Below are 57671 nucleotides of genomic sequence, written 5' to 3'. Positions count from 1 at the left end.
ACCGCCTGCGGCAGATCGCAGCCGAGGCCTTCCCGGACAAGCCGCTGCGCACCAAGGCCGCACCCGAGACCTCGGGTGCGGCCTTCGCCGAGCACTCCGGCATGGTGCCGGTCATGACGCACCGCCATGTCGTCATCGCGCCCGGCGCCCTGCCGCCGCAGCCGATCGGCGAGGGCGACTCGGCCACCGAGGCGATCGAGGACCTGGCCACCGGCTCCGTCGAGCTCACCAAGGCGGTGGGGGAGTTCTACCGCGCCGTCAACGCCTGGGACGCCCCGGCCGAGCTGTCGCTGGGGAAGGTGAACCAGCAGTTCCTCTCCGAGACCTCCCAGGCCTACGGGGCGATCGTGCTGCGCCGCGGGATCGACCGCGGGGCGGGGCGCAGCGGGAGCATCGGCGCCTTCGCGATCAGCTACCGCTCGCTCGAGCTGGATCAGGAGCGCTCGCAGGCCGACGCCGAGCGGCTCGAGGAGCTCGACGACCTGCCCACCGACGTCCTGGTCGGCTGGGACCCACAGCTGCCGGACGAGGAGGCCGCGATCGCGGTCGCCAAGCTCCTCGGGCTGCTCGTGGCCCGCTACCCGGTGCGCGTGGAGGTCACCGACGCCATGCGCCCGCTGGCGATCGTGTGCGCCCAGCTCGTCGCGGACGGGGTGGCCAAGGTCGTGGACGAGTCCGTGACCTATGCCGATCCGGCCGAGTGAGCCTCACCGTCTGAGCCCGCACCTTCTGGGCTGATGACAGCGGCCGGTGCCTCCCCATCACTGGGGAGGCACCGGCCGCTGTCGTGGCATGGGAAGCGCGCGCCGGCCGCGCCGCTCAGAACGCCCAGGGATCGACGCCGTGGTCGCGGGAGAGCTCCTGGCGCAGCTGCCCGTCGAGGCGCTCGAGCCGTCGGCTCATGCCCACGCCGTCGACGATCCACCAGATGACGGTCACCAGCCCAGTCAGAGCCATGATGATCAGCGCGGCCCAGAAGACGAGGCCCGGCCCGGTGATGGCCGCGTCCCCGACGCTTCCGGGCTCGCCGGTGTCGAAGCCCTCTTCATAGGTGACCATGAGCATGGCGTAGGCCGTGATGGCCCCCGTCCAGGCGATGCCCGCCAGGATCAGCTTGACCAGCCCGCGGCCGACGGCGCCGAGGTAGAAGTCGTGCACGGGGACGTGGAGCATGAACGGGCCGAGGATCCACAGGATCCAAGCCGCGATGGGCGTCTTGGCGCGGGCCTCATAGCGCACCGCGGCCTGGCGGTGCGCGGGATCCATGGGCGCAGGGGTCCAGGGGCCGGGGCGTGCGGGCCAGGGGCCGGCGGGGTGCGGGTAGGTCATGGCCGGCTCAGAACGACCAGGGATCGACGCCCTGCTGGGCGGCGATCTCGCGGCGGATGCGGTCGTTGGTGCGCTCCAGGCGCGAGGTCATGGTCACGCCGTCCACGATCCACCAGATCAGGATGGCGACGAACGAGCCGATGCACAGCACGACCCCGAGAATGATCAGCACGCCAGCGGTGCTCTCGCTGCTGCCGGAAGCGGCGGCCCCGCCGATCATCCCGCCGAACAGGGCGATGAACGCGAAGACGATCAGCCCCAGCTTCAGCAGACCGCGTCCCACGGCGCCGAAGTAGAAGTCGTGGATGGGCAGGCCGATCAGGAACGGCCCGCCCAGCCACAGCAGCCATGCCACGGTGTTGTTCTTGGAGCGCGCCGAGTAGCGCCAGGCGGCCTGCGTGGCCGCCGGATCCATGGGGGCGCCCCAGCCCTGATGCGGTCCCGGCTGAGGAGCCGCTGCCTGTCCGGGCGTCCCGGGCGCAGGCTGGTGACCCCAGGGGCCCTGCCCCGCATCGGGGGTCGGCTGCGAGCCGGTCGGAATGTGCGTCACGGCGATCTCCTGTCGGTGGGGGAGGAGCGGCATCGAGGTGCACCGCCGGGTCTGCTCCCATCCTAGGTGACTAATTTGCGCATGTGAACTCCATCGCCGGATTCCGGACGAGGCACCGGCGACCCTGGAATGTGCCGGAGATCGCCCGAACAGGGCGACGGTCCTGTGGGAAGATGCCCGGATGACCACCACCGCCGAGCCCCGCCAGGAGACCGCCCTCGCGCAGCAAGCGCAGGGGCCGTCGTCGTACCGTCAGCCGTTCGGCCCGGGGACGATCGAGACCACGCTTGCCGACGAGGCCGTGACCCTGGACCTGCCGCCGCTGCGTCTGGGCGGGCTGACGATCGACGTCCCCGTGGTGCTCGCGCCCATGGCCGGGGTGACGAACAAGGCGTTCCGCGCGCTGTGCCGCGCCCACGGCGGCGGGCTGTACGTAACCGAGATGGTCACCGCCCGCGCCCTGGTGGAGCGGTGGGAGAAGTCCCTGCAGATCGTCCACCACGACCCGCACGAGACCCCGCGCTCGGTGCAGATCTACGGCGTGGACGCGGTCAACGTGGGCAAGGCCGTGCGGATGGTGGTCGAGGAGGACATCGCCGATCACATCGACCTGAACTTCGGCTGCCCCGTGCCCAAGGTCACCAAGCGCGGAGGGGGATCGGCGCTGCCGTGGAAGACGGATCTCTTCGAGGCGATCCTCTCCGCCGCCGTCCGCGAGGCCCAGGGGCTGCCCGTCACGATCAAGACCCGCAAGGGCATCGACGACGACCACCTCACCTACCTCGAGGCGGGTCGGATGGCCCGCGACCTCGGCATCGCCGGGATGACCCTGCACGGGCGCACCCTGGAGCAGCACTACTCCGGCCAGGCCGACTGGTCCTCGATCGCGCGGCTGCGCGAGGCGATCCCGGACATGCCGATCCTGGGCAACGGCGACATCTGGTCCGCCGAGGACGCCGTGCGCATGGTGAACGAGACGGGTGTGGACGGCGTGGTCATCGGCCGCGGCTGCCAGGGCCGCCCCTGGCTGTTCGGCGATCTGCAGGCCGCGTTCGACGGCAGCCGGGAGCGCGCCCGCCCCGGTCTGCGCGCCGTGGCCGCCACCATCTACCGCCACGCCCAGCTGCTGGCCGAGCAGGACGGCGACGAGCTGCAGGGCCTGCGGGAGATCCGCAAGCACGTGGCCTGGTACTTCAAGGGCTACCCGGTCGGTGGCGACCTGCGCGCGAAGCTGTCCCTGGTCGAGACGCTGGATCAGCTCGAGGAGCTGCTCTCCTCCATGGACCTGGATCAGCCGTACCCCGGTGCGGATGTTGAGGGGCCGCGCGGTCGCGCCGGCAACCCCAAGAAGGCCGCTCTGCCGGACCGGTGGCTCGAGGACCGGCAGATCCACGACGACCAGCGCCTGGGTCTGGTCGACGCAGAGCTCGACGTCTCCGGCGGCTGAGGCGCCCCCGAGCGGGCACAATGGCCTGGTGATGGATGAGCTGAGCCACGAGAACCAGCAGGAGCTTCCCCTCGAGGGCGTGGCGGAGATGCTCGCTGCCGTCGACCGCACTCGCGAGGCCGAGCCCGGCTACAGCGCCCGCGACATCGAGCGGTGGGTGCGCGAGGACCACCACAACAAGTACCGCTCGCACTTCGAGCGCGACCGCGCCCGCGTGCTGCACTCCTCGGCTCTGCGCCGACTGGCCGCCAAGACCCAGGTGGTCGACCCCGGGGCCGACGACTTCGCGCGCAACCGCCTCACGCATTCGCTCGAGGTCGCCCAGATCGGCCGGGAGATCGGCCGGCTCATGGGCTGCAACCCGGACGTCGTCGACGCCGCCTGTTTATCTCACGACCTCGGCCACCCGCCGTTCGGGCACAACGGGGAGACGGAGCTCAACGCGCTCGCCGGGGATATCGGGGGCTTCGAGGGCAATGCGCAGACCCTGCGGCTGCTCGTGCGCCTGGAGCCCAAGGTGATCGCCCCGGACGGCAGCCCCGCCGGGCTGAACCTCACCCGCGCCGCGCTGGATGCCACGTGCAAGTACCCGTGGCGGGCCTCGGAGGCGCCCCAGCAGGCGGACGGGACGCGCTCGCGGAAGTTCGGCGTCTACGAGGACGACCTGCCGGTCTTCGAATGGATGCGCGAGGGCGCCCCGGCGCGCACCAAGTGCCTCGAGGCCCAGGTCATGGACCTGGCCGATGACATCTCCTACTCGGTGCACGACGTCGAGGACGCCGTTGCCGCAGGAGCCGTGCGGCTGTCCCGGCTGAAGGACCCCGCCCAGCGCGAGCGCGTGTTCGACAAGACCCGCGAGTGGTACCTCCCGGGTGCGGAGGACGCCGAGATGGACGAGGCGCTGACCCGCCTGGAGAACGCCCCGGAATGGGCCTCCGAGATGCGGGGATCGCGCCAGGACCTGGCTCGGCTCAAGGACATGACTTCCCAGCTGATCGGCCGCTTCGCCACGTCGGCCGTGGCCGCCACGCGTCGAGTCACGGGCTCGGATCCGCTGACCCGCTACGACGCCTCCCTGGTGGTCCCGCACGAGACCGACGTGCAGATCGCCGTGCTCAAGGGCATCGCCGTGACCTACGTGATGACCGAGCGCGACTCGCAGGTGGTCTACGACCGCCAGCGCGAGACCCTGCGTCTGCTGGTGGAGGCCATGATGGACTCGGATGGCCGCTACCTGGCCCCGGAGTTCCGCGGCGACTGGCACGACGTCGGCGGAGGCCCCGGTGCCGAGGCCCTGCGCCTGCGCATCGTGATCGACCAGGTGGCCTCGCTGACCGACACCTCGGCGGTGCGGCTGCATCACCGCATCCTGGGCACGGACCGGCGGCTGGGGGACACCCCTCTGTGGTGAGCGCGCCGTCGTGACCGCTGCTCCGGCGACGGGCCGAACTGCCAGGTTCTCCTCAGCCCGCGCTCAGCTCCCTTAGACTTCCCCCGCGTCCGCATCACGGCGGAGGCACAGCGGGACTCTGCAGGTGAGCTCCCGCACCACCGATTCGCCGACAGGCACCGACGACACGCGCAGGACGCGGGAACAGGCGGCACACCGTGATCGGAATCCTCTGGGGCATCGGCGGCATGGCAGGGATCCTGCTCATCGCCTTCCTCCTCTCCTCGAACCGACGGGCGATCAAGGTCCGCACCGTCGTGGCCGCGCTCGGCCTGCAGGTCGTGTTCGGCATCGCCGTGCTCTACTGGCCCTTCGGGCAGCGGGTGCTCGGCGTCGTCTCCGACGGCGTCCAGGAGGTCATCGGCTCCGCGAACGCCGGCATCAGCTTCGTCTTCGGCGGACTCGTGCCGGAGGACGGCGTGGTCTTCGCGCTGCAGGTCCTGCCGGTCATCATCTTCTTCGCCTCGTTGACCGCGGTGCTCTACCACTGGGGCATCCTGCAGTTCGTCGTGAACTGGCTGGGCCGCGGCATCGGCTGGCTGCTGGGCACCCGCCGCGCCGAGTCCGTGAACACCGCAGCCAACATCTTCGTGGGCCAGACCGAGGCGCCACTGGTCATCCGTCCCTACATCCCCGGGCTCACCCGCTCCGGGCTGTTCGCCGTCATGGTGGGCGGGCTGACGACCGTCGCCGGCTCCGTGCTGGTCGGCTACTCCCTGCTGGGCGCCCCGCTCGAGTACCTGATCGCCGCCTCCTTCATGGCCGCGCCGGGCGCGCTGCTGATGGCCAAGATCCTGGAGCCGGAGACGGTCTCGGACGAGGAGGCCGACCGCCTGGAGAAGGCCGGTGCCGCCAAGCTGGCCGCTGAGAACAGCGACGTCCCCGTCGTCGCCGCGACCGACGACGCCGCTGCCGATGCTCCGTGGGCCGATGGCGAGCAGGCGGAGGAGGCCGTCGTCGTCGAGGATCCGGGAGACGCTCTCAAGCACCGCAACGTGATCGACGCCGCCGCGGCCGGCGCCAGCGACGGCCTGCGCCTGGCGCTGACCGTGGGCGCCATGCTGCTGGCGTTCATCGCGCTGATCGCCCTGGTCAACCTGATCATCGGCACGGTCGGCGGCTGGTTCGGCGCCCCTGATCTGACGTTCGAGCAGATCCTGGGGTGGGTCTTCGCCCCGATCATGACCATGATCGGCGTGCCGTGGAACGAGGCCGTGGCCTCCGGCAGCTTCGTGGGGCAGAAGGTCGTGGTCAACGAGTTCGTGGCCTTCGCGGACTTCGGTCCGCAGATCGAGAGCTTCAGCCCCAAGACGGCGGCCATCACCACGTTCGCCCTCACCGGCTTCGCCAACCTCAGCTCGCTGGGCATCCTGCTCGGCGGCCTGGGAGGCCTCGCCCCGGAGCGCCGCCCGGAGATCGCCGAGCTCGGCATCCGCGCCATCCTGGCGGCCACCCTGGCCAACCTGATGTCCGCGGCCATCGCCGGCATCATGCTCGCCTGAGCGGTTCAGGCGCACGCGACGCGGCCCGTCGAGCACCTCAGTAAGATGGGGCGCCGACGGGCCGCGTCATTCTCTGCCGCCGGCCCGAGACCGGACCAGCCCCCAGCACCGGGCCCCGCCCGCACCCACCCTCCAAGGAGCGCCAGATCATGGCATCGGCACAGCAGTCCCCGAACGGCCGCGTCCCCGCCGGGGTCGACTCGTCAGAGCTCCAGGAGGCATCGCGCGCCCCCGGGATGATCGTCTCCGCCATCGTCCTGCTCATCGCCGCGCTGTCGATCGTGGTGCCGCACCTGATCGAGGTGGCTGCGTGGGTGCGCATGCTCGGGCTGGTCGTCGGGCTGATCCTCGTCGGCGTGGGCACCGTGGTCTTCGTCCAGGAGCTGCGCCGCCAGTCGATCGTGCGGCGCTGAAGACGGCCCTCCGGCGGCAGCGGCTGTCGGCATGCCGTCATCCCGTTGAACGGAACCGGCCTTCGAGCGGCGAGTGACGCGGATTACAGTGAACCGGCCCGCGTCCCGTGGGTCCGAACCCCGAATCGCCCTGCGCGAAGGAGACACGACCGTGCCCGCTGAGACCCCCGTGAACCAGGTCCTGCGCGGCCGCGCCTGGGTGGCGCCGCTGTGCTGGATCGCCGTGCTGCTCGACGGGTTCGACGCCGTCGTGCTGGGTGCGGTCATGCCGTCCATGATCGAGGACCCGGGCTTCGGCCTCACGCCCGCCTCCGGCACGGCCGTGGCGACCGCCGGGTTGTTCGGCATGATGGTCGGCGCTCTGGGGATGGGCTGGGCCACGGACCGCTTCGGCCGCCGTCGGATGCTGATCGGCGCGGTGACGATCTTCTCCCTGCTGACCCTGGCCATGGCGTTCACCGACTCGATCGCCGTGTTCGGGATCCTGCGCTTCCTGGCCGGCGTGGGCCTGGGCGGCTGCCTGCCCACCGCGATCTCCATGGTCACCGAGTTCTCCTCCGCCCGTCGCACAGGCAACGCGACCACCACGGTCATGACCGGCTACCACGTGGGGGCGGTGCTCACCGCGGCCCTGGCGATCTGGATCGTGACGCAGCTGTCCTGGCACGCCATGTTCATCGCCGGCGCCCTTCCGGCCGTGATCCTGGTGCCGCTGATGCTGCGCTACCTGCCGGAGTCCCCGGAGTTCCTGCTCTCCCAGGGCCGCCGCGACGAGGCCCGGGCGGTCGCCGAGCACTACGGGATCGACTTCGCCGCGCGGCTGGAGCGCCAGGAAGCCCTCACCCGGGCCGGATCGGATGCCCAGCAGGAGAAGGTCGGGGCCGGCCTGCTGCTGTCCGGTCCGTACCGTCGCAACACCGTGATCCTGTGGATCGCCTCCTTCATGGGCCTGCTGCTGGTCTACGGCCTGAACACCTGGCTGCCGCAGATCATGCGCGCCGCCGACTACGACCTCGGCAACGCCCTGGGCTTCCTGCTGATCCTCAACGTGGGCGCGATCGTCGGGCTGTTCATTGCCGGACGGGCCGCCGACCGGTTCACCCCGCGGGTCGCGGGCATCGTCTGGTTCCTGGGGGCCGCCGTCATGCTCTCGGCGCTGGTGATCCGCCTGCCGCTGGGCGGGATCTACGTCATGGTCTTCATCACCGGCTGCTTCGTGTTCTCCGCGCAGGTGCTGGTCTACGCCTTCACCGCCTCCAACTACCCTGCGCAGGTCCGGGCCACCGCGCTGGGCATGTCGGCCGGCACGGGGCGCCTTGGCGCGATCTCCGGACCGCTGGTGGGCGGCACCCTGCTCTCCGCCGGGCTGGCCTACCCGTGGGGCTTCTTCGCCTTCGCACTGGCCGCGCTGCTGGGCGGCGGGGCGCTGTCGGCCACCCGGACCCTGGACCCCGAGGCCCAGGACAGCCCCGTCCACAGGCAGCCGATCGACTGATCGGGGCTTGGCGGCGGGTCGTAGACTGGTGCGGTGGCAGGACTGATCAAGCGCGAGGACATCGACGAAGTGCGCTCGCGGACGGACATCCGCGAGATCGTCGAGGGCTACGTCACGCTCAAGTCCGCCGGCATCGGCTCCTACAAGGGGCTGTGCCCCTTCCATGACGAGCGCACGCCGTCGTTCCACGTCCGCCCGCAATACGGCACGTATCACTGCTTCGGCTGCGACGAGTCCGGCGATGTCATCGCCTTCGTCCAGGCCATGGAGCACACCACATTCGCCGAGACCGTCGAGCGGCTGGCCGCCAGGATCGGCTACGAGCTGCACTACGAACAGGGCAGCGGCCCGGACAAGGCCATGGTGGGCCGCCGTCAGCGGCTGCTGGACGCCCACAAGGTCGCCGCCGAGTACTTCCAGGCCCAGCTGCGCACCGCCGGGGCCCGCGCCGCGCACACCTACCTGGGCGATCGCGGCTTCTCCCCGCAGGACGCCGCCGACTATGGCGTGGGCTATGCGCCCAAGGGCTGGACCAGGCTCCTGGATCACCTGCGCAAGCGCGGCTACACGGACGATGAGCTCGAGGGCACCGGCATGTTCTCCTCCGGGCGCAGCGGGCTGATCGACCGCTTCCGCGGCCGGCTGATCTTCCCCATCCGGGGGATCGGCGGGGAGATCATCGGCTTCGGCGCCCGCAAGCTCTACGACGACGACCAGGGCCCCAAGTACCTCAACACCCCCGAGACCCAGCTCTACAAGAAGTCGACGGTGCTCTACGGGATCGACAAGGCCAAGCGCCAGATCGCCAAGCAGCGTCAGGTGGTCGTGGTCGAGGGCTACACGGACGTGATGGCCATGCACCTGGCCGGGGTGCCCACCGCCGTGGCCACCTGCGGCACCGCATTCGGCGCCGAGCACATCAAGGTCGTGCGCCGCTTCCTCTCGGACGACGGCTCCGGCGGCGAGGTCGTGTTCACCTTCGACGGCGACGAGGCCGGGCAGAAGGCCGCCCTGCGTGCCTTCCAGGAGGACCAGCGCTTCATGGCCCAGACCTTCGTGGCTGTGGAGCCCAACGGCATGGATCCGTGCGAGCTGCGCCTGGCCCGCGGGGACGCCGCTGTGCGCTCGCTGCTGAGCGCCAAGCGCCCGCTGTTCGAGTTCGCCATCCGCGCAGCCATGAAGCGCTACGACTTGGAATCGCTAGAGGGCCGGGTCCAGGCCATGCGCGCGACCGCTCCGATCGTCGGGCGCATCCGCGACACCACGCTGCGCCCGGCCTACGCCCGCCAGCTGGCCGGGTGGCTGGGGCTCGAGGTCCCGGACGTCGTCCAGGCTGTGGAGACCTCCGCACGGGCGGAGGCCCGCGGTGACGGCGGCGGGGCCGGCCCCGGGCAGCAGCGCACGTTCGACCGCCCGGTCGATGGCTCGGACCAGCGTCCGCGCGGCCCTCAGGACTCCGACGGCCCGCCCGACGACGGCGCCGCACAGCCTCCGCGCATCGAGTGGCCGGATCCCCGCGATCCGCTGCTGCGCACGGAGAAGGAGGCGCTGGAGGTCGTCGTGCAGGTCCCGCACCTGCTGGGTCCTGCCGAGTGGCAGCAGTTCACCGAGGCCGAGTGCGCGCATCCGGTGCACACCGCCGTGCACCGCGGGGTGGTCCAGGTGCTCGCCGGTATCGGCGCCGATCAGCAGATCACCCCTGGGCGAGGCTGGATCGAGGCCCTTCGCGCGGCCCTTCCGCAGGAGCTGCACGGCTATCTGGCGGGACTGTCCATGCGGGCCCTGCCCGCCTCGGACGAACAGCAGCTCGAGCGCTACGCCACCGGGGTGATCAACCACCTCTTCGACCGCCAGATCAACCGGCGCCAGGCTGATCTGCGAGCCGAGCTGCAGCGGACGTCGTCGGTCGAGCAGCCGGAGCGCTTCCGCGAGATCAGCCGTCAGCTGCTGGACCTGGAGGCCCGCCGTCGCGAGCTGCGCCCGGCCTGAGCTGAGCCCCGGACGGGTTTTGCGCGGGGGCAGTGCACGGGGTAGGGTGTCTGTCTGTTGCACGGCGACGTGCACCTTCCCCCGTAGCTCAATTGGCAGAGCATTCGACTGTTAATCGAAGGGTTGCTGGTTCGAGTCCAGCCGGGGGAGCTTTTCAGCCCCCGTGGTGACCAAGTCACCACGGGGGCTTTTGCGTGCCTGCGCAAGATCTGGTCCGAGCAATTCCGAAAGGGAGATGTCGAGCCAGTCAGCGATCTCCATCAATTCAGTGATCGAGAACGGGCGCTCTCCACGCATGCGCCGGGATGCTGCGCTTCTTGCTAGCCCTAGGCGGGCCGCCATCTGCGACTGACTCACATCGCGTCGGCCGAGCCAGGCGCGGACCTCGTTTCCAACAAGGACGGCACGGGGATCCAGGGGTTCAGTGGTCTCACTTGTCATGGGCTCATTGTACCTAGAGCGGGACAGAACGTCCGAAAAATGGTCCTGTGTCCCGCTGGGAGGGACGCATGTGTTGACACGGTGTCCCGCTCAGCGGGACGCTGTCCCTATGACGAAGCAAAAGCGACTCGCCCTGGCCATCCGCTCTCGGATGGCCTTCTGCGAGATGACACAGGCCCAGCTGGCGGCGCAGATCGAGATGGGGCGCACCTCACTCTCCGCGCGACTCAACGGAGAACGGGAGTTCTCGTACTCGGAACTTGAATCAGTGGCTCAGGCGCTGGACCTGACCCTGCGGGATCTGCTGCCGGCAGACGAGAAGGGGGCGCAGCGATGAGCGCGACGACGATGACGACGAGCCCGCAGCCGCTGACTGAGGCGGACGCTCGGGAGCTGACGAACCAGATTGCTGAGGGGCTGGCTGATGTCCACTCGCTGATCGTTCAGGCCTGGGAAGGCCGGGTCTGGGAGCCGCTGGGCTTCGAGACGTGGGATGCCTGGATCGACGCGAACTTCCGTGGACTCCAGCTGCGTCCGCCGCGCGAGCAGCGCGAGGAGGTCGTGCAGTCGATGCGTGAGGCCGGCATGAGCGTGCGGGCGATCTCGCGGGCGACCGATCTCGGTGTCGGCACGATCCATCGGGCATCGGCAGGTGTTCCAAATGGAACAACTGAGCAGGAATCGACCGGACTGGACGGGAAGTCCTACGCCGCGAAGAAGCCCGCGCACAAGAAGACCGACGAGTCCACGGGGTCCATGACCCTGACAGATCTTGGAGTGCCGGCGATCGATCGCTCCACCCTTCGGCAGACGACGTCGACCGAGGATGGCGACGACGTCAACACCGAGGCTCTGTCCGGAGACGTGGTCGAGCCCGAGGGAAGCACTGAGTCCAGCGCCTCTTGGTGGGAAGGCCCGCGTGAGGCGCTGATCGAAGCTGAGGCTCGCTGCGTGAAGCTCATCCAGGAGCGCAAGGAGCAGCCGCGGCTGGTCGAGGACCCGCAGGACCCGGGAGCTCCGCAGCTGACGATGACCGCGGCGCGGACCGTGCTGGCGGCCGGTGGTGTGATCGTCGATCTCGGCGTGGAGACGCTGGATCAGGAGTCGAAGGACGCTTTGCGCAAGGTTCTGGGCACTGTGATCGAGTCGCTGGACGGCGTCATCGGTGATCTGGAGGAGGCCGATGATGAGGCCTGAACGCGCACAAAGCGATGCGCGCCCGGGGGCAACCGGACGCGCATCTGATCAGCATGATTCGCGTGAGATTGCAGGATCAACGCTGGTGAACGACACGGTAGCACCGGGGGTCGCTGTGCGGAATGGCGGGTCGTCTCGGATCGATCCGGACACGCGCGGTGTCCAGTGGACGGTCGTTGGCCTGGTGGGTCTGCTCGGGCTGACGTCGTTCGCGGTCTCGTTCCGGGCGCTGCATGACGTGGCTGCCTGGGCCGGGATCGGCCCCGGGCTCGCGTGGGCGGTTCCCGTCTTCATCGACGGCGCGATCTTGACCTACGCCTTGGCTGTGCTGGTTCATCGTTCCCGCGGTGAGTCTGTGTGGCCGTCGTGGGTCTCGCTGGCGGTGTTCACGGCGATGTCGGTCGCTGCGAACGGCGCGCACGCTGTGGCGGCCCCGCAGGAGGAGTGGTGGCAGGCCTGGGTCGGTGCGGCCCTGGCGGCGTTGGCCCCCTTGGGCGTTTTCGCGGCGACGGAGCAGATGGCTCGTCTGGTGGTGCTGCGCCCGCAGGATCGCGTGGCGCTGTCTGCCGTCGAGGCTGTGCTGTCGGCATCCGTGGCTGTGGAGGAGGAGTCGTCGCAGGACGAGACTCCCTCGCCGGTCCGTGGCGAGTGGGAGGAGCGCGACGACCAGGCTGCGCCGACCGTCGTGTCGGCAGAGACGATCCCGGGGCCTTTGGAGCCTTCGGAGCTTTCGGAGCCTTCGGAGGCCTTGGGGGTCGAGGTCGAGTCGGAGCCTGATCTGGCTGTTGAGCAGGAGCTCCAGGGTGATGACGTGGCTGAGGAAGCCGAGGAGGCATCTGAGGGCGACGAGCCCGAGGAGGCCAGTGCAGGGGCTGAGGAGCCGTCTGAGGAGGACTTCGTGGCCTGGGTCCAGCAGCGGCGGCGCGAGGGTGAGCCGATCACGGGTCCGACGGCCGGGGCGTTCCTGGGCGTGTCCGAGCGCACGGGTCGGAACCGGATCAAGGAGCTGCGCAGCGCGCGGCCTGAGCTGTTCGAGGAGGTGGCGGCATGAGCATCAAGGCGATCTCGTGGGCGTGGACGCAGCAGGTGAAGTCCTCGCAGAAGCTGGTGCTGATGGCTCTTGCGGATAGCGCTGACGACTTCGGGGAGGCCCGGGTCTCGCAGTCCTTCTTGGCCTGGAAGACCGAGTACTCCGAGCGGTTCGTGCGCAAGGCCATCACGGAACTCGAAGAAGCCGGGCTCATGACGCGAGTGCGCACGACCCGACGCGACGGAACGCGCGGCGTGGATGGTGTCGTGCTGCACCTGGACAAGACGAGCTCCAAGGCTCCCTGGGGCGGTCTCAGCGAGGTGCGCCGGCAGCTTCAAGAGCAGGTGTCTCGACGGGGACTTCCGGCTGGTGAGGACTTTGGCCCGGATCTCGTGGCCGAGAAGCCGGACGGAATCGCCCCTAGTCAGAGCCACCGGAACGACGTGCCGGTGGATGGCCCGTCAGCTGTGGATAACTCCGTTTCCCCTAGTGGGAGCCACCGGAACAGTGTTCCGGTAGAGGGGTCCTACCGGAACACTGTTCCGGGCCTACCGGAACGACGTGCCGGTAGTGACCCTCACGGACTCTCTACTACGCGCGCGCCCGTCTTTTATCCATCATCATCATCCGTCGGCGCGGCTGCGCCTGTGGATGACGATGACGACGAGACGACGACGACCGATGAGCCTGCCGGGAAGTCCGAGGTGGCGAGAATCCACCGCGGCGTGAACCTCAACCGGCTCGCCGTCGAGTGCAAGGCCGTGGCCGGTCAGTGGCCGGTCGAGGTCTGGGCGGGTGCCGTGGATCAGATCCTGGACCGGGCACGGGGCCGTGTCGCCAGGCCCCAGGCCTACGTCCGCGGCTCGATCTCGAACGAACCGGCCGTGATGCTCGATGCCGCCGAGGCCGTGGCCGGGGCTGGTGCCGGCCTGGAAGCCCTGTGGGGCGCCTCCGGCCCTGACGGGTCGGCTGGACCGCCTGTGGCTGCTCGTCGGGTCACGTGCCCGACCCATCTGACCGATCACCGTGAGGACCGGGAGTGCGGCGGCTGCCGCGCTGACCGGCTCGTGAAGCGCCCCGAGGAGGGCTGAACCATGACCACGAACATTCAGGCTGCGGCCTTGGAAGCGAACTCGCAGGAAGCCTGGCTCGCTGTGGCCGAGACGATGCCGCTGGTGACGCCGGTGATCCGATCGATGCTCGCCCCTGCGGGGCTGGGCGACGATGCTGACGATGTCGCCCAGGAGGCCGTTATCTCGGCGGTGAGGAGCGCTGATCGCTGGGTGCCCGAGCGTGGGCCGCTGGTGTCGTGGGTGACGACGATCGGCAAGCGCCGGGCGATCGATCACCTGCGGCGGGCCAAGCGGCGTCCGACGACGGCCGTCGTGTTCGCCGGCCAGGCCGATGACGACGAGACGATCTCGGTGATCGATGTGGCTGAGGATTCCTTCGAGGAGCGGCTGCTGGACCGGGATGAGGCCTGGAGCGTGGTCCGGTCCGTGCTGAGCCAGGTGCAGGTCGTGCTACGCAACGACGAGACGATGCGTCGGGCCGTGGTTGTGCTCGCTGAGTGCGACGGCGAAGCTGCGACCGCGGCGCGGAGGCTGGGGATCTCTCCGGCGGTGGCTCGTGAGGCGCGTCGGCAGGTGGTGCGCATGGCGATCGTGGTGCGCCATGCGCAGGGGCTCCACGAGCGGGGCGTGGCCGCTGTGGAGGTCGATGAGGCTCTGGCCTGTCTTCCGGATGTGGCGGGCTCGTGGCCGCGGCTGGTGCTGGATGCGATCGTCTCGCATGGCAGCGTGCGGCGCTTCACGGCGGCGGATCTGCGGGCCGTGACGGGCTGGAGCCCGGCGACGTGTCGGCAGCGCCTGGAGGACGTCTCGTGGCTGCTGTCGGTGATCAATGAGATCGCGCTGCGCGGGGAGATCACTGCTGCGGAGGTGGCGGCGTGCTGAAACGGTGGACGCGTGTGGTCCGGCGGCCCCGGAAGGCCAAGGTCACGGAGCCGATCGACCTGCCGGGCCTAGCCCGGGAGTTCTCGATGTTTGAGTCGCAGACAGACGAGGGACGCTTCGTGGGATGGTCTCTGGACCATGGCATGGAAGCTCGTGACCTCTTCCTGTTTGTGGTCCAGCTGCCGGGGTGGACTTGGGGCGGCACCGGCGAGCCACTGGACGTGATGCGGCGGTATCCATGGCCGTACTGGATGAGCATTCTTAACGCTGACGAAGAACCGACGCGTAGTGCGCTCTACAGGGTGGACGAGTCAGTACAGGCGGTGCGTGAGGTCTACGACGAGCTGATCGAGCTCACCTGGTGGGTCCGCTACCGGGATTCCGAGACGACTTACGAAGAGTTCCAAACCGGGCTGCACCATGCGGACGAGGCGCTGGCCCGGCTAGCGCTGCGCAACCTTCGGGGGTTCAGCGATGCCGTTGATGAGCTGGATCAAGTAGTGGTTCAGATGCGACGAGTCGTCGACGAGGTGAACGTGCTTCGAGGCGCAGCCGAGGGAACATCTCTGGCGCCGGAGCCTCCCGACGAGCGCCCAGGTGGGATGTGGGGTCAGCCGCTGTAGGCCCGCCGGGCGAAGTGCCCGCGTACTCTTGGAGCGTCACTACGCAAGGGTCGAGGGCCGGGGTTGGTATGGGATCTGAACGACACCGGGGCGAATCGATTCCGTGGGGGAAGCCGATCACCGTCGGCAACGCCAGCTCTTACGGAATCGTGCGGTTGCCGTTGTGGACTGGTCCCGCACATCTGCCCGCCAACGGCGCAGATCGTCCCCTTCCGGGTGTGCCATCGGATCGAACGGCGAGAGACCTGACGAGAGCCGACTTCGTCGACTGCGTCTACCCAGGATGTGGCCCATATAGTCATGTCGCCGGCACTGAGAAACGACGTGCAGGATTCGTTCACCATTCGGGCAAGAGCACTCGTGATCACGTTGGTGGAGACGAGAGCCTGGATCACCTCAACTCCAAGGCGGCGCTGCTTTCATGGGTTCTCTCGGCCTACGGGGATGAGGTGGTTGACCATGACCTGGACTCAAGGAACATTAAGAGCAAGATCGCCATCGACTCCGATGGTATTGATCAGGTGCGTCCGGATGCTTGGATTAAATTCAAGAATGGCCAGCAGGTCGCCATTGAGTATCAGTATTCTGTCGGAGATCCGAAGCGGGTTATCGAAAAGACCCGGGCGTATCGAAATTCTAATACCGCGGTGTGGTGGGTTTTCTCGGGGCGTTCGCCGAAGACGTGCATAAATGTAAAGCCGGCAAGACATGTCAGTCGGTATGGGGGTCTGGTGGCGGATCTTTCGGCGCCCCAGAAGGCGTTGGCCGACAAAGCCATTCCATTCTTCTGGTTCGACTACGAGTCGGCCCGGCTGGCCACCCCTGTGGTCTATGCGCGGGTGCTCATCAAGTGGCAGGCGGGGGAGCTTTGGGGCCGAGAGTCGATGCGCACTCAGAAGCAGTATGTGCGGTCACCGCGCCGCTACTTGAATTCGTGGGCAAGGATTTTTGAACACTCGCTAGAGGAATGTGCCGTAGACCTGGGCACGGGAGCCTTGGTCACTCCCGGAACTCGTGCCATCGCCCGTGATGCGCCGCGGATCGCAGCGGACATTGAAGAGCTGCGGGCTCAGGCGCGGGAGAGATTCAAGGCAGCCGCGCAGAGACGCAACCGCCGGGAAGCCACGCCGGAGGTGCAGCTGGCACAGAAATCCAGCGAGGTGCATCAGCCGATTAGCGATGAATCCATCGAGTCGGTAAGCGGAGATGGGCCCGGGGCCGAGGCTTCTTCGGACCAGCCAGAGGCGACCGTGGCGTTGAGGAGCGCCACTGTCGAGGCGGAAGGCGAGCGGTTGAGCCTGGCGATGTCGGACAAGGCGACGACCGCAGATGCCGCCGACCGGCAAGCGCGAGGCTGGGGCATCTGGCGCAAGCTAAAGCAATGGTTCACATGGTGAACAGGACGAGCCGTTGAGCAGATGCGGTCACTCGGGCAGATGGTGCTGATACGGATGACGCTGGTCGTGCGGCCATCGAGCCCATGAAGGCCTGTCGTGTCACTGTATGATTTGCATCATCCGATGATGCGGCACGAAACTTTCAATGGAATGCTGCTTGGCCCCTGGCGGGAAAATTGATAAGCACTGATCGTGGAGGACTCATGGCCAATTTAAGGTACTCAGACACTGAGCTGCTGAAAGTTTTTATGCAGCATTTTCACCAGGTAACCGATAAGGGGTATTGGGGCAAGTCTATCAGGCCACTGGGCAGGACGGATCAGTTTTCTCAGTTTCAGGTAAAGATATTTACTGAAACGCGCCAGGTCCTTGGTAAGGAGACGTCCATGCTAGATAGTGACATGTCATTAGGGTCACTTCATGTGCGCGCATATCTCACAGAATCGGAGTCCATATATTTTCCGCGCCTGCTAGAGGCGGCCCAAAGCCTCAATGTTGCATTCAAGGATGGCGTTTCGTCAGAGGTACGGAAGGCCTGGCAGCAGATGGCCGAAGAGAGGTATCCGTTTTATGTGGACAGTGGCGTCGCGGTCTCAACCGATCAACGCACCACCCGGTGATGGGAGCATGCGGATAGATCGGCGAGGAGGCCAGGGCATGGTGTTGACTCTCGAACAGCAGGACGCGGTGTGGGAACGGTGGCGCGCTGGCGAGCCGGTCCGGGTGATCGCCCGGACTGTGCGCTGCACCCGCGAAGCGGTACGTCGGCTTTTGGCAGTGACCGGCGGAATCCGCCCGGCAGCGCGTTCACGGGCACCTCTGAGGCTGTCGCTTGCTGAGAGGGAAGAGATCTCCCGCGGACTCGCGGCCGGTGATTCCGCGCGCGCTATCGCGACTCGCCTGCGCCGGTCTGCCTCCTCGGTCTCGCGGGAGATTGCCCGCAACGGTGGACCCGCGCAGTACCGGGCTGCGGCAGCCGATCGACGAGCCTGGGAGAACGCGAGGCGTCCGAAACCGTGCAAGCTGGAGGTGCACGATGACCTGCGAATTATCGTGCGGGAAAAGCTGATGGGGGATTGGTCGCCACAGCAGATCGCGGCATGGCTCCGAGAGAACCCCGTTGCAGCTCGTGGGGTTCGGATTTCACACGAGACGATCTACCGGACTCTCTATATCGGTGCGCGACTGGCACTGCCGTCGTCCCTGAAAGGGCATCTGCGTTCGGGGCGCGGCATGCGCGCCTCGAGGAAGGCTCGTCGTACCGGGCAAGGACGGGGTCAGCTGCGGAACATGGTCTCGATCCATGATCGACCGGAGCAGATCGAGACCCGGACCGAGGTAGGGCATTGGGAGGGTGACCTCGTCATGGGACGACGTCCCAGCGCCGTGGCAACCCTTGTTGAGCGAACTACCAGGACTGTTCGCCTCGTCAAGCTCGATGGCATCAAGGGTCCAGACGTGCATGCCGCGCTCGTCCGGAACCTTCGCGGCCTGCCGAGCTCGATGCTGAAATCGATCACCTGGGACCGTGGCCGGGAAATGTCCGAGCACGAGCAGCTTGCCCGTGACCTCAGCATCAACGTCTACTTCTGCGATCCTCGTTCGCCCTGGCAGCGAGGATCGAACGAGAACACGAACCGACTCCTGCGTCAGTATCTTCCGAAGCACGCGGACCTGTCCCGGTTCGTCCAGACCGACCTGGACAAGATTGCGGAGAAGATCAACACCCGACCACGGCGGGTGCTCGGTTGGGAGACTAGCCACGAACGACTCCTCGACGCGCTCATGACCTGAGCAGACAATCCGAGCTACTGGCCGGCGCCGCTTCTGAGCCGCTGTAGTGTTGCTGAATGGACGAGCTAAGGCGTGCGGTAACGGTCGAGGACGGAACTACCATCTCTTACTCGCTCTTTGCCGGAGCGGACCCGGCGGTCGTGATCTTGCATGGTCTGGCCGGCAGCAGCCGCGAGTTCATCCCGACCGCTCGCGCACTAGCCCCGCGTAGCGTAATTCTGGTCGATCAGCGCGGCCACGGGGATAGCACGCGCACGCCCGCCGACGTCTCGCGCGCGGCGTTCGTCGACGACGTGGCCCTGGTAGTCGAGGCGGCAGGGGCGCAGACAGTGGACCTCGTCGGCCAGTCGATGGGCGCTCATACGGCAATGCTCGTCGCGTCCACGTACCCAGACTTGGTGAACCGCCTCGTGCTCTTGGAAGGAAACGAGGGCGGCGGGTCAGTAGAGGACCACGCCGCGATCGGTGAGTACTTCAGGTCCTGGGAAGTCCCGTTCGCCAGCCGCGAGAAGGCGAGCGAACTACTCGGCGGGAGTGCACTGGCGCGGGCGTGGGCAGCTGACCTGGAAGAACGCGAAGACGGCCTTTATCCGCGTTTCGACGCCGACGTGATGGTTCGCGCCATCTCCGAGGTAGCAGTCCCGCGCTGGAGCGAGTGGGAGAGCATCACAGCGCCGACGCTGCTGGTCTACGCGGACGGCGGCATGTTCACCGAAGACCAGAAAGCTGAGTTCGTTCGCCGTGGGAAGAATGCCCAACGAGCCGACCTCACCGGCGCGACGCACGATGCACACCTGGACGCATTCGCGCAATGGTCCACCGTGCTACGTGAATTCCTCACCGCGCGCTGACCGGTCTGTCTACGAACCAAACGACCCAGTAGGACGTCCGCCGTCCAACTTGCTGGGCATGGTCACCGAGTTGGAAGTCGGCCTTATCCCGGCCCAGACTCGAAAGAGTACGCAGGCCACCCAAGCCTCCGGGAAGCTGTGTGCTGCGCGACCATCTGTCGGAAATCCCAACGCGCAGCAAACCGACGTGACTACGCTCGTTGCCGCGGGTGGTGCGTTGATCGGTTGAGACCGCCATGCATACTGGAATGGGGGGTTGATGCATCCAAATGAACCCCAGAAGCGCCCCAAGAAGAAGGCAATTCGCACTTTGGTTAATTCGATTCCGCTGGTGTTGCGGAATAATATGATTGCGGCATCAATATCAGCAGCAGTCTTGATTACCACCGCGCTCCACCATGCGGTGGGGTCTGACGAGCGCTTCAAGTGTGGAGCAGGTTGTCCTGAAATGGCAATTATGAAGCGAACACATTGGGCGCCTGGTGTCTCTGGGTCTGAAATTAGCGCAATGGATATTCTGAACTCCGAGGCTTGAGTGGTGTGCATGGCTTCGTGACCTAGGGTGCTGCGGCTCGCTGGCGGTGCGTGACGGCGCGACGGCATGGGGAGCCGATGGCTGCAGCTGTGCTTGCGGGTGCAAGTACGAGGGCTGGCGGTGCTGGGTCTGATCTGGCCTCCTTCACTACTAGAGTGTGTCTCCCAAATCCCGATGCCGTATCGGCGAGGCTAGGGCCATGTCGCGGATGCAGTCGCTTTCGGATGCCGAGTGGGCTTTGATCGAGGGATTCATGCCGTCCTCGGAGGGGCGCCGGGGGCGTCGGTTCTCGGATCATCGCCTCGTGTTTGAGGGGATCATCTATCGCTACCGGACCGGGATCGCTTGGCGTGACCTCCCGGCGGAATTCGGTCCGTGGCAGACGGTGTGGAAGCGCCATCGTCGTTTCGCTGGCGACGGGACGTGGGACAAGGTGTTGACCGCCTTGTTGACCAGGGCTGATGCGGTTAGCGAGATCGATTGGGACGTGGCGGTCGATTCAACGATCGCGCGCGCCCACCAACACGCGACGAACACCACGCGCCTCACGGGGGGGCTTCATCGAACTACATGAAACAGAAATCCGAGCCGGTTGATCACGCGATTGGACGCTCCCGTGGAGGCCTCTCGACGAAGGTCCATCAGTTGTGCGACGGCAAGGGATGTCCAATGATCGTCGCCGTCGGGCCGGGTCAGGGCAGCGACTCCACGATGTTCCCGTACCTGCTCGGCGCGGTGTGTGTCCCGCGCGAGGGGGCTGGCCGTCCGCGGACCACGCCTGACTCGGTGATGGCCGACAAGGCCTATTCCTCACGGGGTCACCGTGCGCTCCTGCGCGGTCGGGGCATCACAGCAGTGATTGCTGAGCCGCGTGACCAGCAAGGGCACCGGAAGCGTCGCGGTTCTCGTGGGGGTCGCCCGCCGCTGACTGATCCTTCCAAGTACGCCAGGCGGCACGTCATCGAGAACAGCTTCGAACGGTTCAAGCAGTGGCGCGGCCTGGCGACCAGGTACGACAAACTCGCCTCGACCTACCACGCCGCCATCATCTTGCGCGCGATCCTCCTGTGGCTCCCAGCCCTCACTGAGCGGAGATGACCACGGTCGCGGCTTCACGCACACATCTAGAGTCGGGCGATGGGTGGAGGGCGTGCGACGGGCGGATGTCAGTGCGCGAGGATGGCCATGAAATGCACGTCGATCCATTCATCGTCGAGGCGCAGCGCCTCACGGCCCGTGCCCTCGTGCATGAAGCCGACCTTCTCGTAGACGTGGCGGGCACGTGGATTGAAGTCGTACACCTCGAGGGTGATGCGGTGCATGCCCATCTTCGTTAGGCCGTGCTCGACGATGAGCCGGGTCGCCTCTGTGCCGAGCCCGCGGCCGCGGCCAGCGGCCCCGATCAAGGTACGGAAGCCGCAGGACTCGTTGCCCTCGTCCCACTCGTGGAGCACAACTTCACCGACGAGCTCATCCGTTGTGTTGTCCATGACCGCGAGCACGAGCCGGTCGTCGGCCACGGCCCAGGCACCATAGATGTCGCGAAGCCGCTCGATCGACGCCCCTGGAAACTTCTCGGTGCTGGAGTGCACCGATCCGGTCAGAAGGGCGATCTCGTCGTCAGCGCGAATGATCGCGTTGATCTCGTCGGCGTCCTCCGCGCGGATGGGGCGAAGGGTCACCAGTTCTCCGCGCAGCGTTGGTTTGTCCGTGAAAGGCGTTGACTCCATGGCATCAGACTGACCGCACGGCATGCCTGGAGCAACAAGAATATCGATGCACGCTCATGCCGCTCTGCGCGTGTGCCTGTTGGCTACGTCGCGGCCGACTCGCCGGGCGGATCCGCCGTCGTCTCCCGTCAGATCATTTGGGAGACACGCTGGAGCTGGTGGTCGTTGTGTCGTCGGAGGGGCCGGTGATGCTGGACGTGCGGAATCGACCGGTTCTGCACGCCGATGACGTCACAGGATTGGAGCGGTGTGATGATTGAGAGCCGAGAGTCACAGCCCTTGCCCGAGCGGGCACGAGAGGCGATCGAGAACGGGTGGTCGATCGTCATTCGAGTGAGCAGTCGAGGGGGCGGGCCGGACGGACAGTCACCTCGCGAGACCGAGGTCGCGGCCAAGTTCATCGAACGGGCCTGGGAAGCGATCTCCGCGGAGAACCCAGACGCCGAGGTCGTCGGCGTGTTCGATCCCGAGGCCTGGAAGACGCGGGGTGAGTGTGGTGAAGCGGACCCGCCGGAGGTGCAGCTGGCGTTGGATCGAGGCTGGGCTATGCGGATCGAAGGGGAGCTGGAGGTTTTGCCTGGTGACATGGAGACCGTGGGTCGCTGGGTGGCTCCGGACGAGGTTCGTGAGTTCTGGGAGTCGGTGGCCCCGGATTTCCAGTCGATCCGCGTCGTCGTGATGGGCGAGCCTGACAGTGTTCCTGGGAAGCCGAAGGAGGAGGGCCGTTGAGCGACCAGATGAGCAATCGGTATGACCGCAAGTCTCTCGATCTGACGGACCGGGAGTTCAGGCAGATGGCGTGTGGGATGGGGGTTGATTGGACGCGGGAGCTGCACGCGACCAAGGGGGCGGACTGGCGCTATCGCCTGGATGATCTGGGGCGGTTGGGTGCTGCGGTGTTCCGGCACAGCGGCCCTGATGAGGCGGCGGCGATCGTGCAGAGCTTCAAGCGCGGTCATGAGCTTGCTGAGCGATTCGCTGGGAGGCAGCCCTTGCCAGATGACGAGTTCGTGCTGTGGTCGACGGCTGCTCTTGGGGATTGGGTGGGTGAGAAGGCCGCTGGTGAACAGGTCGAGGACACGTTGCGGGCGTTGATCCGACGGGAACGCAGGCTCTCGGACTCGATGGGCGGCGGCTTGGTGGGGTGAGTGTCGTTACGGCGCGGCGGCGACGACGCGATGTGGGTGCGTAGGAACCATCCACGGAAGGAGTCGTCATGGCTGTGCAGGAGAAGTTCGAGATCAAGTTCGCGTGCGGGCACTCGGAGACGCGGGATCTGTCGGAGAAGCCGGCGGGCAAGCGCAAGGGGTTCGCGAACTGGCTGTCGCAGCAGAACTGCTTCGAGTGCTGGAAGGACGAGACGAAGGATGAGCGGGCCGAGCAGCGTCGGGAGGCTGCGGCGGCGAATGCGAAGAAGCTCGGGCTGCCTGAGCTGGATGGCACGCCGAAGCAGCTGGAGTGGGCGGGGATATTCCGGGACTCGCTGATCCAGAACGCTCATGAGGAGTTGTGTCGGGGCGAGGACGCCGCGATGTCTGAGGAGGAGTTCGACGAGCGGGTCATGTCGCACGCTCGGATGATCACCCGGGCGGGATGGTGGATGGACAACGCTGACGCGGAGCCGGAGGACCTGGAGGAGCTCGTGTCCACGGCCCTGGATGATGAGGAGCAGGTCAACGGTTGCGAGAACACGCTGTGAGCGGGCTGGTGACGGAGGATTCTGCGGGGACTCGTCCGGTGAAGGCCTCCGAGATGCAGCAGCTGACGTTTTCGTCGGCCGGGCTGGTGCATTGGCTGGTGGTTGATGTCGTTGCTGGGGTTGTTTCCCTGAACGGGCAGCGTGAGGAGGCGGAGTTCCTGCGAGAGCTACCGGACCCGGTGAAGCGGGCCAGTCCGTCGGGCTCGATGGCGGTGCTGTCGCGGGTGCGCGATGAGACGACGGCGGTCTGGATGCGGACCTGGAATGAGACAGCCGCGATCGGTCACATGGGCGGGGCTGCGGGCATGAAGCGGCCCCCTTGGCTGGAGGACGCGGTGAGCAGCGCGAAGGGCTCGAATCTGTGGGTCGGTGCAGTTCGGGAGGCCACCCACATTGCTCGGATGGCGTACGAGACCGCGGTGGTGCGTGACCATCGTGAGGAGCTCAACGGCATCCCCGTCGATGAGGACGACGGGTGGCTGGCGACCTGGCTGACGTTCGTCCAGATGGATCTCTGGGACCACGCCCGAGAGGAGACCTTCTGGCCGCTGGCCAACAACGGGATTGAGTTCGAGGACATGGGACTGATCGTGGGTGGGGCTCAGCGCTGGTGGCCGGAAGACGCTGCTGAGAGACGCGCGGGAGCATGAGGGGGAGGCCCCCGGGACTGAGGTCCCGGGGGCTTCGTCATGGGCGGGATACGCCGGTGGGGGTGGGCGTCGATGCCTGGGTGAGGTGGTGATCGACGATGAGCACAGAGCATGAGCGAGACGAGGACTCCAGCGACGCCCTGGAGCAGGAGATCCCGTCGACGGAGGGCACAGGGGAGGACCTGCCGCGTCGCGGTCGTCGGCGATCGCGGCCCCGGGGCGTGGCGTGGGGGTTCTTCCACCCACCGGCTGCACGATGGTCGGCTCCGGGTGAGGACCGTGCACGGTCGCTGCTGGGACGGATCTCCGAACGTATGCAGGCCTCGGCTGGGCTGCGGGTGGCGGTCGCAGTGGGTGCCGTGCTGGTGATGGTCTTGGTGGTGGCCCTTGGGTGGGCACTGACCCGTCCCGGTCAGGATGCTGCTGAGCCTTCCGCTGAGGCGCCGGCAAGCTCGCAAGCTTCAGCGGATGAGCCGGAGGTTCAGCTGCCGGGATCGCAGGCAGATGTCGAGGCCGATGAGCCGGGAGCGGAGAACAGCGCTGCGGAGCCTGAGCTGTCGGGACGTGAGGCTGATGAGGCGGCCCTGGAGGAGATCAACGACGGCGACGGCCTGGTCACCGCACGAGACGACGACGCAGATGACCCGATGGTGACCGGCGCGCGGTTCCTGCGGGCGCTGCGCAGCGTGGATACCACTTCCGATGAGGTCGGCGACTGGTACGCGGCGCGCGATTCGTTCCTGTCGGAGGGGCGGACGGGTCGGCAGGAGGACTGGGGTGAGGCAGGGGAGCAGGAAGCGGTATCGGAGGCGGAGGTCTCGTGGGCGGAGATGGATGCTGCGATCACCGACGGCCGCGGGATCGCCCCTGACTTCCCCTTCGGCCCGGAAGCTGAGCCGGGCACGCACCTGGTGCAGGTCGGGATGCGCCTGGATCGAGAGGTCACCGTGGATGGGACGACGGTGCAGACCCCGTCTGGTGCGCTGATGGAGGCGGTGGTGGTGTGCCCGCCGGCCGAGGGCGTGGACCGGTGCGTGGTCACAGACTGGGCCGAGGAGCCGACGGACTTCGTGGGCGCTGATGATCAGGCGTGGGAGCCGGGTCTGTGAAGGGCATGGTCAAGAAGGCCGGTGTCGGCCTGGTGCTGAAGCTGGTGGGCATCCCCGGGCTGATCTTCGGGGCCGTCGCGGTGGCTCTGACGATGTCGCTGGTGATGCTGATGCTGTTCATGGGTGCCGGTGCGGCGTCCGCGAAGGACGAGCACGACACCCAGGCCGCAGCGACGACGGCCGGAAGCACCTGCCAGGTGGATGCCGCCGAAGGTGAAGGATCGGGCGGATCGCGGGTGGAGGTCCCGGAGGCGTTCAAGCAGCCGGTGAAGGACGCCGCGAAGACCTCCGGGCTGCCCGAGGAGATTGTGGCGGCGCAGATCCAGCAGGAGTCCGGGTTCTCCACGACGGTGTCCAGCCCGGTCGGGGCGCAGGGTCCGGCGCAGTTCATGCCGGCCACGTGGGAGACCTACGGCGAGGGCGGGGACGTCAACGACCCCGAGGACGCGATGGCCGGATATGGCCGCTACATGAAGCATCTGCTGGAGGTGTCGAAGCCGAAGGCGGACAAGAACGAGGGTGGGCCTGACGCTGCGCGGCTGGCTGTGGCGTCGTACAACGCTGGCGAGGCCGCCCCGGGGCTGGAGGACGGCGAGATCCCGCCGTATGAGGAGACGCAGAACTACGTCCAGATCATCTTCGACGGGGCGCAGGAGGACTTCTCCGTCGAGTGCTCGCAGGTCTCCGGTGGTGAGGTCTCTGAGGTGGAGCTCGGCGATGGGGAGTGGGCGAAACCGCTGCCGGGTGGTCAGCACACCTCCGGCTACGGCAAGCGGAACATCATGCCCGGCTGCGCTGACGGGGACTACAACCTGACCAACGGGTGCCACGCGAACTTCCACCTGGGCACGGACATCGCCACGCCTGGGGCGGGGACATCACCGGGAGGGACGGTCGTGGCGCCGACGAAGGCCGAAGTCGTGTGCGTGCCGGGCATGGAGTTCGACGGCATGGTGCAGCTGAAGGTCACCAACGGTGAGGACTCCGAGCTGCTGCTGAATTTCCTTCACCTGGCCGAGCAGAACGTGAAGGTGGGCGACACCGTGGAGCGCGGTGATCCCATCGGTGTCGAGGGCAACACGGGCAAGACCTCATTCGGCACGCACCTGCATCTGGAGGCCATGAAGCCGGGGACACCGGCGTGCAAGAAGCCGTGGGAGCGCGATGACAAGGGCGAGCTCTACAACGTGAATCCGGAACCGATTCTGAAAGAGAAGGGATCATTGTGATGCGCACGAAGATGAGGATGAGCGCGGTGGGATTGGGCATGGTGTCAGCGCTGCTGCTGGCCGGGTGTGGTGGTGGCGAGGGAGAGCGGCCGCCGGCCTATGAGCCGACCAATCCTGTCTCGTCGTCGACGCCGTCGGAGGTCAAGACGGTGCCGGGTGCTGCTGGCTCAGGTGAGCCAAGTGGCTCACCTGAGGCCTCGGCAGGTGATCCAAATGGATCACCTGCCGCGTCGAGTTCAGCGAGCCCGGCGGGGGAAGCGACCGGGGCAGGTGTTCCAAATGGAACACCTGAGCCCGGGCCTGACGATGTGGCCGGCAACGGGGTCGTGGCGCCGTCGCCGTCGCCTGCGGTGGAGGGTGACGGGAAGCAGTTCCCGGGGTTCGTGGATCAGTCGACGGTGGACAGGGCCTCGGCGCGGGAGGTGGCGATCGAGGCGATGCGAGGGCTGTCTGTCTGGGATACGACGCAGGACACGAAGCCTGGTGATGCTGGGGCGCGGGTGGAGTCGCTGGTGAGTCCGGAGGCTCTGGAGCGTGGCGCTGGCGGGCCGGGGAAGTGGACGCCGCTGTGGTGGCGGCAGGCCACGGCGGCGGGGGCGTGGTCTTCGGCGGAGACGGAGCTGGCTCCGCTGGGCACGGATGCGCAGCCGCCGGAAGGCGTGGAGATGGTCACGGTCGAGGTCGCCTGGACGTGGCACGCCGATGAGGACTCGGTGGTGCCGGAAGGGGATTCGCATTCGTGCACGGTCGCTGTCGAGGAGGTGGATGGGAAGGAGACGGTCACGGCGTTCGACTGCCAGGACAGCGTGGCCGACGCTCGATGACATGAGCAGCTGATCGGGGACAGAGAAGGAGCCGGGACACCGTGTGGTGTCCCGGCTCCTGTCGTTCGGGCTCAGCGCTGGAAGTGGATGGGGCTGATGGTGGGGCCTGTGATCTCGGCGGCGCTGGGGGCGTGCTGGGCGGTGGCGAGTTGGGCGAGCTTGTCGGGGCGGTAGCCGGACCAGTGCTGGCCGTCGTCGGTCACCACGACGGGGGCCTGCTGATAGCCGAGGGTCTCGGTGATGTAGCGGTGCGCTTCGGGGTCGGTGGTGATGTCCCGGGTGTGGAAGGCCACGTTGTGCTTGGTGAGGTGTGCCTGGGTGCGGTCGCACTGGATGCACTGCGGCTTGGTGTAGACGGTCGTCATGATGAGCCTCCTGGGGAGCGGCGGAGCTGCGTGTGCAGGTCCTGGTGGGTGCTCATCGCGGTCGTCGTCGTGAGCTGTGGGTCACCAGAACAGGAGGTAGGCCACGAAGAGGACGCCGGCGGTGATCCAGCCGGCCTTCGTGGAGATCATCCAGATGGCCAGGCGGACGCCGCCGATGGCCAGGCGGAAGCCGACGACGAGCATGAGCACGAGTACGGCGGCGGCGAATGCCCAGAGGGTGAGCGCTGCGGTCATGACGGGCCTCCTTGGGTGTGAGTGATTCCAGAGTCGTGGGTCACTCCGACATCGCAAGCCGGTCGCGGGGGCGGATACGGCGATCGTGGCTCGATCCGATGGGTGGATGTGGGCTGGCATGTCGTGGATCTCCGCATCGGGGTTCTGGTCGGTCCGAGAGGAGGAAGCCATGTTCAGTTCGAATTCTGGTGAGGCTGTTCCGGAGCTGGCGGGCCTGTCCGGGACGATCCTGGTCAGCTGTCTGATCGGGCTGGTGATCGCCCTGGTGATCGCGATGGTCGCGGTTGGGGTCCGGCGGCAGGCCAATCAGTCGCAGAAGGTCGCTGATTCCATGCTGGTGGTGATGAACACGGCCTTCGGGGCTGCGGTGATCGCTGGTGCTGGGGCGCTGTTCCTGGGGGGATCGACGCTGTACCAGGTGCCGAAGGTCGAGGCCGAACGCGTCGAGTCGGAGGCCAGCGCGGGTGAGTGCTACACCCACCGCCAGATCGGCCCGCTGGGGGACAACAGGGAGCAGATTGAGGGGATGACCGATTGGGAGCCGCCCAAGGGGGCCTCCATGGAGACAGTGCGGTACTGGCCTGATCCCGCGCAGGAGTGTGGGAGGGGACCGCGGATTCGTGCCGCATGATCCAGGTCACCGGGACGAAGGATGCCGATGGGGCGATGGGCAACCTGACCAAGGTGGGCATGTCCGAGTGGGTCGAGCCCAAGGGCGAGTGCGAGGACGGGGAGCGGGAGAAGAAGGAGTTCGACTGAGCTGACACACGTTCGAGGGGCAGCTCGGCGATAGGCAGTTGTACGGAGCAATTCCCAATCTGATCACGAAGTGAGGATTCGACATGATCAAGGATTTCCTGACCACGCAGGCCATCAATCTCCAGTCCGCGGCGATGAACATCATGACCCAGGAGTTCGACCCGGGGGTCACGGTGCAGTCGGACGCACCGTTCCTTCCTGCGCTGCGCACTGCGGCTGGCTGGGCCATGGCCCTGGGCCTGGTGTTCACGGTGATCATCGTGATCATCGGCGGCGTGCTGATCTCGCTGGGCAAGGTCTCGAACACGCCGGGCAATCAGTCGCGCGGCTTCATGGTGCTGCTGTTCTCGCTGATCGGCGCCGCTGTGATCGCCGGCGCCTCGGCGATCGTCTACTTCGGCACCTCGATCGCCCTGTCCAGTGGGACGGCTGCGGCGATGGCACCGGTTGCTTCGGTCGGTCAGCTGGGCCTTCTGGGCTGAGTGGCCCGACGACGTCGACGACTGAGAGGAGGTGGGGGTCATGGCTGGTCTGGGTGATTGGCTATCCGACGGTGCGCGTGACGGTTTCGAAGCGACCGTGAAGCGGTTTGCTGAGGACTCGTGGACCTTTATGAAGGACGCGTTTGAGTCATCAAACCTGTCGTCCGAATGGTGGGCAGGTGTGGTCGGTGCCGGCTCTGATCCGGGGATGCTTCGGGTGATCACCGTGGTCATGGCCCCTGTCCTCCTCATGCTGGTTGCGGCTCAGGTCGTGACCGGAGTGGTGCAGTCGCGCACGGACAAGATCTTGCGCGGGGCTGCGGCAGCGGTGTTCGCGGTGCCGTTCATGATGATCGTGGTGACGCTGATCATGGCGGCTGCTTCGGCCTCGGACGGGGTGACGACGTTCGTGCTGGAGGCCAACGGCGAGACGGCGAACATGTCCGGGTTCATGAAGCTGTTCGGATTCGAGCTGAACGACCAAGGCGAGTTCCAGCAAGTGAACTCGGAATACAACATCTGGCGCGGTGTGGGTGATGGGGCGTCCGGGTTCGAGCTCGTCGTGCCGGCAGCGATGGCCGGGCTGGTGTGGCTGGCCTCGATGTTCCTGTCCTTCATGCTCTCGCTGCGCACGATGATGCTGGTCGTGCTGACGGCAGTGGCCGCAGTGGCGGTCTTCGCGCTGGCGTGGGACGTGACGAAGGCGTGGTTCATGCGCTGGATGACGATCATCGTCGGGCTGCTGATCGCCAAGCCTCTGGCTGCGGCCGTGCTGGTCATGGGCATCTCGGTCTTCGACTATGCCGCGACCACGCAGCAGTTCATCGCTGCCCTGGTCTGTGTGGTGGTGGCGGCGCTGATGCCGATCGCGGCGGTCGGGATCTTCGGATTCAGTGCGGTGTCGGCCTCGTCTGGGTCCGAGCGCACGATGGCCGGCGGAGCGCAGGCCGGTACGCGAATGGGTGGCCGGGCTCTGTCCGGGGTCACTCGAATGATCAGGAGGCGATGACGATGACGACGACGAACGAGCATTCTTCGGCCGAGCTTGCCCCGGTGCAGTTTCCCCGGGCAGGCAGCAAGAAAGCGGTCCTGTGGCTGGACACCTCCCAGGTGGTTGAAGCGCCCTGGGTTTCGTTCCGAGGTCAGGGCACCGCGGGCGCGGTCACCTCGGCCTCAGTGTAAGCAGCCTCGACCTCGACCGGGGTCCGGTACCCCAGTCGTTCGTGGAGCCGAGCCGTGTTCCACCAATGGACCCAGTCCAACGTCGCGATCTCCACCGCAGTAGCCGAGGGCCAGACGCGCTTGGAGTAGATGATCTCGGTCTTATAGAGACCATTGACCGTTTCTGCCAGGGCATTGTCGTAAGAATCCCCGACCGTACCGACCGAAGCAGTCACACCTGCAGCAATCAGCGCATCCGAGTAGGCCAGCGACACATATTGAGACCCTCGATCCGAGTGATGCGTCAAGCCAGAAGAATCCCGACGGGCACCAGTCGTCAATAATGCCTGTTCCAGAGCCAGAAGCGGCAGGCGATCTGTGTGCAGCGTTGAAGCGACCGACCAGCCGACGATCTTGCGGGTGCAGACATCCGTGATGAATGCGACATAGCAGAATCCCGACACGAGACGCACATAAGTGATGTCGGCGACCCAGAGCTCATGCGGAGCCGCGGCCGTGAAGTCGCGCTGGACCAGGTCCGGGCGATGATCATCTGCCTGGGCTGGACGGGTGGTGTTGGGCTTGCGGCCCCGGCGGACCCCGTGCAACCCGGCGCTACGCATCAAACGAGCGACCTGATCGCGGCCCAGGTCCCAGCCTGCTCGGCGCATCGCATGCCACATCTTCCGCGCCCCGTAGACGCTGTAGTTCTGCGCATGGACGCGCTGTATTTCCGGGATCAATGATTGATCACGCAGAGCACGAGCTGAGGCCGGCCGTGTTTTCGCAGCCCGGTAGGCACGAGAGGTGATGAACCCACATTCTGTTTCGCGCATCACGCGGCAGATGGCCTCGACCCCGAAATCGTCGCGGTTCTTGTCGATGAACCGGATCATCTCGTCGTGGGGCGGTCGAGTTCCGCTGCGAAAAAGCCGAGGCCTTTTTCAGGATCTCATTGGCGCGGCGGGCTTCGGCGAGTTCTCGACGCAGCCTGCGGTTCTCTTCGCCCAGGCTCTCGTCAGTGGCGGGTGCCGGTGTCGCCTTGCTTGCTGTGATGGCTTGGTTGCACCAGGCGCGCAGGGTCTCGGGGCCACAGCCCAGCGACTCGGCCACGACTCGGATGGAGGCCGCGCGTGGTCCGCCCTCGGTGGCTTGGCGGTCGAAGACCATCCGCACGGCGCGTTCGCGGAACTCGGGGGTGAACTTCTTGGGCATGATCCGATTCTCCTTCAGGAAGCTCGGAACCAAACCCAGGGCGCTTCAGGTCAGCGCCGGGGTGCTGATGATGCTGTTCATGATCCTGGTGATCATGACGGGCTCGCAGGTGATCCCGCTGTGGCTGACCGGGGTGCTGGTGACCCTGGTGCTGGGCGCGGTGGTCGTGGTGATCACCAACGTCTCTGGGCGCCCTCTGCCGTGGTGGATGCGACAGCGGTTCCGGGCCTGGCGGCGACGTCGGCAGGGCCAGGACTCGTTCGTGGCCGCGGGACCGTCCGCGAAGGAGCTGGCCGCTGACGAGGAGGCCGAGGAAGCTGCGATCGAGGCCGGGGTCCCGGCCCCGGTGCGGCTGCGGCTTCCGGGCGAGGCGAACGAGCTGAGGCTCTACACCGCGGCTGATGGGCAGTGCGTGATCTGGGACCCGGTGCTGAAGACAGCGACGCTGGTGTGCCGGGTGGCCCCGCACGGGTTCCGCATGGCGGAGCCCGAGGACCAGGGCGACATCATCACGAACTGGGCATCCATGATCGACTCGCTCTACAGCGAGGACGGCGTGATCGCGGTGCAGGTCTCCGACACGATCACCACAGCGTCCGCCTCGAAGATCCGTGCGGCCTATGAGGCGCAGGTCGAGACGGCCACGGAGAACGGAAAGCAGGCCGGCGAGGCGCTTTCGCCGCTGCTGCACTCGGACTATCTCCAGCTGCTGTCCGGCGACCGGGCTCAGGTGCAGCACGACAACCTGGCTGGCATCACGATCTCGCAGCCGAAGATCCGCGATCAGATCAAGTCGGCCGGCGGTGGGATCGCGGGGATGCTGGTCGTCGTGGCCCGGATGGGGCAGCTGTTCGAGGACCTGCTGCGGGAGTGCTCGGTGGACGTGCAGCGGTGGCTGGACGTCGACGAGCTGGCCACCGTAGTCCGTCGGGGTTTCGTGCCGGACGAGGCCGTGGCGATCACCGACGGCAAGGTCTCGGTATCGGCGGCGACGGCGGGACCGATGGGCGTGGACGTCGAATGGGACAAGCTGCGTGTTGACGGTGCCTGGCACCGGGTCATGGAGATCTCGCAGTGGCCCACTCGCCCGGAGAAGCCGGGGTTCATGAGGTTCCTCAACGGCGCCGACTTCCCGCATGTGGTCACGCAAGTGATCCGCCCTCAAGGCACCGCGGCGGGCATGAAGCACGTTCAGGATCGGCTCAACGATCAGCATTCTGCGGCAGCGATCCGTGGAGAGCTCGGCCAGGCCGAGAAGCTCTCGGACATGGCCCTCGATGATGATCTGGTGCGCACGGGGGCGGAGCTGCTTGCTGGTCACGGCATGGCTCAGTTCACCGGACTGATCGTGATCTCTGGATCAACGAATGACGAGCTGGAGACGAACACCAAGCGCATGATCTCGGGGGCAACCCGAGCCGGATGCGAGCTGCGGACCTTGTTCGGGCAGCAGTGGTCTGGGTTCCTGTCGTCGGCCTTCCCGCTGGGGCGGGCTCTGATCAAGGCCAAGGGCTAAGAAGTCGATCGCGGTGACGAGAGGGATCTGAGATGAGCAAGCAGAAATCACAGATGAGGATCGTGTCTTGGGACGCAGAGACGACGCGGCAAGGGCGTCGGGCGCTGAGGATCGCGGCGGCGAAGGAATCGGCGCGGCTACGCAAGGAGTGGAAGACCGGCCCGGCCGAGGACGTGACGGCTGGGTTGGCCAAGCGCAGCTTCTCTGCTGGTGGGGAGTCGCGGGAACGCAACTTGCGCGGCAGCAGCGTGGTCTCTCGCCCGACGATGGCTGCGGCGTCGACGTTCACACTGGCCGGTGCATTCCCGTGGGTCTCGCAGTCGGGGTTGGGCACGACGCGCGCGTTCATCGGCACGGTCACCGACGGCGGAGGCATGTGGTGCTTGGACCCGTGGGAGGCCTACTCGCGGGATCTGATCAGCGGCATGTCGTGCGTGCTGATCGGCACGGTGGGCACAGGCAAGTCCACGACCGTGAAGGCCTGGGTCAAGAGGATGGTGCAGGCCGGGAGGCAGGCGATCATCATGTCGGACTCGAAGGGCGAATGGTCGATCGTGGCCCGGGCTCTGGCTGTAGAGGGCAAGGACCCGGAGATCACCGTGGGCGTACCGGGCCGTGTGCTGAATCCGCTGGACCCGGGAAAGCGCCCGGGCACGGATCAGAAGGGCAAGCGGCTCAACGATGATACGTGGGTGCGCATGGCACGGTCACGGCGATCGACGATGATGAAGACGATCGTGCACATCTTGTCGGGGCGGGCGTTGGATGGTGACGAGAAGCTGGCGCTGTCCAGGGCGATCACTGATGCGGCGAAGGCCTGTGGGGAGGATCTGGCGGCGATGACGCCGGAGACGTCGATCAGCGAGGCCGCGGCCACAGCTCCGACGATCCCTGATGTGATCGCTGCGCTGCGGGCCCCGTCGGCGGAGACGGAGAGCTTCACGACCGGGGCTGGTCGGGGTGTGGCGAACACGCTGATGGAGCTGGTGGAGGGCGATCTGGCGGGTCTGTTCGACGGCAGGTCGACGGTGTCGTTCGATGCGAGCTTGCCGATGCTGGTGTTCAACACGCGGCCGCTGCGTGATCTGGCTCCGCAGGCGCGTCGCATCGCCTCGCACTGCGTGTCCTCCTGGGCTGAGTCGGTGTTCACGAACCGGGACTCGGGGCAGCGCATCGCTGTCTACGAGGAGGGGTGGGAGAACCTCGATGACGAGGCGTCGCTGGAGCGCATGGTGGCCCAGTGGAAGCTCGCCCGCGACTACGGGCTGTTCAACATTCTGATCTTGCACAAGCTCTCGGACCTGAACCGCTCTGGTGATGAGGGCTCGCGTGCTCGTGAGCTGGCGGTGTCGTTGCTGGCGGACACGGACATCCGGGTGGTGCATCGGCAGAAGTCGGATCAGCTGAAAGCCACAGCGGATCTGCTGCGGCTGACGGGCTCGGAGCGTGAGGAGATCTCGCGGGCGCCGAAGGGTGTGGCTCTGTGGAAGGTCGGAGAGCTCGAAGGCCGCATGGTGCGCACGGTGCGGACGAAGCTGGAGGGCGAGCTGTTCGACACGGACCAGGCGATGGTCTCCTGAGCAGGGGAAGGGCTGGATGTTGATGGGCAATATCGAGTGCACGGTATTGCCTATCACTCCGTCAGGGCTGCGGGGTTGTTGGTTGGGTTGTGAATCCGCTCCGGAGAGCGCGAACGACTACTTCTGTCATTATTGCGAGCTGGTGTATATCGGCTGGGAAGTCGCCTGGGAGGTCTTTCTGGTGGTGGACCAATTTCGGCCAGCCCAGGCCGTGGGTACTGATGTACCCCAACGACGCCGCAGAGATCGACTTCTACGCCGACAGCACCGGGCGATTCATACCCCTGAACCCCATGCTGGGAGGCTGGCCGATCCACGAAAACCCGGTCACACCCGAAGGCGTCGCCGTATTCGCGGACTGGTCCCGGGCCTCGATCTTCACCGACGGCGTCGTCGAACTGTCCGTGATGGACGGCACCGCCCACTACAACGCGGGAGGCGTCTTCGACGGCACCCTCTGGGAACACAACGAGATCCGCATCGGAGACCTGGCTATCAGCCGGTCTTCGTCCTTCGCCTTCGTTCTCCTGAACGCCGACGCCACCGTCCCCACCTCTGCCCCGTGAGCGTGATGCCCGCGCCGACTCCCTGAGCCGCACAGGTCCGGCGTCAACGCCCCGCCTCCTGAAGCAAGGGCGAAGGACGGAGAGCGGAATCGGTAATACACGAAGGCCCGACCCGCGCCACACGGGTCCTGACCATCGACCACGGCGGCTGGGGCCCGCCCTCGCATAGGTGCCGGGCGACGTCCGTGGCATGATGTCGCCATGGACCCCATGTTGATGCAGCTTCACCAGAGGCAAATCAAGCACCAATGCCAAGCAGCCTTGATTGGGATTGACGTGGCGAATCAAGGAATGCACGAGAGTGACCAGGACATTTTCTGGGCCGGCATACAGGGCTTCCTCACGGCAACAGCGAATGTCTCCAAGACCCTTTGGGGCACAGAAGGTCGAAAATTTGTCGTCTCCAGGCAACCCCTCCGAGAGGCGCTGGGTGTGAGTGACGACAGCCCGCTCGCCTCGAGAGATCTTCGGAACCACCTTGATCACTTCGATGAGCGCCTCGATGAGTGGTACGCAACGTCTGAGAGTCACAACTTCGTTGACTTCTACATCGGCCCGCCAGGATCCCTGGGGCTAGATTTGGACCCCCGGGACATGTTTCGGCAGTTCGATCAGACGGAAAACATCATCACATTCTGGGGCGAAAATCATCCCATAGGGCCGATTGTCGCCGCGCTCCAGGACTTGTTACCTCGTGCTTCTGCAGCCACAGACCAGTGGCTGTACTGACCGGAGACGTTAGTCAATCGTGAGAACGGCGGCTGATTGCCGCAGGCCGTGTGCGGCCGGTGCTGGTTGTAGTAGTGCAGCCAGGCCTCAAGCTGGCCCTGGCGCTCGGCTTCGGAGGTGTAGCAGCGGGCATAGGCCCACCCGTCTGCCAGGGTCCGGTGGAAGCGTTCAATCTTGCCGTTGGTCTGCGGACGATACGGCCGGGTGCGCTTGTGCTTGATCCCGAGTTCAGCGCAGGTGGGACTGATGCACGAGTAGGTGTCACATGATCTGTGGCGCTCCACGGCGCTGCAGGGAAGGGGGTGCACCATGCCTGCTCCCTATCCCCAGGAGTTCCGTGACGACGTCGTGCGCGTCGCGAGAAACCGCGAACCTGGCCAGAAGCTCTCGATGATCGCGAAGGACTTCGGGATCTCCGAGTCCTGCCTGACGAACTGGATGCGCGAGGCCGATGTCGAAGACGGTGCCCGGCCCGGAAAGACTAGAGAGGAGTCCTCCGAGCTGCGCGATCTGCGTCGCCGGAATCGGTTGCTCGAGCAGGAGAACGAAGTCCTGCGCCGCGCGGCCGCCTACCTCTCGCAGGCGAACCTGCCGGGAAAATCCTCTACCCGCTCGTGAGCGAGCTCGCCGGCGATGGCGTCCCTGTCGCGGTGTCCCTGCGGGTCCTGAAGCTCTCCCGCCAGCCCTACTACCGCTGGCGGAAACAGCAGGTCACCGAGTCCGAGCTGGTCGAGGCCTATCGGGCGAACGCTCTGTTCGACGCCCACCGCGATGATCCCGAGTTCGGCTACCGGTTCCTCGCCGGCGAAGCGGAATCCGTTGGCCAGCGCATGTGCGAGCGGACCGCGTGGCGGATCTGCCGAGACAACCAGTGGTGGTCCGTCTTCGGGAAGAAGCGCGGCAAGAATGGGAAGCGCCCCGGTCCGCCAGTCCACGACGATCTCGTCCAGCGCGACTTCTCAGCCGACGACGTTAACGAGCTGTGGCTGACCGACGTCACTGAGCACTGGACCGATGAGGGAAAGCTCTACCTCTGCGCCATTAAGGACGTGTTCTCCGGTCGGATAGTCGGCTACTCCATGGATTCCCGGATGAAGGCTCGTCTCGCGGTGAACGCCCTGGACAACGCTGCTTCGCGACGCCGAGGCGCCGCCGGATGCATCGTGCATTCGGACCGAGGATCGCAATTCCGGTCACGGAAGTTCGTGCACACTCTGAACCGTCATCACCTCATCGGATCGATGGGACAGGTCGGTGCGGCCGGGGACAACGCCGCGATGGAGTCCTTCTTCGCCCTGCTCCAGAAGAATGTCCTGGACCGCAAACGCTGGCGGACCCGAGACGAACTGCGGATCGCGATCATCACCTGGATCGAGAGGACCTACCACCGCCGCCGCCGACAGGCCCGCCTCGGCCGATTGACCCCCATCGAATACGAGACCATCATGAACCCGACCGTCAGCCTGGCGGCCTAACCCCAGCTGACACCTACTCGTGCATCAGTCCCAATCCCCGTCGATCAACGTCTCCGGTCAGTACACCTAAGCCGGGGAAGAGCTGGACGGTGATATGCAATACCGAGTGCACGGTATTGCCTATCAGCCCGTCAGGGCTGCGGGGTTACGTAGGCGCTCCGGAGGGCGCGAACAGCTAGTTCCGTCATGCTTGCCAGCTGGTGTATATCGGCAGCGAAGTTGCCTGGGAGGTCGTTCTGGTGGTGGACGAGTTTGGGCCAGCCCAGGCCGTGTGCTTTGCCGGAGTAGAGGTTGAACATCCACAACAGGTGCTCGCGCATTGTGGCGCCCGTTTTGATGCCTTCCGCATCGAGGCGGCTTTGAGTGCGTCGCCCAATGATTTCAGCGGCGCCCTCCAGGGTGTTGGTTTCGGTGAATCGCTTGTGTGGAGCGAGCTCCATGAGTCGTACGCGTCGCGCACTTTGGTCATCGAAGGCGTCTTGCGGCACGCGCAGGTCGACGAGCTGGGAGAACTGATTGGCGCTCCTGTAGCACCGGAATAATGAGTCGGTCTCCTGAACCAGAATGTCCATTGCGTGGTTGGCTTGCTCATCCGGTGACTCTGGCCCGAGGACGTAGATGGCTCGTGCGGAGGCCAATAGTGCGCTTCGCATGAGCGCGGCGATTACGAATGGCTCTGTGGGGATGTCATCTTCGATGAAGCGTCTGATCTGATCCAGGCACTCAACGGCGCTGCGTGCCCCTTGGTGGAGAGTTAGCACTAGGTCCACGGGCGGGTCATCGAGGACCGGGCGTGTTTGAAGCTGCTGCACGATGCTGCCAGGGCGCGGAAATGCGGGCACCTCATCCAGAATGTTGCGGGTGTCCTTCACGATTTGAAGAGCACGCGTCACATGTTGAAGTGCCGCCGGGTCGTCCAATCCAAGATTCATGACGTGATTCTAGGCGCACGGATTCGCAGGGGGTGGGTCCTGGGTGAGGGCGGGTTGGTCGTTCGCGACGCTGCGGGGCTGCCGTGTCGATGGGGAAGTGACAGGCAGGACACGAGGTTCAGGAGGGGCAGCGATGCCGCGCGATGACGACACGATGTGGGCGATGGTGCTGGGGGTGCTGGTCGGCGGGTTGGCGCTAATCTGGGTCGCGATCGTGGGGACGGCTTCGCTGATGACCTTGCTCCAGTGCGGTGGTCTGCCGGAGCGGATGGGTCCTGGTGCGGTGGTGGGGTTCTTCCGCACTGGGCGCGAAGCCCTGGCGACGGAGAGCGGCTGCGAGCCGTCGGTGGTGGGCCTGTGGTCGGTGCTGGGGGGACTGCTGCTGATCGTGGCCGTGCTGGTCGTTGTGTCCGTCGTGCTGTGGTCACGGTGGAAGGAGTCCGACCGGCGGTTCCTGAACGATCTTGCTGGTCGCGAGGGAATTGCGAAGGCGCGCGAGGTGAAGAAGCGGGTGGGGGAGCCGGCGCTGATGTCGAAGGCGGCGGCGGTGCGTCCGTCGGTGAAGGACCCGAAGCCGTGTCAAGTGGGGCTGCTGATCGGGGTCTCACAGGGACAGCCCGTGTGGATCAGCGTCGAGGATTCGGTGGTGATCATCGGTCCGCCGCGCTCGGGCAAGGGCTTCCACATCGTGATCAACGCGCTGTTGGACGCTCCGGGGGCTGTGGTGACGACGTCGACTCGTGGCGACAACGTCCGGGCCGTATGGGAGGCACGGAAGAAGACCGGGCCGGTGGCGTTGTTCGATCCGCAGGGACTCACGAAGCTGCCCTCGACGTTGAAGTGGTCGCCGTCGCAGGGGTGTGAGGACCCGATGGTGGCCTCTCGTCGTGCGCAGGCGATTGTGGGCGCCTCATCGATGGGGCAGTCGACGTCGAATCAGGAGTGGGCTGGCGTGGCGACAACGATCCTCCAGTACCTGCTGCACGCGGCGGCGATCGCGAAGGTGGATACGCCGGCTCTGGGGCGTTGGGGGGCTAATCCGGGGATGGCTTCGGCTGCGGCGCGGATCTTGAAGGAGTCGCCGGAGGCTGCCCCAGGATGGGGCGCTGCTCTGGACTCGGAGCTGAACAGTGACCCCAGGATGCTTCCGTCGAAGTGGATGGGTGTGTCCTCGGCGACGTCGGCGCTGATGCTTCCGGAGGTCGCTGATGCGCTGGACCCAGCGCCGGGCGAGGGGCTGGACCCGAAGACCTTCATCGAGGAGAAGGGCACGTTGTTCCTGGTCGGCACGAAGGCAGGTGGTGGTGCGGCGGCTCCGATGCTGATCGCGCTGATGGACGCGATCACGGCTGAGGCGCGGGAGATGGCGATCCGTCAGCGAGGGAATCGGCTCGATCCGCCGCTGTCGCTGATCCTGGACGAGATCGCGAACATCGCGCCGTGGAAGGAGCTGCCCACGATCATGTCCGATGGTGGCGGTGTGGGGATCTCGACGATGGTGATCATCCAGTCCCCGGCTCAGGCTCGCAGCGTGTGGGGAGACAACGAGGCGCAGCAGATCTTGGATTCGGCCACGATCACGATCCAGCTAGGTGTTGTGGGGCATGAGGTTCTTGTCACCAGCGGCGTGCTCAGATGAGGCGAGCGGGCCCCTTAGCCACAGGATGGAAGTTCCTACACAACCCATCCACGGAAGACAGAGCCCGCTCATGCCCCACGCTAATGCACCACTGACCCCGACCGGCCGCCTGCGCATGATCGAACGCCACCTCCATGGCGGCATCCCGATCGCTCACGTGGCCGCGGAGTTCCGCGTCTCCCGCCCGACTGTGACGACCTGGGTGGCCCGTTACCGCGCTGAGGGCGCCCCGGGGCTGAAGGACCGCACCAGCCGACCGCACACGACCACCGGTCAGCTCGATCCGCTGCTCATCGGGCTGATCGAGGACCTGCGCAGGGAACGGAAGTGGTCAGCCCGACGGATCCATTACCATCTGCGCGCCGAAGGCCATGACCTGCATCTGCGCACCGTGGGCCGGTGGCTGCACCGACTCGGGATCTCCCGACTGCGGGATCTCACCCCGGCCGGGGAACAGCTGCGCCGGGCGCCACAGCGCATTCGCACGAGGCGGCCGGGGCAGATGGTGCACCTGGATGTGAAGAAGCTCGGGCGCATCCCCGATGGCGGCGGCTGGTGGGCCCATGGCCGTGGCAGCCAAGCGGCTCTGGCCTCCAAGCGCCAGGGGCGAGTCGGCTACACGTACCTGCACTCGGCCATCGATGGGCACACGCGCCTGGCCTACACCGAGGCCCTAGCTGACGAGCGTGCTGCGACCACAATCGGGTTCTTCTCCCGGGCGCGGGTGTTCTTCGCCGCTCACGGGATCACCGACCTGGAGCGGGTGGTCACGGACAACGGGAACAACTATCGCGCCGCCGACTTCATCCGTACGGTGCAGTCGCTGGCGGGCCGGCATCAGCGGATCCGCCCGTACACGCCTCGGCATAACGGCAAGATCGAGCGCTATAACCGGCTGATGGTCGATGAGGTCCTCTACGCGAGGGCCTATGACTCTGAGCAGGCCCGTCGGCAGGCCGTGAAGGTGTGGGTGAATCACTACAACTACCATCGCCCGCATACGTCCTGTGGTGATCAGCCCCCGGCCTCACGCACGCCGGCTCGTGTCAACAACGTCATGCCCTCCTACAGCTAGGTCCCGGATCGGCGTGTGACGGGGGCCATGCCGGCGTAGGAGACCAGGTGCCCGGCATCGGCGAAGTCCTTGCCGACGACTTCGGTGAGGATCCGTGCTGCGGCCCTGACCCCCGATACCGGGCATCGAGATCAAGATCGGGTGAAGAAGGCGGGCCTCCACCACAGCATCCACCTGCGTGGCGAGCTTGTTACGCTGATGGATCGGTCTGACGAGCTGTTCGGCCAGGATCGGTACCACCGTGCCCGCAGCATTAGTGCAAGCCACGACAGTTTGCTGGTCCAGGGCGTCGAGGATCTCCTCAGTCAGTCGGGTCGCCAGTCTGGGTGCGTGTTTGCGCCGGCCGGCTCGTACGTACCCGGGTCTGGCGGTCTTCAGCTTGCCCGGGGCCGGGTAACGCCCCAGCTGGTCAGCCATCGCCGGCGAGCATGGCCAGCCCGGTGATCTGCTCGTCATCGACTCGGATTCCTCGGAGGGTGTGGGGCATGGTGCGTGCTCCTTCGGCGCTGATCGCGGCATCGCGGGTATCGGTCTTGGCGGGCCCGGGGTGCGGATCGGCGATCCGGCGCATGGCCAGTCCCGGCAGGTACGCCACTTCCACGTCTTCACAGGACTGGGCCACAGCGACTGGCAGGGCTCCGATGGTGGCCGGCTGATCGACCACGAGCAGCACCGGCCCGTGGGTCTTCACGAGCTCGTCGAGGCCGATGTAAATGGCTGGTGGTGGGGTAGTCATGGCGGTTGCTCCTGGGCTGGTCGGGCCATGTGTGTGCTGGCCAGCTCAGGGGTGATCACGCTCGGCATCCACGTTACCAAGACCCTCGTGAGGAGGGCCCCGCCTCTATCAGCGATCCGTGATCACCAGACCTGTCCTCGGTGACAACACGCCGGCGGATCATGAGTGCGACTGGGGGCAACGATCATGCCGAGCACCGGCTGGCCGGCATCTGCTCATCCTGGATGATCCAGGCGCCGCCGAAAAGGTAACGAGGGAGGCACGAAAGGGCTTGAGCACCGGGAGGGGCAGCGCGACGGGAATCCTGTCGGCGGCGAGTTTGGTCACGGCCGGGAAGAACCCCTTCCTGCATTTTGCCTGGGCAGATAAGCGGCAAAGCGCCGCCGGACCCCATTATGCCGCCCAGCAACCGAACCCGCTTGTTGAATCAAGAAAATCGATCGACTCCCCTGGCTTTTGCCGGGGCGGCTGTCGTCGTTGATGCCTACCTGACGGATCCACGCGTGCAGGGTCCTCTCGTGGACGTTGAAGTCATTCACGATTCGCGATCTCGTCCTTGTTGTTAGGGGAGTGGGCCATTTGAACGGCATCATTGCAGAGCTCTCGAGGATAGGTATAAGGGTTCGGCCGCGTATTTCCCGGCCGCTCAACAAGCCAGTCAGATTTAGAGACCCTGTATGCCCTCCTACACCTAGCAGTAAAGGCTCCATGGCTCGATGTGAACAATTGAATTAGTCACGGTCAGTCTCGCGCTTGCCGTGCCCCGCAATCCCACACGCTACTACCATCTAGTTCTCTTGAGCGTCAACCCCTCATGCAAGCTGGGGCAATCGCGGCTTGGGGGTGGTGTTCGGAGCTGCCCTCGGGTTACAGTCTAGGAGCATTCGTTGATCGGTAGACAAATTGTGCACCTCGAGCGCTGACATTGGACGGTCCTCCTGCTACGAATTGAGGCCTTCTCTTGACCGAAGAAATTGACCTTCTGAAAGCTCAAGGCGAGTTCTGGATTAGTCGCCAAGTTTCACAGGAAAGCGACGGTAGGTTTGTTCACTACTTTGTCATATTCAATGAGGGACTACAGCCCGATGTTATGATCTCCGCTCTGGAGCGCAATATTAATCGGACGCCTGCGCTGGGGTTTTCTCCATTTTGGGACCCGGACTCTGGTGAGCTGCGTCAAGTTTGGAGTAAAATTGATCCAAATGTAGAGTTTTTTGACGATAGCGCAGCGGGCGGTGTCAGGTCAAGGGAGTTCTCCCTAAAGCTCGAAAAGGGCCTCTCTGGAATATGCGATTTGAACTCGGGAAACTCTCACTACTATCTCTTATCCAAGACTGATTGCAATCAATTCCGTCTTGATTTGGCAAATCACCACTATTACCTAGATGGCTATTCTGCCATTCGGTTCCTGCATGATGTGATTGACGAGTATATCGAGCTTGTCGCAGGGCGAGGATGCTCGGATGGTGATCGTCCTGAACCATTGGGTGCAGTTGTCGAGAGAGAAGCGAAATATCGGAATTCCAAGCGTTACGAGGCTGATCTAAATTACTGGAAGGCCGAGCTTGACGCCGGGACCCAGCCGGTAGTACTCAAGCCAAGACTGCCGCTTAACCCGGCCAGATCGAACCATATTCTCCATCGTGAGATTGATTCGGATATTCAAGATCGCTTGGATAATCTTGAGGCGCAGGGGCTGTCACCGGCTGCGCTTCTTGTGGTCGCGGCTAGTATTCTATTAAACTCAATTTCGGGCGAGAGCAAATTATCTGTTGGTTTTGCTGTATCGGGGCGGGCCACCAAGAAAGATCGAGATACGCCCGCCAATATGGCGAACGGTGTTCCGCTGGTAGTGAGTCACAACCGTTCGTTAACTGTGCGGGAGCATGTAGAGGAAGCTGCGACCAAGATCCAGGGGGCAGTAAGAAGGCAGCGTGTAAGGGGTGTTGAAATATCTCGAGCGGCTGGATTAGATGGTACGTTGGGTTCCTTGTTTGGCCTTACGGTCAATTATATGCCTTTCGATACTGGAGTCCAGAAGCTTAATGGGAGGATGACCGCTAGTAATAACGGCCTAACCGATGATGCCTTTGTTAGCTTCTACTCAGCTGATGGTCTTCATAACGAACTCGCCTGGTATGCGAATGATGAAATATTTGGCGAAGTAGAGAGTCAAGAGTTCTTTGATTCCTACTATAATATTCTTCGTCAGGTGGTCGCTGACCCGGATGTTGCTGTGGGACGCGTGTCAGTGTCGAGTGCTGAGAACGTGGCTTCGGTTCTAGAGCTGGGGGCTGGGGAAGCGCCGGAGGAGGCTCCGTGTTTGGTGCATGAGTTGTTTGAGCGAGCGGCTCGGTCGGGTCCGGAGAGTCCGGCTGTGGTTTGGGACTCTGGCTCGATGTCGTACGAGGAGCTGGACCGTGCCTCGAATCGACTGGCTCGGCGCTTGATGCGGGCTGGTGTTGATGTGGGTTCCACGGTGGGGCTGATGTTATCGCGTGGGCCCGGGATGGTGGTTTCGGTTCTGGCCTCTCTGAAGGCAGGGGCCAGGTACCTGCCGATTGATCCGGAACTTCCCGCGGAGCGGATCGATTTCATGCTGAATGACTCGACTCCGGGTGTTCTGTTGACTAACCCTGAGTGTTCGGCGGATGTGGGGGCCTCTTCGGGGACAGTGCGATTGGTGCTCGATGAAGTCATGTCGGCCGAAGAGTATGCAGGGGTTGATGACTCGCCCATCGTTTCTGAGGAACTCTCACGGGCTCTTGAAGTTGAGGATGCGGCCTACACGATCTATACATCGGGTTCGACGGGGCGACCGAAGGGTGTGGTCGTTACCCACAGAGGGGCGGCGGCTCTAGCAGGGGCGCAGAGACGCGATCTGCAAGTCAAGTCTGATAGCCGTGTGCTGCAGTTCGCGTCTCCAAGTTTCGACGCTGCGTTCTTCGAAACACTTTGTGCATGGTCCGCGGGCGCAGCCTTGGTCGTGCTGTCTAAGCCGGAACTGACACCAGGTGACGTTCTGGGAAATAGCATTCACAAGCACAAGGTGACGCACGCGGTGCTAACTCCGACGGTGTTGAGTGTGTGTGAAGGGGAAGACTTAGCAGGAGTCAAGAGCCTTCTGTCTGCCGCAGAGGCTTGTTCTCTTGAGTTGGTTGCGAAGTGGGCCCCCGGACGACTTATGCTCAATGGCTATGGGCCGACCGAGGCCACGGTGTGCGTGTCGATGACGGGTTCTTTGGCTGGTTGGGAGGGCGTTGTTCCGATCGGTAGGCCGTTGCCCGGGTCTAGGCTGTACGTTCTGGACTCGGCGATGCGGCCGTGCCCATTAGGTACTACTGGCGAGCTATTCATCGCTGGCGAAGGGCTGGCGCGCGGGTACCTGGGCCGAGCGGACTTGACGGCTCAGAAGTTTGTGGCGGATCCCTTCGCGGCAGACGGCTCCCGGATGTATCGCTCGGGGGATTTGGCGCATTGGGGGAGCCGATGGCCAGATCTACTTCGACGGACGAGCCGATGATCAGGTGAAGATTCGTGGCTATCGGATCGAGATCGGTGAGATCGAGTCGACCCTGCGTAGATGCCATGGCGTGGGACAAGCAGCCGTGGTGGTCCGTGAGGATCAGCCTGCTGTACGGCAGCTGGTTGGGTATGTGGTGCCGGACACGGGTGGGACATCCTTGGATGTGAGCGCGATTCGGGATCAGCTGGCGGGATGGTTGCCTGACTATATGGTGCCGTCGGTTGTCATGGAAGTCGGTGTGCTGCCGTTGACAACGAATGGGAAGCTGGATGCTGAGGCGTTGCCGAAGCCCGGGGATGTCCCGCGTGCGGATATGGTCGTTGCCGAGAACGACGCTGAACAGCAGATCATGGATCTCTTCGCGGAAGTTCTTGGTATTGGTGAGGTCAGTGCGACTGATTCGTTCTTCGCGTTGGGTGGGGATTCGATCACGGCCATCCAACTCGTAAACCGAGCGAGGTCAAAAGGTGTGGCTCTGAAGGCGAATGAGGTTTTCGCTCATCCGAACCCCAGAGACCTCGCGCGCGATGCGAAGTCAATCGATCTGTGCGAGTCGAATAATGAAGATATTGAGTTTATCTCAGTATCCGAGAAGCATCATATCCAATCTGATTTTAATAAGCCTTCTGATATATTGCCATTGACGCCGCTTCAGCAGGGTCTGCTTTTTCATTCATTGCTGGGGCAAGATGAAGAGCGAGCCCCCTATGTTTCGCAACTGGTGCTTGAACTAGGGGGAGGGCTCGATATCGAGAGGATTGAACGCGCATACTCTCGGCTTATCGAACGGCATGAGGCCTTGAGGGTGCGTTTTTCACATCGGGAGTCGGGGGAACCTATTCAGGTAGTGCTTTCTTCCGATGCTCCGGTATTTATCGCACATGACGAATCTGAGAGAAATGACATTTGGTCGCAGGTTCGTGAACGCGAAGGGGTTGCGTTCGACCTGGAGAACTCTCCCCTGATCGAATGCCACGTTTATCCGATTATGGGGGGTGGTAGCTTCCTGGTTCTTCGGATGCACCATCTGATCCTTGATGGGTGGTCTATGCCCCTCCTCCTGGATGACCTGCTTTCCTTGTACAGTGGTGACTCGCGCCCGGTTTCGAGTGAAGTCCGGTTGCGGGATTTCTACGAATGGCTTGCGAGGTCTGGTTCCGAGAACTCAGTCTCAACCTGGACGGGAGTGCTAGGCGATACTGTCGAGCCTACGTTGGTGGCACCAGAGGCCGGCCCTGATCGTCCACATTTGCACGTCTCTCAGTCATTCGACCTGGGTTCTGCTCTTACCCGAGAGGTAGAACGTCTGGCGCGTGACTTGAGCACTACGGTCAACAGCGTCTTGGAGTCTTCCTGGGGGGATGGTTCTCGGAGGACTAACCGCATCTGACAATGTCTGTTTCGGTGAGCCGGTTTCGGGCCGCGGTGGTTCGTTTGATGGTGTGGAAGATCTGCTGGGCATGTTTATTAACACTGTGCCTGTTCGGGTCGGACTGGCACCGGATCGGTCCTTCGCCGATGTTGTGAAGGGGGTCACGCGGGACAGAGTGGCTACGCTCGATGATCAGCATGTCCCTCTTCACGAGTTGAACCACTCGTTGGGCGTGGAAACGTTGTTTGATTCATTGTTCGTCTTCGAGAACGCACCCATGATGAACGTTATCTCGCAGGGACCCAGTGAATTTTCAATCGGACGATATGAGTTGCGAGATTTCGACTCGTATCCTCTGTCGGTGAAGGTGGTTCCGGGGGATTCGCTGAATGTTTCGATCGACTATCGAACCGACTGCTTTGGTGATAGTTATATTCGCAGTGCTTTCCGGGCCTGGGAATCGATTCTTCGTCAGGTGGTCGCTGACCCGGATGTTGCTGTGGGACGCGTGTCAGTGTCGAGTGCTGAGAGCGTGGCTTCGGTTCTAGAGCTGGGGGCTGGGGAAGCGCCGGAGGAGGCTCCGTGTTTGGTGCATGAGTTGTTTGAGCGAGCGGCTCGGTCGGGTCCGGAGAGTCCGGCTGTGGTTTGGGACTCTGGCTCGATGTCGTACGAGGAGCTGGACCGTGCCTCGAATCGACTGGCTCGGCGCTTGATGCGGGCTGGTGTTGATGTGGGTTCCACGGTGGGGCTGATGTTATCGCGTGGGCCCGGGATGGTGGTTTCGGTTCTGGCCTCTCTGAAGGCAGGGGCCAGGTACCTGCCGATTGATCCGGAACTTCCCGCGGAGCGGATCGATTTCATGCTGAATGACTCGACTCCGGGTGTTCTGTTGACTAACCCTGAGTGTTCGGCGGATGTGGGGGCCTCTTCGGGGACAGTGCGATTGGTGCTCGATGAAGTCATGTCGGCCGAAGAGTATGCAGGGGTTGATGACTCGCCCATCGTTTCTGAGGAACTCTCACGGGCTCTTGAAGTTGAGGATGCGGCCTACACGATCTATACATCGGGTTCGACGGGGCGACCGAAGGGTGTGGTCGTTACCCACAGAGGGATGGCGGCTCTTTTCTCCCATGAGTCGGCTAGTCTCGAAATAGACCAGCGATCAAGGGTTGCACAGTTCGCGGCACTCAGCTTCGACATATCTGTCGAGGAATTGTTTCTGGCACTGCTTTCAGGAGCAACGCTTTTGGTTCCACCGCCAGGAAAAGCGGGAATCGATTTCGTTATCGATGACTTTATCGTTCAGCATCACATCACTGCCGTGTCAACGACTCCCGGTCTACTCCAGTCGATGAGGCAAGAAGATTGGGAGAGTGTAGATACAATTATCGTTGGTGGTGAGGCTTGTTCTCCTGAGTTGGTTGCGAAGTGGGCCCCTGGACGACAGTTAGTGAACACATATGGGCCGACCGAGGCCACGGTGTGCGTGTCGATGACGGGTTCTTTGGCTGGTTGGGAGGGCGTTGTTCCGATCGGTAGGCCGTTGCCCGGGTCTAGGCTGTACGTTCTGGACTCGGCGATGCGGCCGTGCCCATTAGGTACTACTGGCGAGCTATTCATCGCTGGCGAAGGGCTGGCGCGCGGGTACCTGGGCCGAGCGGACTTGACGGCTCAGAAGTTTGTGGCGGATCCCTTCGCGGCAGACGGCTCCCGGATGTATCGCTCGGGGGATTTGGCGCATTGGGGAGCCGATGGCCAGATCTACTTCGACGGACGAGCCGATGATCAGGTGAAGATTCGTGGCTATCGGATCGAGATCGGTGAGATCGAGTCGACCCTGCGTAGATGCCATGGCGTGGGACAAGCAGCCGTGGTGGTCCGTGAGGATCAGCCTGCTGTACGGCAGCTGGTTGGGTATGTGGTGCCGGACACGGGTGGGACATCCTTGGATGTGAGCGCGATTCGGGATCAGCTGGCGGGATGGTTGCCTGACTATATGGTGCCGTCGGTTGTCATGGAAGTCGGTGTGCTGCCGTTGACAACGAATGGGAAGCTGGATGCTGAGGCGTTGCCGAAGCCCGGGGATGTCCCGCGTGCGGATATGGTCGCTGCTGAGAACGACGCTGAACAGCAGATCATGGATCTCTTCGCGGAAGTTCTTGGTATTGGTGAGGTCAGTGCGACTGATTCGTTCTTCGCGTTGGGTGGGGATTCGATCACGGCCATCCAACTCGTAAACCGAGCGAGATCAAAAGGTGTGGCTCTGAAGGCGAATGAGGTTTTCGCTCATCCGAAGCCCCGAGACCTTGCCAGATCTCGTCGCGACACCGTGGAAGAAGCACAGTATTCTCAGTCGCAGCGAGGTTCAACGCGTCCCTTGCTCGCGCATCTGGACACGCTTCCCTCCATGCGGTGGGCCGCGAAGTACGGTCCTTTGGATTCACCAACCTTCAATGGCTTTCATCAAGCGCTGACGTTGAAAATCCAGAAGGCATCCGTGGATCAAGTGGTCAGAGCAATCGAAAGGATTGCCGAACGGCATGAATCCCTTCGAATTATTGCTGATGGAGGGCGACAAGGAAGCGTTATTCGCATTAGATCAATGGAGGAGTTCAGTACAAAGAGCTACGTAAGCGCAGTGAAAAAGGTGCATGATCCCATTGAAAGAGACCGTTATCTACAGGAGCGGGGGAATGTTGCGGTCGAGAATCTTTCTGCTACGAACGGGGATACGGTCCATGCGGTGCTTGAGGTTGACGTAGATGAATCCGTTGAACGTATTATCTTAATCGTGCACCATTTCGCCACTGACGCTGTATCGTGGTCAACTCTCGTGCAAGACCTGGACATATTTCTGGATCAGACGGATAAGGTCCCCGATAACGTTCCAGTCACTATCAAGCAGTGGGTCACGCACCTCACGTGTGGATGACCTGAACGACTTGTAGTACCTGGCAGAAGCTATTTGCCGCATCAGATACAAGGAAAGGAAACTAGATATCGATGAGCATCGAGCATTCAACTGATGATAAAAACACTTTTGAAAAGGTGTCTCCCGACCTCGATGTAATGGATTATTCGGGCATCTTTCATTCCGATGTTAAAGAAGATCTGGCACATTTCATTCTTGGCCCAGGGGCACGGGACTACGGAGTCACACCAACAGAAATAATGGCTAGTGCCCTTGTTCTTGGAATCGCCCGATGCCCTGATGTACTTCCATCGAGTGGACGCCCAACTCGTATTCTAGTGGATATGGAATCAATGGGGCGACCAGTTAGCGAGATTGAGTCATTAGATTTATCTCAGACTGTTGGGTGGTTGACCAATATTCTTCAATTAGAGTTCGAATTACCTGAAATCGTGTCAGATGAATTAAATAATCTGACCCTCCTTGAGTATGTGACAGACTGTTTGAATGTTTTGAACAAATGGCGAACAAACCATTCCATGATTCCCAATACTGCTCAGGGTAATTCTCAGCCGGTAGAAATATCCGATGTGTCTTTCAACTACTTCGGATTCTCCGAAGACGCCCTCAGGTCACCGGGGGGAGGGGTATTCTTAGAATCTCTTGGCGGTCCACTTGGAGACATCCGCTCTCCGAATGTTCCGCTGTTCAGTGGATTGAATATTGATATTCTAGCAAAGGGTAACGTGAGTGCTCCAAAGCTGAATGTGGTCTGGCGCTACAGTCAAAGACTGTACTCACGAGAAGCGGCATCCAGGATATCTGACGCTTGGATAGGCGCCCTGGAGGACATGCGCGATCTGGCTGCCCACCGCTACGTCAATTTCTCAGATTCCTTGGCCCGTAGCATGGACCTATCTATCGGAGAAGTTGAGGAGTATGAGTCGGCCTTTAACGCTGGCGGGTCGGATGACGCTCTTGTGATGGATGTATTGCCATTGACGCCGCTTCAGCAGGGTCTGCTTTTTCATTCATTGCTGGGGCAAGATGAAGAGCGAGCCCCCTATGTTTCGCAACTGGTGCTTGAACTAGGGGGAGGGCTCGATATCGAGAGGATTGAACGCGCATACTCTCGGCTTATCGAACGGCATGAGGCCTTGAGGGTGCGTTTTTCACATCGGGAGTCGGGGGAACCTATTCAGGTAGTGCTTTCTTCCGATGCTCCGGTATTTATCGCACATGACGAATCTGAGAGAAATGACATTTGGTCGCAGGTTCGTGAACGCGAAGGGGTTGCGTTCGACCTGGAGAACTCTGTCCTTATCGAATGCCACGTTTATCCGATTATGTGGGGTGGTAGCTTCCTGGTTCTTCGGATGCACCATCTGATCCTTGATGGGTGGTCTATGCCCCTCCTCCTGGATGACCTGCTTTCCTTGTACAGTGGTGACTCGCGCCCGGTTTCGAGTGAAGTCCGGTTGCGGGATTTCTACGAATGGCTTGCGAGGTCTGGTTCCGAGAACTCAGTCTCAACCTGGACGGGAGTGCTAGGCGATACTGTCGAGCCTACGTTGGTGGCACCAGAGGCCGGCCCTGATCGTCCACATTTGCACGTCTCTCAGTCATTCGACCTGGGTTCTGCTCTTACCCGAGAGGTAGAACGTCTGGCGCGTGACTTGAGCACTACGGTCAACAGCGTCTTGGAGTCTTCCTGGGGGATGGTTCTCGGAGGACTAACCGCATCTGACAATGTCTGTTTCGGTGAGCCGGTTTCGGGCCGCGGTGGTTCGTTTGATGGTGTGGAAGATCTGCTGGGCATGTTTATTAACACTGTGCCTGTTCGGGTCGGACTGGCACCGGATCGGTCCTTCGCCGATGTTGTGAAGGGGGTCACGCGGGACAGAGTGGCTACGCTCGATGATCAGCATGTCCCTCTTCACGAGTTGAACCACTCGTTGGGCGTGGAAACGTTGTTTGATTCATTGTTCGTCTTCGAGAACGCACCGTATCTCAAGGGCTCTCATGTGCTTGATTCTGAGATCCAATTTGTGAATATGTACGGGGAGGAGAGCACCAACTATCCTCTGTCGGTGAAGGTGGTTCCGGGGGATTCGCTGAATGTTTCGATCGACTATCGAACCGACTGCTTTGGTGATAGTTATATTCGCAGTGCTTTCCGGGCCTGGGAATCGATTCTTCGTCAGGTGGTCGCTAACCCGGATGTTGCTGTGGGACGCGTGTCAGTGTCGAGTGCTGAGAACGTGGCTTCGGTTCTAGAGCTGGGGGCTGGGGAAGCGCCGGAGGAGGCTCCGTGTTTGGTGCATGAGTTGTTTGAGCGAGCGGCTCGGTCGGGTCCGGAGAGTCCGGCTGTGGTTTGGGACTCTGGCTCGATGTCGTACGAGGAGCTGGACCGTGCCTCGAATCGACTGGCTCGGCGCTTGATGCGGGCTGGTGTTGATGTGGGTTCCACGGTGGGGCTGATGTTATCGCGTGGGCCCGGGATGGTGGTTTCGGTTCTGGCCTCTCTGAAGGCAGGGGCCAGGTACCTGCCGATTGATCCGGAACTTCCCGCGGAGCGGATCGATTTCATGCTGAATGACTCGACTCCGGGTGTTCTGTTGACTAACCCTGAGTGTTCGGCGGATGTGGGGGCCTCTTCGGGGACAGTGCGATTGGTGCTCGATGAAGTCATGTCGGCCGAAGAGTATGCAGGGGTTGATGACTCGCCCATCGTTTCTGAGGAACTCTCACGGGCTCTTGAAGTTGAGGATGCGGCCTACACGATCTATACATCGGGTTCGACGGGGCGACCGAAGGGTGTGGTCGTTACCCACAGAGGGGCGGCGGCTCTAGCAGGGGCGCAGAGACGCGATCTGCAAGTCAAGTCTGATAGCCGTGTGCTGCAGTTCGCGTCTCCAAGTTTCGACGCTGCGTTCTTCGAAACACTGTGTGCATGGTCCGCGGGCGCAGCCTTGGTCGTGCTGTCTAAGCCGGAACTGACACCAGGTGACGTTCTGGGAAATAGCATTCACAAGCACAAGGTGACGCACGCGGTGCTAACTCCGACGGTGTTGAGTGTGTGTGAAGGGGAAGACTTAGCAGGAGTCAAGAGCCTTCTGTCTGCCGCAGAGGCTTGTTCTCTTGAGTTGGTTGCGAAGTGGGCCCCCGGACGACTTATGCTCAATGGCTATGGGCCGACCGAGGCCACGGTGTGCGTGTCGATGACGGGTTCTTTGGCTGGTTGGGAGGGCGTTGTTCCGATCGGTAGGCCGTTGCCCGGGTCTAGGCTGTACGTTCTGGACTCGGCGATGCGGCCGTGCCCATTAGGTACTACTGGCGAGCTATTCATCGCTGGCGAAGGGCTGGCGCGCGGGTACCTGGGCCGAGCGGACTTGACGGCTCAGAAGTTTGTGGCGGATCCCTTCGCGGCAGACGGCTCCCGGATGTATCGCTCGGGGGATTTGGCGCATTGGGGAGCCGATGGCCAGATCTACTTCGACGGACGAGCCGATGATCAGGTGAAGATTCGTGGCTATCGGATCGAGATCGGTGAGATCGAGTCGACCCTGCGTAGATGCCATGGCGTGGGACAAGCAGCCGTGGTGGTCCGTGAGGATCAGCCTGCTGTACGGCAGCTGGTTGGGTATGTGGTGCCGGACACGGGTGGGACATCCTTGGATGTGAGCGCGATTCGGGATCAGCTGGCGGGATGGTTGCCTGACTATATGGTGCCGTCGGTTGTCATGGAAGTCGGTGTGCTGCCGTTGACAACGAATGGGAAGCTGGATGCTGAGGCGTTGCCGAAGCCCGGGGATGTCCCGCGTGCGGATATGGTCGCTGCCGAGAACGACGCTGAACAGCAGATCATGGATCTCTTCGCGGAAGTTCTTGGTATTGGTGAGGTCAGTGCGACTGATTCGTTCTTCGCGTTGGGTGGGGATTCGATCACGGCCATCCAACTCGTAAACCGAGCCCAACGAATGAATAATAACGACCTCCTGCTAAACCATGTTCTCCACGGGCGCAGTCCTCGTGGGATATGGGAACGAATGATGGCCGCCGACTCAAACGAGGCGATAGGGTCAGATTCTCTGACCACCATCACGATGTTCAGGTCAGGGGCAACAGGAGTTCCTCTTGTGTGTATTCATCCATCGTCAGGGAATACGGTCAGCTATACAAACTTGGCCAATTCCTTACGTGAAGATATTCCCATCATCTTTATAGATGCACCTGAGACAATGGCCCGTGGCGAGAGCTGGTCAGTATCGAGTTTGGTGCAGCTCTACAAGAGGGAACTGTTGAAGATGATCAGCGCCCAAGGGATGATGTTGTTGGGCTGGTCCAGTGGTGGGGTATTGGCGACTGAACTCGGCGCAGAGATGGAGGGTGCAGGTCTACCTGTTCATCGAGCTTTCCTGCTCGATTCATACAGGTCTAGGTTCCTCGGATACTCTGGTCAGCAGATCGATGATGAAGATGTGTGTCGACTGCTTTGGGAAGAGCGTGGTCAGTTGTGGAGTGATGTTCCAGAGACCGCTCGACGAGACGCGGAAGCGTTTCTAGTCTGGGCGTCGAATACTGACGCAACGATTGGAGCTTCAGATATTTCTGACATCACGTATTTCAAAAATAACTACAATGAAACGATTAAGATAATGAGAATGCATGAGGAGCGTTCAGTAGATTTCCCAATTACGTTCTTCAGAGCAGCTCGCGACACAGATGTCGATGTGGATCAATCATATGAGTGGAGCCAGGTGTCGCGAGGGGAGGTCGAGGAAGTAGAGATTGACGCGAATCATAATGATATGCTGTCGCCATGGAGCGTGCGCCAGTTAGTGCCAGAAATTGAACAGAGACTGATCTGGTAGATGCAGCATCTCCAGAGAAATGTGCGGTTTAGAATTTCAGAATCGAAGAGAGTGGGATGACGATGAGAAACACTTCGGAAGAGTATGTGGTGCTGGCCAATAGTCGAAACGAGTACTGCCTTTGGGCTGCTTTCATGGATGTGCCGAGCGGCTGGGAAGTCCAGTATGGGCCTGATGTCAGTGATAATTGCCTTGAATATGTTCGAAACAATTGGTCAATAAACTGACAGTGCGTGGGACACCGCGGCTCGGATCTCATGTTGAGTAGCACTCCTTTGTGTAAAAAATTCCGCCGCGCCCGCCTGTGGAGTAGATTCGTCCGCGTGAAAGTAAGTTCTCTATTCGCGCATTAGATTGGAGCTGGATAAGGAATCTCATGTTAATTATCGCGATCATAGGCCTAGCGCTGTTGGACTCAGCGGCGTTTGGCACGCTACTTATTCCAGTCTGGCTTATAATGGCGCCCGGGAAGTTCAAGTTCGGACGGATTGTCATATACCTTCTCGTGCTGACGCTGGCATACTTCTTAATTGGGCTTGCGCTAGTAATGGGGGCGGATGCACTATTCGAGCGATATCAGGCGCTTTTTGAATCTGCTGGGTTTTATTTAATCGTGACTGTCGCTGGTGCCGCTCTGGCGATAACTGGTGCCATTCTGTCCTATAGGGGTCGCGGGAAGGCAAGAGGGGATGCAGAGGACAATGGGCCAGGAAGAATGTTTAAGATTCGAAGCCAGATTATGCAGAGTGAGGATTCCGGCCTGAAGTCGGCTTCAGTTCTGGTATCTATCGCGCTTACCGCTGTTGCCCTAGAGGTGGCGACAATGCTGCCGTATCTTGGGGCAATAGGTCTGATGGTTGCTAATGACCTGAGCGTGTATGAATCTGGTGTCCTGTTGGCGGTATACTGTGGTGTTATGGTTCTTCCTGCGCTGCTTCTAGCCTTGGGGAAGGTAATTTCTCCTGTTCGTATTGGCGGCCCACTTGCAACGATGGACGCCTGGCTCTCTCGACAAGCCAAGTCGTCGAGTGTTGGATTGGTGCTAGTTTTTGGCGCAATTCTATTGGCTGTAGGAATATACCAATTGGTTAAATTGTGAGTATATCATTCAGGGGTGAACGGGATATTTTATCGGCTAACAAGTGGCGTTTCGGTATGGGGAGGGGTCTATGGTGTGGTGCACATAGGCGATCACGTATCGTTGTAGGCTTCATGGATGCTCCGTTGATGCTTGCAGGGATGGAATTGCCACTAATGAATAGTTCTTTGGGTGACACTGGAAGGTTGAGTTGGGAATCCTATTTGGCGCGCCTAATTTGTGTTTGCATGATTAGTTCCTCATCTGAAGTCTCGCCAGAGAATGTAAGGATTCGTCAACGCTGTGCGGAGTGCTCCAGAACCGATCACGGACGCCCGTATGCGGTAATCTTATCTCATTCTGTTCGGGCGCCGTCTGTGTCGTGGTCTCATAGTCATGGTGTGGTGGCGGTGGCGATTTCATACGAAGGAAATGTATCTATTGACGTAGAATCCGATATAGGGTCACGAAGGTCGGATTTGACCGAGGCTTTGTCTGCGCATCTGCCCGCCAGTGCGAAATCGATTCCTGATCGTTTGCTTTATGATCTCGTCCGATTATGGACGCTTCGAGAGTGTCTGGTCAAGCTAGGGTTGATAAGCTTGACGGAAGCAGTTTCGAATTCTTATTCAGAAGAACGGCTATTGTCTTATTTCCCCGACGTCGATAGTCATACCTGGGCCTCGATTAATGATTCGATTGTAACATTTTGTTTCACTTCACAGTCATAACTGGTAGTAGAGCGCGTGGGCAAATAGGGCAACGATTTAGTTTCGACGCGCTTCGTCGGATTCGTTCGTAGCTTTATAAATCATAACCAGACTTTCGGGGATGTGGTGGCGGCGGTCGCATTCGTGGTCTAAATGGTTCCCCGTTGTAAATTCTGTATGCGCCAGTTGTGGTTTAGCGAATCTTGTTTTGAAGACAGGTTTGTTGCTATTGAGCGGGTTCCCATGTTCTGAGTCAAGTTGCTAGATGTAGGAGCGTGTGACGTTCCTGACAGGAACCGGTGTCCGTGAGGCCGGAGGCTAATCACCGCGTGACGTATACGGGCGATGGTAGTTGTAGTGATTCACCCACACCTGCACGGCTTCCTTCCGAGTCTGCTGGGAGGCATAAGCCCTGGCGTAGAGCACCGCATCGACTATCAGTCGGTTGTAGCGCTCGACCTTGCCGTTATGCCCCGGCGTATAGGCTCGGATCCGCTGATGTCGACCGGTCAGGGTCTGCACGGTGCTGGAGAAGTCGGTTGCGGGGTAGTTTTTCCCGTTGTCCGTGACGACGCGGTCGAACTCGGTGATGAAGTGAGCGGCGGTGAACACCCTGGCCCGGGAGAGGAACCCGATCGTGGCCTGGGCCGTCTCGTCGGGCCGGGCCACGGTGTAGGCCAGGCGGGTGTGCGCGTTGTTCGCCGAGTGCAGATAGGTGTAGCCGGCCCGGCCCTGGCGCTGGGAGGCCCGTGTGGGTGCGGTGCCGCGTCCGTGGGCCCACCAGCCACCTCCGTCTGGGATGAGTCCGAGCTTTTTCACATCCAGGTGCACCATCTGCCCAGGACGCGACGGGACGAGACGGGACGGGACGGGGCAGGACGGGCAGATGCGCTGCCGGGGCTGGCGCAGCTGCTCACCGGTTGTGGTGGGGTCTCTGAGCCGGGAGGTCCCGAGTCGGTGCAGCCACCTTCCTACTTTGCGGAGATGCAGGTCATGGCCTTCGGGGCGAAAGCGGTGATGGATGCGCCCGGCTGACCACGTCCGTTCCCGGCGCAGCTCCTCAGTTTGGGCGATGAACTGGCAATTGAGCTGGCCGGGGGCTGTGTGCGGGCGGCTGGAGCGGTCCTTCACCCCCGGGGCGCTTTCGGCGGGTTAGCAGGCCACCCACGTCGTGACGGCCGGGCGGTAGGCGCGGAACTCGGCGGCCACATGGGCGATGGGGTGCCGTTGTGAAGTTGGCGGGTGACGGTCCGCAGGCGGCTAGTCGGGGTCAGTAGTGCATTAACGTGGAGCAGGAGCGGGGTCCCACGCATCGGATCATTGTTGAGGTACTTCCATCCTTCAGGCAAGGGGCCCGCTGGCCTCATATCAGCACGCGGCTGGTGGCGAGATCCTCATGCCCTACAACACCTAGGAGACATGACCTAGCTGTAGGAGGGCATGACGTTGTTGACACGAGCCGGCGTGCGTGAGGCC

At 63.3% G+C, this 57671-nt stretch carries 50 protein-coding genes, 1 tRNA gene and 4 pseudogenes (2 of these 55 running past the window's edge); 43 read left to right on the top strand and 12 right to left on the bottom strand.

Annotation, left to right across the window (positions count from 1 at the left end; translation table 11 throughout):
• Positions 1-704, top strand: partial view of an N-acetyltransferase gene (locus OVA15_RS06665; protein ID WP_268143903.1) — the 3' portion only. 277 nt of this gene lie to the left of the window's left edge; only the last 704 of its 981 coding nucleotides appear in the window; the start codon falls outside the window, past its left edge; it ends in the stop codon at positions 702-704.
• A 115-nt stretch (positions 705-819) separates the two neighbouring features.
• On the opposite strand, the gene OVA15_RS06660 is transcribed toward OVA15_RS06665, so the two are convergent.
• Positions 820-1329 (bottom strand): TM2 domain-containing protein, encoded by a 510-nt coding sequence (locus tag OVA15_RS06660; protein WP_268143901.1) that lies wholly within the window; start codon positions 1327-1329, stop codon positions 820-822.
• Positions 1330-1336: 7 nt separating this feature from the next.
• Complete coding sequence (locus OVA15_RS06655) at positions 1337-1879, bottom strand: hypothetical protein (protein ID WP_268143899.1); 543 nt, start codon at positions 1877-1879, stop codon at positions 1337-1339.
• Between the two features lie 274 nt (positions 1880-2153).
• Here OVA15_RS06655 and dusB point away from each other — a divergent pair, with 274 nt between their 5' ends.
• The 7 genes from dusB (at position 2154) to OVA15_RS06620 (ending at position 10325) form a co-directional block, all read left to right on the top strand.
• Positions 2154-3326 (top strand): tRNA dihydrouridine synthase DusB, encoded by a 1173-nt coding sequence (gene dusB, locus OVA15_RS06650; RefSeq protein WP_442786750.1) that lies wholly within the window; start codon positions 2154-2156, stop codon positions 3324-3326.
• Between the two features lie 88 nt (positions 3327-3414).
• The gene (locus tag OVA15_RS06645) at positions 3415-4737 is read left to right on the top strand and encodes a deoxyguanosinetriphosphate triphosphohydrolase (RefSeq protein ID WP_061711425.1); all 1323 of its coding nucleotides are present in this window, start codon (positions 3415-3417) and stop codon (positions 4735-4737) included.
• 197 nt (positions 4738-4934) lie between these two features.
• On the top strand, positions 4935-6278 hold the full coding sequence (locus OVA15_RS06640; protein ID WP_268143895.1) for a NupC/NupG family nucleoside CNT transporter: 1344 nt from the start codon (positions 4935-4937) through the stop codon (positions 6276-6278).
• Positions 6279-6427: 149 nt separating this feature from the next.
• Positions 6428-6691: a hypothetical protein gene (locus OVA15_RS06635; RefSeq protein WP_268143893.1), complete on the top strand. Its 264-nt coding sequence runs from the start codon at positions 6428-6430 to the stop codon at positions 6689-6691.
• A gap of 151 nt (positions 6692-6842) precedes the next feature.
• Positions 6843-8186 (top strand): MFS transporter, encoded by a 1344-nt coding sequence (locus OVA15_RS06630; RefSeq protein ID WP_268143891.1) that lies wholly within the window; start codon positions 6843-6845, stop codon positions 8184-8186.
• Between the two features lie 33 nt (positions 8187-8219).
• Positions 8220-10175: a DNA primase gene (dnaG, locus tag OVA15_RS06625; protein WP_268143889.1), complete on the top strand. Its 1956-nt coding sequence runs from the start codon at positions 8220-8222 to the stop codon at positions 10173-10175.
• 77 nt (positions 10176-10252) lie between these two features.
• Positions 10253-10325 (top strand) — tRNA-Asn (locus OVA15_RS06620).
• Here the strand turns inward: OVA15_RS06620 and OVA15_RS13425 are convergent.
• On the bottom strand, positions 10287-10616 hold the full coding sequence (locus OVA15_RS13425) for a helix-turn-helix domain-containing protein (protein WP_442786749.1): 330 nt from the start codon (positions 10614-10616) through the stop codon (positions 10287-10289). The two genes, OVA15_RS06620 and OVA15_RS13425, sit on opposite strands and share 39 nt — an antisense overlap.
• Positions 10617-10725: 109 nt before the next feature.
• On the opposite strand from OVA15_RS13425, the gene OVA15_RS06615 reads away from it, so the two are divergent.
• The 11 genes from OVA15_RS06615 (at position 10726) to OVA15_RS06565 (ending at position 21096) form a co-directional block, all read left to right on the top strand.
• On the top strand, positions 10726-10953 hold the full coding sequence (locus tag OVA15_RS06615) for a helix-turn-helix transcriptional regulator (RefSeq protein ID WP_268143887.1): 228 nt from the start codon (positions 10726-10728) through the stop codon (positions 10951-10953).
• Positions 10950-11813 carry a hypothetical protein gene (locus OVA15_RS06610; protein ID WP_268143885.1) on the top strand — a complete coding sequence of 288 codons (864 nt, stop codon included), beginning with the start codon at positions 10950-10952 and terminating at the stop codon, positions 11811-11813. The genes OVA15_RS06615 and OVA15_RS06610 overlap by 4 nt, the downstream gene beginning before the upstream one ends.
• A gap of 85 nt (positions 11814-11898) precedes the next feature.
• Entirely contained in the window at positions 11899-12864 is a 966-nt protein-coding gene (locus OVA15_RS06605) for a DUF2637 domain-containing protein (protein ID WP_268143883.1), read from the top strand.
• Complete coding sequence (locus OVA15_RS06600) at positions 12861-13934, top strand: helix-turn-helix domain-containing protein (protein WP_268143882.1); 1074 nt, start codon at positions 12861-12863, stop codon at positions 13932-13934. The genes OVA15_RS06605 and OVA15_RS06600 overlap by 4 nt, the downstream gene beginning before the upstream one ends.
• Before the next feature lie 3 nt (positions 13935-13937).
• Positions 13938-14798 carry an RNA polymerase sigma factor gene (locus tag OVA15_RS06595; protein WP_268143880.1) on the top strand — a complete coding sequence of 287 codons (861 nt, stop codon included), beginning with the start codon at positions 13938-13940 and terminating at the stop codon, positions 14796-14798.
• 86 nt (positions 14799-14884) lie between these two features.
• Complete coding sequence (locus tag OVA15_RS06590) at positions 14885-15421, top strand: hypothetical protein (RefSeq protein ID WP_268143878.1); 537 nt, start codon at positions 14885-14887, stop codon at positions 15419-15421.
• Positions 15422-15870: 449 nt separating this feature from the next.
• Positions 15871-16818 carry a competence protein CoiA family protein gene (locus OVA15_RS06585; protein WP_442786730.1) on the top strand — a complete coding sequence of 316 codons (948 nt, stop codon included), beginning with the start codon at positions 15871-15873 and terminating at the stop codon, positions 16816-16818.
• A gap of 203 nt (positions 16819-17021) precedes the next feature.
• The gene (locus OVA15_RS06580) at positions 17022-17438 is read left to right on the top strand and encodes a hypothetical protein (RefSeq protein ID WP_268143874.1); all 417 of its coding nucleotides are present in this window, start codon (positions 17022-17024) and stop codon (positions 17436-17438) included.
• Between the two features lie 37 nt (positions 17439-17475).
• Positions 17476-18612: an IS30 family transposase gene (locus OVA15_RS06575; RefSeq protein ID WP_268143872.1), complete on the top strand. Its 1137-nt coding sequence runs from the start codon at positions 17476-17478 to the stop codon at positions 18610-18612.
• 56 nt (positions 18613-18668) lie between these two features.
• On the top strand, positions 18669-19463 hold the full coding sequence (locus tag OVA15_RS06570) for an alpha/beta fold hydrolase (RefSeq protein ID WP_268143870.1): 795 nt from the start codon (positions 18669-18671) through the stop codon (positions 19461-19463).
• Between the two features lie 734 nt (positions 19464-20197).
• Positions 20198-21096, top strand: a protein-coding gene (locus OVA15_RS06565; protein WP_268143868.1) for an IS5 family transposase whose coding sequence is annotated in 2 segments (ribosomal slippage) — positions 20198-20548 and positions 20551-21096 — 897 coding nt in all. Because the reading frame shifts where the segments join, the coding sequence is not laid out codon by codon here.
• Positions 21097-21164: 68 nt separating this feature from the next.
• Here the strand turns inward: OVA15_RS06565 and OVA15_RS06560 are convergent.
• Positions 21165-21752, bottom strand: a complete 588-nt coding sequence (locus OVA15_RS06560) for a GNAT family N-acetyltransferase (protein ID WP_268143866.1) — start codon at positions 21750-21752, stop codon at positions 21165-21167.
• A 225-nt stretch (positions 21753-21977) separates the two neighbouring features.
• Here OVA15_RS06560 and OVA15_RS06555 point away from each other — a divergent pair, with 225 nt between their 5' ends.
• From OVA15_RS06555 to OVA15_RS06525, 7 genes are all read left to right on the top strand, one after another.
• Complete coding sequence (locus OVA15_RS06555; protein WP_268143865.1) at positions 21978-22457, top strand: hypothetical protein; 480 nt, start codon at positions 21978-21980, stop codon at positions 22455-22457.
• Complete coding sequence (locus tag OVA15_RS06550; RefSeq protein ID WP_268143863.1) at positions 22454-22876, top strand: hypothetical protein; 423 nt, start codon at positions 22454-22456, stop codon at positions 22874-22876. Before OVA15_RS06555 ends, OVA15_RS06550 begins: the two co-directional genes overlap by 4 nt.
• A 68-nt stretch (positions 22877-22944) precedes the next feature.
• Complete coding sequence (locus OVA15_RS06545) at positions 22945-23427, top strand: hypothetical protein (RefSeq protein ID WP_268143861.1); 483 nt, start codon at positions 22945-22947, stop codon at positions 23425-23427.
• Between the two features lie 53 nt (positions 23428-23480).
• Entirely contained in the window at positions 23481-24077 is a 597-nt protein-coding gene (locus tag OVA15_RS06540; protein WP_268143859.1) for a hypothetical protein, read from the top strand.
• A 98-nt stretch (positions 24078-24175) separates the two neighbouring features.
• Positions 24176-25186 carry a hypothetical protein gene (locus OVA15_RS06535; RefSeq protein WP_268143857.1) on the top strand — a complete coding sequence of 337 codons (1011 nt, stop codon included), beginning with the start codon at positions 24176-24178 and terminating at the stop codon, positions 25184-25186.
• Complete coding sequence (locus tag OVA15_RS06530) at positions 25168-26415, top strand: peptidoglycan DD-metalloendopeptidase family protein (RefSeq protein WP_268143855.1); 1248 nt, start codon at positions 25168-25170, stop codon at positions 26413-26415. The genes OVA15_RS06535 and OVA15_RS06530 overlap by 19 nt, the downstream gene beginning before the upstream one ends.
• Before the next feature lie 350 nt (positions 26416-26765).
• A complete protein-coding gene (locus OVA15_RS06525) occupies positions 26766-27239 on the top strand; it encodes a hypothetical protein (RefSeq protein WP_268143853.1) in 474 nt (157 codons plus the stop codon).
• A gap of 71 nt (positions 27240-27310) precedes the next feature.
• Here the strand turns inward: OVA15_RS06525 and OVA15_RS06520 are convergent, their stop codons facing one another.
• A complete protein-coding gene (locus OVA15_RS06520; protein WP_326493266.1) occupies positions 27311-27604 on the bottom strand; it encodes a glutaredoxin family protein in 294 nt (97 codons plus the stop codon).
• Between the two features lie 81 nt (positions 27605-27685).
• Entirely contained in the window at positions 27686-27859 is a 174-nt protein-coding gene (locus tag OVA15_RS06515; protein ID WP_268143851.1) for a hypothetical protein, read from the bottom strand.
• Positions 27860-27977: 118 nt separating this feature from the next.
• On the opposite strand from OVA15_RS06515, the gene OVA15_RS06510 reads away from it, so the two are divergent.
• The 4 genes from OVA15_RS06510 (at position 27978) to OVA15_RS06495 (ending at position 30109) form a co-directional block, all read left to right on the top strand.
• Positions 27978-28490, top strand: a complete 513-nt coding sequence (locus OVA15_RS06510; protein WP_268143849.1) for a hypothetical protein — start codon at positions 27978-27980, stop codon at positions 28488-28490.
• Positions 28487-28618 (top strand): hypothetical protein, encoded by a 132-nt coding sequence (locus OVA15_RS06505; RefSeq protein ID WP_268143847.1) that lies wholly within the window; start codon positions 28487-28489, stop codon positions 28616-28618. The genes OVA15_RS06510 and OVA15_RS06505 overlap by 4 nt, the downstream gene beginning before the upstream one ends.
• 83 nt (positions 28619-28701) lie before the next feature.
• Complete coding sequence (locus tag OVA15_RS06500; protein WP_268143845.1) at positions 28702-29100, top strand: hypothetical protein; 399 nt, start codon at positions 28702-28704, stop codon at positions 29098-29100.
• Positions 29101-29140: 40 nt separating this feature from the next.
• Positions 29141-30109 carry a hypothetical protein gene (locus OVA15_RS06495; RefSeq protein ID WP_268143843.1) on the top strand — a complete coding sequence of 323 codons (969 nt, stop codon included), beginning with the start codon at positions 29141-29143 and terminating at the stop codon, positions 30107-30109.
• 133 nt (positions 30110-30242) lie between these two features.
• Here the strand turns inward: OVA15_RS06495 and OVA15_RS06490 are convergent.
• Positions 30243-31476, bottom strand: a protein-coding gene (locus OVA15_RS06490) for an IS3 family transposase (RefSeq protein ID WP_268143841.1) whose coding sequence is annotated in 2 segments (ribosomal slippage) — positions 30243-31191 and positions 31190-31476 — 1236 coding nt in all. Because the reading frame shifts where the segments join, the coding sequence is not laid out codon by codon here.
• On the opposite strand from OVA15_RS06490, the gene OVA15_RS06485 reads away from it, so the two are divergent.
• From OVA15_RS06485 to OVA15_RS06470, 4 genes are all read left to right on the top strand, one after another.
• Positions 31382-32992 carry an SCO6880 family protein gene (locus OVA15_RS06485; RefSeq protein ID WP_326493265.1) on the top strand — a complete coding sequence of 537 codons (1611 nt, stop codon included), beginning with the start codon at positions 31382-31384 and terminating at the stop codon, positions 32990-32992. The genes OVA15_RS06490 and OVA15_RS06485 overlap by 95 nt on opposite strands.
• 32 nt (positions 32993-33024) lie before the next feature.
• Positions 33025-34572, top strand: a complete 1548-nt coding sequence (locus tag OVA15_RS06480; protein ID WP_268143837.1) for a hypothetical protein — start codon at positions 33025-33027, stop codon at positions 34570-34572.
• Positions 34573-34793: 221 nt separating this feature from the next.
• Entirely contained in the window at positions 34794-35138 is a 345-nt protein-coding gene (locus OVA15_RS06475; RefSeq protein WP_268143835.1) for a hypothetical protein, read from the top strand.
• A gap of 201 nt (positions 35139-35339) precedes the next feature.
• On the top strand, positions 35340-35867 hold the full coding sequence (locus OVA15_RS06470; protein ID WP_268145740.1) for a hypothetical protein: 528 nt from the start codon (positions 35340-35342) through the stop codon (positions 35865-35867).
• Here OVA15_RS06470 and OVA15_RS06465 read toward each other — a convergent pair.
• A pseudogene (locus tag OVA15_RS06465) lies at positions 35786-36091 on the bottom strand (integrase core domain-containing protein); the annotation flags it as partial. The gene OVA15_RS06470 and the pseudogene OVA15_RS06465 sit on opposite strands and share 82 nt — an antisense overlap.
• A gap of 85 nt (positions 36092-36176) precedes the next feature.
• On the opposite strand from OVA15_RS06465, the gene OVA15_RS06460 reads away from it, so the two are divergent.
• A protein-coding gene (locus OVA15_RS06460; RefSeq protein WP_268143833.1) for an IS3 family transposase occupies positions 36177-37342 on the top strand; the annotation gives its coding sequence in 2 pieces (ribosomal slippage) (positions 36177-36461 and positions 36464-37342; 1164 coding nt in all).
• Positions 37343-37473: 131 nt separating this feature from the next.
• On the opposite strand, the gene OVA15_RS06455 is transcribed toward OVA15_RS06460, so the two are convergent.
• Complete coding sequence (locus OVA15_RS06455; protein ID WP_268143831.1) at positions 37474-38274, bottom strand: hypothetical protein; 801 nt, start codon at positions 38272-38274, stop codon at positions 37474-37476.
• Positions 38275-38407: 133 nt separating this feature from the next.
• On the opposite strand from OVA15_RS06455, the gene OVA15_RS06450 reads away from it, so the two are divergent.
• Both OVA15_RS06450 and OVA15_RS06445 read left to right on the top strand, forming a co-directional pair.
• Positions 38408-39913 carry a type IV secretory system conjugative DNA transfer family protein gene (locus OVA15_RS06450; RefSeq protein WP_268143829.1) on the top strand — a complete coding sequence of 502 codons (1506 nt, stop codon included), beginning with the start codon at positions 38408-38410 and terminating at the stop codon, positions 39911-39913.
• A gap of 70 nt (positions 39914-39983) precedes the next feature.
• The gene (locus tag OVA15_RS06445) at positions 39984-40988 is read left to right on the top strand and encodes an IS481 family transposase (RefSeq protein WP_268143827.1); all 1005 of its coding nucleotides are present in this window, start codon (positions 39984-39986) and stop codon (positions 40986-40988) included.
• Here OVA15_RS06445 and OVA15_RS06440 read toward each other — a convergent pair.
• Positions 40988-41670, bottom strand: a pseudogene (locus OVA15_RS06440) (IS110 family transposase); the annotation flags it as partial. The gene OVA15_RS06445 and the pseudogene OVA15_RS06440 sit on opposite strands and share 1 nt — an antisense overlap.
• Before the next feature lie 1015 nt (positions 41671-42685).
• On the opposite strand from OVA15_RS06440, the gene OVA15_RS06435 reads away from it, so the two are divergent.
• From OVA15_RS06435 to OVA15_RS06415, 6 genes are all read left to right on the top strand, one after another.
• Entirely contained in the window at positions 42686-45247 is a 2562-nt protein-coding gene (locus OVA15_RS06435) for a non-ribosomal peptide synthetase (protein WP_268143825.1), read from the top strand.
• Between the two features lie 4 nt (positions 45248-45251).
• Positions 45252-46640 (top strand): condensation domain-containing protein, encoded by a 1389-nt coding sequence (locus OVA15_RS06430; RefSeq protein ID WP_268143823.1) that lies wholly within the window; start codon positions 45252-45254, stop codon positions 46638-46640.
• Complete coding sequence (locus OVA15_RS06425) at positions 46612-49554, top strand: non-ribosomal peptide synthetase (RefSeq protein WP_268143821.1); 2943 nt, start codon at positions 46612-46614, stop codon at positions 49552-49554. The genes OVA15_RS06430 and OVA15_RS06425 overlap by 29 nt, the downstream gene beginning before the upstream one ends.
• A gap of 71 nt (positions 49555-49625) precedes the next feature.
• Positions 49626-54407 carry a non-ribosomal peptide synthetase gene (locus OVA15_RS06420; RefSeq protein ID WP_268143819.1) on the top strand — a complete coding sequence of 1594 codons (4782 nt, stop codon included), beginning with the start codon at positions 49626-49628 and terminating at the stop codon, positions 54405-54407.
• A 56-nt stretch (positions 54408-54463) separates the two neighbouring features.
• On the top strand, positions 54464-54634 hold the full coding sequence (locus OVA15_RS13420) for an MbtH family NRPS accessory protein (protein WP_442786729.1): 171 nt from the start codon (positions 54464-54466) through the stop codon (positions 54632-54634).
• A gap of 149 nt (positions 54635-54783) precedes the next feature.
• Positions 54784-55506, top strand: coding sequence for a GAP family protein (locus tag OVA15_RS06415; protein WP_268143817.1), 723 nt, complete (start codon positions 54784-54786; stop codon positions 55504-55506).
• A 1007-nt stretch (positions 55507-56513) separates the two neighbouring features.
• Here the strand turns inward: OVA15_RS06415 and OVA15_RS06410 are convergent.
• Together OVA15_RS06410 and OVA15_RS06405 are read right to left on the bottom strand one after the other, a co-directional pair.
• Positions 56514-57490 (bottom strand): annotated as a pseudogene (locus OVA15_RS06410) (integrase core domain-containing protein).
• A 129-nt stretch (positions 57491-57619) separates the two neighbouring features.
• Positions 57620-57671 (bottom strand): annotated as a pseudogene (locus OVA15_RS06405) (integrase core domain-containing protein); its annotated part runs 107 nt beyond the window's last position; the annotation flags it as partial.

The organism is Kocuria sp. SL71 (genome assembly GCF_026672465.1).
GTDB classification, from domain to species: Bacteria; Actinomycetota; Actinomycetes; order Actinomycetales; family Micrococcaceae; genus Kocuria; species Kocuria palustris.
The sequence above is the reverse complement of the archived record's forward strand: the minus strand, read 5'-3'. Positions and strand labels throughout refer to the sequence as shown.

What these genes read in the sequence shown, in the direction of transcription:
- OVA15_RS06660 (WP_268143901.1), bottom strand. Translation starts at nt 1,329, where the DNA reads ATGACCTACCCGCACCCCGCCGGCCCCTGGCCCGCACGCCCCGGCCCC.
- OVA15_RS06645 (WP_061711425.1), top strand. Translation starts at nt 3,415, where the DNA reads ATGCTCGCTGCCGTCGACCGCACTCGCGAGGCCGAGCCCGGCTACAGC.
- OVA15_RS06635 (WP_268143893.1), top strand. Translation starts at nt 6,428, where the DNA reads ATGGCATCGGCACAGCAGTCCCCGAACGGCCGCGTCCCCGCCGGGGTC.
- OVA15_RS13425 (WP_442786749.1), bottom strand. Translation starts at nt 10,616, where the DNA reads ATGACAAGTGAGACCACTGAACCCCTGGATCCCCGTGCCGTCCTTGTT.
- OVA15_RS06615 (WP_268143887.1), top strand. Translation starts at nt 10,726, where the DNA reads ATGACGAAGCAAAAGCGACTCGCCCTGGCCATCCGCTCTCGGATGGCC.
- OVA15_RS06610 (WP_268143885.1), top strand. Translation starts at nt 10,950, where the DNA reads ATGAGCGCGACGACGATGACGACGAGCCCGCAGCCGCTGACTGAGGCG.
- OVA15_RS06600 (WP_268143882.1), top strand. Translation starts at nt 12,861, where the DNA reads ATGAGCATCAAGGCGATCTCGTGGGCGTGGACGCAGCAGGTGAAGTCC.
- OVA15_RS06595 (WP_268143880.1), top strand. Translation starts at nt 13,938, where the DNA reads ATGACCACGAACATTCAGGCTGCGGCCTTGGAAGCGAACTCGCAGGAA.
- OVA15_RS06590 (WP_268143878.1), top strand. Translation starts at nt 14,885, where the DNA reads ATGTTTGAGTCGCAGACAGACGAGGGACGCTTCGTGGGATGGTCTCTG.
- OVA15_RS06580 (WP_268143874.1), top strand. Translation starts at nt 17,022, where the DNA reads ATGGCCAATTTAAGGTACTCAGACACTGAGCTGCTGAAAGTTTTTATG.
- OVA15_RS06575 (WP_268143872.1), top strand. Translation starts at nt 17,476, where the DNA reads ATGGTGTTGACTCTCGAACAGCAGGACGCGGTGTGGGAACGGTGGCGC.
- OVA15_RS06570 (WP_268143870.1), top strand. Translation starts at nt 18,669, where the DNA reads ATGGACGAGCTAAGGCGTGCGGTAACGGTCGAGGACGGAACTACCATC.
- OVA15_RS06560 (WP_268143866.1), bottom strand. Translation starts at nt 21,752, where the DNA reads ATGCCGTGCGGTCAGTCTGATGCCATGGAGTCAACGCCTTTCACGGAC.
- OVA15_RS06545 (WP_268143861.1), top strand. Translation starts at nt 22,945, where the DNA reads ATGGCTGTGCAGGAGAAGTTCGAGATCAAGTTCGCGTGCGGGCACTCG.
- OVA15_RS06540 (WP_268143859.1), top strand. Translation starts at nt 23,481, where the DNA reads ATGCAGCAGCTGACGTTTTCGTCGGCCGGGCTGGTGCATTGGCTGGTG.
- OVA15_RS06535 (WP_268143857.1), top strand. Translation starts at nt 24,176, where the DNA reads ATGAGCACAGAGCATGAGCGAGACGAGGACTCCAGCGACGCCCTGGAG.
- OVA15_RS06520 (WP_326493266.1), bottom strand. Translation starts at nt 27,604, where the DNA reads ATGACGACCGTCTACACCAAGCCGCAGTGCATCCAGTGCGACCGCACC.
- OVA15_RS06515 (WP_268143851.1), bottom strand. Translation starts at nt 27,859, where the DNA reads ATGACCGCAGCGCTCACCCTCTGGGCATTCGCCGCCGCCGTACTCGTG.
- OVA15_RS06510 (WP_268143849.1), top strand. Translation starts at nt 27,978, where the DNA reads ATGTCGTGGATCTCCGCATCGGGGTTCTGGTCGGTCCGAGAGGAGGAA.
- OVA15_RS06505 (WP_268143847.1), top strand. Translation starts at nt 28,487, where the DNA reads ATGATCCAGGTCACCGGGACGAAGGATGCCGATGGGGCGATGGGCAAC.
- OVA15_RS06500 (WP_268143845.1), top strand. Translation starts at nt 28,702, where the DNA reads ATGATCAAGGATTTCCTGACCACGCAGGCCATCAATCTCCAGTCCGCG.
- OVA15_RS06495 (WP_268143843.1), top strand. Translation starts at nt 29,141, where the DNA reads ATGGCTGGTCTGGGTGATTGGCTATCCGACGGTGCGCGTGACGGTTTC.
- OVA15_RS06485 (WP_326493265.1), top strand. Translation starts at nt 31,382, where the DNA reads ATGGAGGCCGCGCGTGGTCCGCCCTCGGTGGCTTGGCGGTCGAAGACC.
- OVA15_RS06480 (WP_268143837.1), top strand. Translation starts at nt 33,025, where the DNA reads ATGAGCAAGCAGAAATCACAGATGAGGATCGTGTCTTGGGACGCAGAG.
- OVA15_RS06475 (WP_268143835.1), top strand. Translation starts at nt 34,794, where the DNA reads ATGTACCCCAACGACGCCGCAGAGATCGACTTCTACGCCGACAGCACC.
- OVA15_RS06470 (WP_268145740.1), top strand. Translation starts at nt 35,340, where the DNA reads ATGGACCCCATGTTGATGCAGCTTCACCAGAGGCAAATCAAGCACCAA.
- OVA15_RS06455 (WP_268143831.1), bottom strand. Translation starts at nt 38,274, where the DNA reads ATGAATCTTGGATTGGACGACCCGGCGGCACTTCAACATGTGACGCGT.
- OVA15_RS06450 (WP_268143829.1), top strand. Translation starts at nt 38,408, where the DNA reads ATGCCGCGCGATGACGACACGATGTGGGCGATGGTGCTGGGGGTGCTG.
- OVA15_RS06445 (WP_268143827.1), top strand. Translation starts at nt 39,984, where the DNA reads ATGCCCCACGCTAATGCACCACTGACCCCGACCGGCCGCCTGCGCATG.
- OVA15_RS06425 (WP_268143821.1), top strand. Translation starts at nt 46,612, where the DNA reads ATGGTTCTCGGAGGACTAACCGCATCTGACAATGTCTGTTTCGGTGAG.
- OVA15_RS06420 (WP_268143819.1), top strand. Translation starts at nt 49,626, where the DNA reads ATGAGCATCGAGCATTCAACTGATGATAAAAACACTTTTGAAAAGGTG.
- OVA15_RS13420 (WP_442786729.1), top strand. Translation starts at nt 54,464, where the DNA reads ATGACGATGAGAAACACTTCGGAAGAGTATGTGGTGCTGGCCAATAGT.
- OVA15_RS06415 (WP_268143817.1), top strand. Translation starts at nt 54,784, where the DNA reads ATGTTAATTATCGCGATCATAGGCCTAGCGCTGTTGGACTCAGCGGCG.